Here is a 56826-nt window from a genome sequence, read left to right on the forward strand (position 1 = left end):
GCCCCAGCCCCAGCCCCAGCCGGGCAACGCCGGCAACCCAGGTCAGACACCGCCCGTCCCGCCGCAGAACCCGCCAGTGCAGCCGCCCAACCCGCCCGGCACCCCGGCGAACCAGCTCCCCGGCGGCCCGGCGCACAACCTCACCACGAGCAGCAGCCAGGCGGTCACCGTTCCGAACCAGCTGCCGGGCGGTCCGATGTACCAGCGCCCCGGCACCAGCGGCAGCCAGGCGACCACCACGCCGAATCAGCCCAACCCCCCGGCCACGCAGGCCACCACGCGCCACCAGCCCCGTCACCAGGTCCCGACCCAGCCGGCTGTCTCGCCGCGCCAGCAGCAGCTCCGGCAGCGTCTGGACCGTGGCACCCCACGGCAGCCCGGCCCGCGCCGCGTCCCGACCGCGGCCCCGCGGCGGGCCAGTGACGCGTCCCTGAGCCGTAACGAGGAGCGGGAGTTGAACATCCGCCGCCGTCGGCAGCGCCGCTCATGAAGAAGAAGTTCAAGGGGTGGCTGGCCGGCGTCGCCGGGCTGCTCGGCCTGGCGCTCGTTCTGCTGGCCGCCGTCGCAGCCCACGTGGCAGGCCTCGGCCAGAGCGAGGCCGAGGCCGCTGCGGCGGCAGCCAGCTGCCCCGCCGGCGGCCAGCCCGGCCTCGACCCGGACACTGCCGAGATAGCCCGCAAGGTCAAGGAGATGCTCGCCGGGAGCGGCGACGTGAACGTCCCCGGCCTCGAAGAGCCCAAGAAGCAGATCCCCAACGCCAAGGTCATCGTCGCGACCGGCATCCAGAAGCGAGTGCCGGCCCGCGGCCAGGTCGTCGCCCTGGCCACCGCTCTCCAGGAGTCCACCCTGATCAACCTCGACCACGGCGACCGCGACTCCCTGGGCCTGTTCCAGCAGCGGCCCTCCCAGGGCTGGGGCACCCGCGAGCAGATCATGGACCCCGTCTACTCCTCCACCAAGTTCTACGACGGGTTGGTGAAGATAAAGGACTGGGAGCAGATGCCCGTCACCGTGGCCGCGCAGAAGGTCCAGGCAAGCGCCTTCCCCGACGCGTACGCCAAGCACGAGCCCCTCGCGACTGCCCTCCAGCAGGCCATCGCCCCCACCCTGGGCGCCGCTCCCGTGGGCCCGATGCCGGGACAGCCCAGTCTCGGCGGCTTCGGCGGCCCGGGAAGGTGCGCCGGCCAGGGCGGCGGCAATGTGGACTTCGGGAACATCCCGCCCGGCTCGCTGCCGGAGGGCTACCAGATCCCGGCCAATGCGCCGATGCAGGCGCAGACCGCGATCCGCTGGGCACTGGGACAGCTCGGCACCATGTACCAGTGGGGCGGCAGCTGCACGAACCCCCACGGCCCCAACCCGTCCGAGCGGTGCGACTGCTCCTCCCTGACCCAGCGCGCGTACGGAGTGGCCGGCAAGGAGATCACCCGCACCACCTACACGCAGATCAACGACGGCCACGTGGTCCCGACCAACGCGATCCAGCCGGGCGACCTGCTCTTCGCCGTCGGCTCAGCCTCCCGCCCCGAACACGTCGCCATGGCGATCGGCTACGGATACGTGGTGCACGCGCCGAAACCAGGCCGCGTCGTGGAGGTCACCAAGCAGGCCAACCTGGGCCCGATCCTCCTGGTCGTACGCATCGTCTGAGACGGCGGTGCCCGCCCCGGACGTTCTCGGGGCGGGCGCAGGCCGGCGCGATCAGCGCTGGACACGGCCTCGGCACGGGTCAGTGCGGTAGTCGGCCGTCGGCGGCCTGCTCGCGGTACTTGCGTTCCCGTCGTTTGCGCAGCAGTTGCCAGGGGCGGGGGTGGTAGTCGAGGTCGCGGCGGGCCGCCTCCAGGAAGACGTGCTGCGCCGTGGTGCACTCGTCGTGGGCGGCGAGGTACTCGGCTTCGGGCAGGGTGTGGCGGGTGCCGGGCCGGTAGAAGCGGGGATGGAGGCGACCAGGTGCTCGGCGGCTGCGAGCACCGGTGTCGGGGCGGACAGCCGGACGCCGAGCAGCGCGGCGTGCACTTCGATCTGGGCCTGGGTGTAGTGCCGCCACGCCTGCTCGCGCAGGTGGTTGCGACGGGAGCGTAATCGGGGGCGGCGGATGGCTGATATGGCTGCGGCGTCACGGCGGCGGTAGTAGTAGAGGATCTGGGCGTCGGCGGCGTAGACGACGGCGTCGAGGAACCGGCGGTAGCTCTGGGCGCGGTCCTCGGCGCTGCCGACGCGAATGACGCCGACGGGACGGTAGCGGCCGAGGGCGGCTCCTGTGATGGTGCCGGCGGCACGGACGACGGCGGGGGTGAGAGGGTCCATCCCGACGTTCTACAGCCGGGGCCCGGCCTGCCTGGTGGTTTCGGAGACATCGCCGAGAGATGGCTGATCATCATCTCGCGCTGCTCGTCGCCGACCCGTCACAGTGGCGCGATGGATGCAGGACTTGCCGCCGTGCTCGGCGCCACGGTCGGAGCCCTCGGCACCGGAGCGACCGGACTGGCCGCGGCTCTCCTGAGCCGCAACACGGCTCGCCACCAGGTCAAGGCCGAGAGCATGCGGGCCCTGCGGGACTCGCGCAGGGCCACCTACCTCGCCTTCGCCGAGAGGCACGAGCGCTACCTGGACCTGTTGTCCACCACGCTGACGCCCCTCGGTCGCGTCGAGCGCTTTCCGGACCAGCGTGAAGAGTGGATCGAGAAGGCACACAAGCGCTGGGACCAGGCACTGAAGTACCGGCAGAATGAGGTCCAGAAGATCCGTGTCGTCTTATCCCTGGACGCCACCCGCCCGGTGGCCGATGCCGCGCTTGAAGTGACAGAGAAGTGCACCCTTCTCAGCGGCGCAACCCGCCACGCCATCGAGGCCCTCAAGGGCCAGGCCTTGGACACCGGCCCCATCACGCCGCCGCTGCCGGGCTACATCGAGCTACTGGCGGAAGCTGGACTGGACCCCGCGGCGCCCGACCTCCATGTTCTCCAGGGCCGCGCGCAGGACGCGTACAAAGCTTTCCTACGGACTGCGGCCGACGCCGTCGGGGAGAACGGGCTCCTCCCCTCAGGCTGACGGCAAGCACGGTTCAGCCCTGGCGGCGTCGCTGACGGGGATGTGGCTGGCGAGCCGTCTTCGGGGAAGTGAACTGAGCCACAGGCGTCGCTCAGATGTGCTGCGACTGCGCGGATCTGTTGGGACGCTACACCGGGCGTATTGGTATGGCTCCCTGCTCCGTTCAGCTGCTGGTCGAGCAAACAGTGCCGCTCTTGGAGATGCTAGATGCGTGGATCAAGGAATTGCGGCGGTGCTCGGTGCAGCTGTCGGCTTTGCCGGAGGTTTGATCACGGCAGCCCTCACAGTGTGGACAACGCGATGGCAGGTGAAACGGCAGGCCGCTGATGCGCACTGGCAGTGGCGACGGCAGCAGCGTCGAGAAGCCTACGCTGGCCTGTTGCTGGCCGAAGAGGGCGCCAGGAATGCTCTGTTCACACTTGACGTGCAGTTGGCAAGTGGAGTGCCCTCCGGGGATCTCGTGGCGCCCCTCAATGCGGTTCCTCCTGCGCTTCGGGAGTTGGATCAGGCCGTGGCAAGGGTCACGCTTGAGGGGCCGACACCCGTCAGGAGGGCCGCAATCGCCGTTGGTCAGACATACACGGAGTATCACCAGGCCCTGCTGGTTTGGGCGAGGGCGCAGGCAACCCATACGGCCGACAGCGCTGCGCGTTCAGAAGCGGAAGATGCGAAGGCCGTTGGCCACTCAGCCCACATCCGCTTCCTGAGAGAGTCGATTACATTGCTGGCCGCCCTGCCCACCGAGTCGCAGGAAGACGATTTGTAGCAGTTGGTCGTGTCGGATCTGAACCCACGGGACCCCTCACTCTGCCGATCAGATCGATTGGGACTCGGTCACTTTCACTGAGAACGGACACCGGAAGCTCGAACCCGTGGCCGTCCGCTCGACAGGCGGGCGTTCTGGCGACTGCCTTGGGTGAGACGGCGACTGAGTTCGTTGAGAACGGACAGTCCCGGCCGAACCAGCCCCCTTCAATCGTCAAGGGATGGCAAAGCATTGGGGCACGGTGTCTGGATCGGCCGCGAATTCTTACTTGGTCCAGGTGAAGGGCTTCTTCCACCACCCTGGAGGCACCGTGCACCACTCCGCCCCGTCCCGGCCGACCTCGGTCCGGCCGACATGAGCCTCCCGGACCTGCCAGTTGACGAGCTCCTCGCCCAGCTCCAGGCCGTCCTGAGCGCGGCCGCACCGTACCTCGTCGCCCTCGGCGTTCTCGGGGCGGCGGTCTGGGTGTGGTGGACGATCCGGCGCGCGGCGCTCGTCCGGGAAGCGCTCGCCGACCGGGTCCAGGTCGAGGTGGTCCCGACCAGCACGTTCGACCCCGGTGAAGGGGAAGTCGGCCGCTGGGCCCGCCAGCTCGGGCGCGTGCACTACGCCGCCGACGGTGTCCCGGCCCGCGGATCGGCGGTGCGCCTGCGGTACACCGCCTTGGAGGGCAAGATGCGCTGCTACATCGAGGGCCCGGCCGCTGCGGCCGCGATCCTGAACATGCCCGGCTTCGCCGAGGTCGAGGTCCGCACCCAGCACGGCCAGGCCGACATCCGACCCGTCCGCTTCAACGGCCCGGGAGGAACGCCGTGACCGCCGTCATCTCCCTCGCCAAGCCGGCGCAGGTGACCACCGCACCGGCGAGCGCGCGCCGGTACGTGCAGCGCGCCGAGCTCACCCTGGGCCTGCCCGACTACAAGGCCCTGGCCTCCCTTGGCCTGAGCCCCGACCCGCTCCAGCAGCTGGCCGCGGCCATGGCCTCCGTGCGTACTGAGGACGGGGAGCAGGCCGAAGCGGTCTTCGACCTGGTCCCCGTGTCCGAGCAGCGCCTGGCCCGCCGCCGGCGCCGCCTGATGGCCCGGGCCGCCCGCCGGGGCCCGTCCGCGTACGGCGAGCGCCTCACCGGTGGCCTCGGCGGAGGCGGCTTCTGGGGTTCGGCGACCTCCGCTTGGTCCGGCGGTGCCGGCGCTTCCAACCGATCCGAGCGGATCCCGCGGCAGACCGACCTGCGCGACGGCGTCGGCAAGCTCGAACCGTCCGCCGGGGCGGTGTTCGCCGTGCAGATCCTGCTACGCACCGAGGCTGCCCACCCGCAGCTTGCCCTGGCCCGGATGCACCAGCTGATCGCCGCGCTGTCGATGACCTCGGGGGAGAACTACCTCAAGGCCCGCCGGCCCCGACGATGGGCGATCGGCAAGTTCGAGCGCCGGTTCGCGAGCGGGGAGTTCGCCCCTCATCGCCGGCAGTGGCTGACGGTGCCCGAGTTGGCCGGATGGCTCAAGCCGCCGACGGCGAAGTGCACTGCCTCCAGCGTGGTCCGCACCGGGGGCCTGGTCCCGCCGGCCCCGGCCGACCTTCCCGTCTACACCGGGCAGCACGACTTGATCCCGCTCGGCGCCGTGGTCTACCCCGACGGCCGCGAGCGGATCGCCGGCGCCCGGGTGCAGGACCTCCTCTTCGGCCTCCAGCTCGGCAAGTCCGGCCACGGCAAGACCGAAGAAGCCCTCGTGCAGTGCATCGCGATGGCCCACTCCGGCTACGGCTGCTGGTTCCTCGACCCGCACGGCGAGGGCTGGGCCCGCGCGAAGCCCTACCTCGCGCACCCGGAGATTCTCGACCGGCTCTGGGAGATCAACCTCGCCAAGGCCGACCCGGACCAGCCCGTCGTCTCCTGGAACCCCCTGTCGATGGAGGGCCGCACCCTTTCCGACGTCCAGGACATCGTCCGCTCCGTCACCGAGGGCATCGCCGCGGCACAGGACTGGGGCGACAACGCGCCCCGCGCCCGGACCATCCTCGCCCGCGCCTCCCAGGCGCTGGCCCTGCTCAACCTCCAGGCCGTCCAGGCCGGGCACCCCGAGGCGCAGTGCACCCTCTTCCAGCTGCGCACCTGGCTCACCGACGAGGACTGGCGCGAGGGGCTCCTGCGCAAGCTCCCGGACCGCGTCCGCGCGTACTGGGAGACCACCTTCCCCAAGCTCGGCCCGGACGCGGTGCCGACCGTCACCTACGCCATCGACCGCCTCGACACCAGCCAGTCCCTCCAGGGCTTCTTCGGCAGCCCGCGCTCCGCGTACGACGTCCGGCACGCCATGGACACCGGCAAGGTCGTCTTCGTCTGCCCGTCCGGCAGCGAGAGCGACGCCCTGGTCAGCTGCCTGCTCATCCACGACCTGCACCGCGCCGGCCTATCCCGGCAGGACACCCCGCGCGAGCAGCGGAAGACCTTCTGGGCCTGGGGTGACGAGCTCACCGCCCTCGACTCCTCCAGCAAGGGGTTCCTCGCCGCCATCGCCGAGCAGCTGCGCAAGTACGAGGTCCGCTTCATCGGCATGACGCAGATGGTGCTCCGGCTCTCCGCCATCACCCGCCAGGCCCTCCTGCAGAACCAGTCCTGGCTGTCGACCTGCGCCGCGGACTACGACGAGGCGGCCTTCGTCGCCAAACGGTGGAACGGCCACGTGTCCCCGGAGACGATCACCGAGCTGCCGAAGTACCACTACGTGATGTCCGTGAACCTCAACGGCGCCCGGACCACGCCCTTCCGGGTCCGCGGCCTGCCCGTGGACGAGGTCTTCGCGCACTACGACAACCCGGCCGGCGTCCCCGCCCTCGACCAGGCGATCGACAGCAACCTCAACCGCCGCCCCCTCGGCGACATCCTCGCCGACCTGGAAGAGCTCGACGCCGTCGTCCTCGCCCACCACACCGGCCGGCGCCCCGGCGGCCCGAGCGCCGGCGACCCCACCAGCGTCATCGACTAGAAGAAGGGGAGCACCCCATGCCCTACCCGCACTCCGCCCCCACCGGGCTGGGCCAGGTCGCCCAGCAGGCCGCCCAGGTCCTCTACCAGCACCGTCTCGTCTCCACGATGCAGCTTCACCGGCTCGTCACCCCGCACCACACCCGCTCCGAGTTCCTGCGCCGCCAGCTTCACACCCTGCGCCAGGCCGGCTTCGCCGAGGCCGTAGGACGGCGCAGCGCCGGCCAGACCCAGCTCCTGTGGTGGCTGACGGAGAAGGGGGCGCAGTCCGTCGAGGCCGTGGGCCTGCTCCAGCCGCGCGCGTACCGGATGAGCCAGGAGGCCGCGCTCGGCCCGCTCCAAGAGCACACCCTCGCGGTCGTCGAGACCGGAGCGGCGTTCGTCGAGCACGCGCGCCGCCTCGGCCACGAGTGCGGTCCCCTGGACTGGTCGCCCGAGATCGCCCACTACTACCGCGACGAAGCCCGACCCGGGGAGGAGCTGTGCCTCGTCCCGGACGCCGTCCTCAACTACGTCCACAGCGTGGGCAAGCAGCGCACCCTGCTCACGTTCTTCGTGGAGGTCGACCGCACCCAGATGACGATCGCCCGCCTCGCGCAGAAACTACACGCGTACGCCGCCTACCACGAGTACGCGCCCCAGCCCCAGACGGCCAAGGGAACCCGCGGGCCCCGGCGCCAGGCCGCGATGCCGGCCTGGCGTTACCGGTACCCGGTCTTCCCCCGGCTCCTGCTCGTGCTGACGGGAGCCTCCGAGGACCGCCTCGCCCGCCGGATCGCCGACCTGCGCAGTCTCGCCGCCAGCGACCCCGCACTCGCCTCCACCGCACTGCGGGCCGGCGTCACCACCCTCGACCAGCTCCGCACCCGCGGCCCCTTCGAACCGATCTTCACCCCAGTTCTCGGGGCTGCCGACACCTTCGACGCGTGGCTCCGCTCCGCCACCGCCTCCTCCGCCGCCGCCTGACTGCGGGCGGCGGTGAGACGGCCGTACGAACACGTCGGGCCGGCAGGCGGCCTGGGCTCCCAGCACGGTCGAGTCCCGAAGTATGCCGCTGGGGTTCGATCGGGGCAGTCGTGAAAGTCCGGCAGGTCAGAGCAGTCGGGGGTTCAGGAGTTGAGGTCCAGGACGCGGACAGGCTCTCCCTCCCACCGTTTGGGGGCGGTGGTGGCGACGATGGCGCCGTCGGGCCGGTCGGCTGTCGGCTGTGCAGCGTGCTGCGCGTGGGCCTGGGCCCAGGTTTCCTGCCGGGCGACGGCCAGGGCGGCAGGTAGGTCGAGGTCCAGGACGGTGATTCCAGGCAGGGCGGCCAGGTGCTCGGCGGTGCCGGGGCGTGTTCGGTCGGCTTCCACGAGGGCGCATGTGGGTGCGTAGAGGTACCAGCCGACTTCGGCATGGGCGCGATGGATCAGGCGGGAGGCGAGGACGTTCCCGGCGCCGGCGGCCGTCATCGCGGTCTCATCCAGGACGATGTGCATGGCGTCGGTCACCGGCGTTGCACCTGTGCAAGGCGGCGGTCCAGTTCGTCGTCCAGGTCGGCCTCCTCGGTGGCCGTGGGCGCGTAGCCGGTCCATGACTTCAGGGCGGCCTTCGCCCTCTCGGCCCGCTCCGCCCGTTCGGCGGGGGTCAGCATGGTGTCCGCAAGCCGAGCCAGGTAGGCGCGTAGGGACAAGCCCTCCTCGGCCGCCATAGCGGCCAAGCGGTCGCGGGCTTCCTCGGGGATTCTCACATTGGCATCAGGCATCTCAGTGCTCCTTCCCATAGGGTCAGGGTACGGGTACGGGTACGTACCCGTACCCGTAGGCCGGTACGGATCGCCGGCCGCCCATGTCGAGCGCGATCCGCCGGTGCTTGTCCCGGAGGTCGCCTGCACTCTCCTTGACCGGACGCCCACCGGGCCTGGGTCGGGGAGAGTCAGGAAGCGGCGCCGGATCCCGCTTGAGCGGAACAGGCGGGCCACTTTCGGATCGGCGACGGCAAAGTGATCCCCTCACGAGCTCCGCCAGCACATCGCGACGGGCCGCGTCCCTGTCACGGCCGACCGTCCTTGGCCCGGCCTTCAGGACGCCCTGCTGCCCGTGCTCCTGGACGACCCGGCTAACCGGCCCACCGCCACCGAACTCGCCGACACACTGACCGTGAAACCGAATGGGACGCCTATCCGTTCCGACAACCGGTGAGCGGCACGCCAGCCCCGCTGGGCACGCTCAGCCTCTGCGCTGCACCCATTTCATGAGCCGGGAGAGAGGGCCCCGAGGCGGCGGTAGGAGAGGGGTGGCAGGTGGTACATACGGTGCGTACGCGGGCCTGGGCGGCACGGGCAAGGGCTGCTGACCCTCCTCTTCCTTCTCCTCCGCCGCGTCTGCCGACGGAGGAGAAGGTTCGGCTGGCGGGGCAGAGGGGAGCGGGCTCGCCGAGGGCGCCTCTGCTGGTGGGGGCTGCTCGATGGCGTCGGCCACTGGCGCCGGTGGCGGGCGGTGCAGGGCTTCGTAGCGTTCGCGTGCGAGCCTTCGGGCCGCGGCCCAGCGGGCGCTTTGGGACCGCTCCAGCCGTTCCATGACCTCGTGTGCCTCGCCCGGGTGGAATCCGGCACGGCCTCTGCGGAGCGTGGACAGGCCGATCGGTACGAGCCCCCACCAGTGGGCCCCCGGCAGCGGGCGAGGGTGGCTGATTCTCCAGTCGTTGCGGCGCCGGGCGACGTCGCCGCCCCAGTCCTCCCCGTCAGGCTTGGGTTCGTGGATGAACTCGTGGCCGCCGTAGGGGACGTAGACCGTCGCGCCGTTGACCCAGTAGACGGCGCCTCCGGCCTCGATGATCTGGAGTTGCTGCTGCGTGGGCCGCACCCGCATGTGCCGCACCGACGCGGTGGCACCTGCGGGGCGTACGGCCTTGTCCCTGAGGCCCCCCTGCCGGAAGTGGTGCTCGTCTTCGGCGAAGAACCAGACGTGCGTGGCGCCAGAGCCGTAGCGGGCCCGGACAGCCTGCATGCGGCGCTGCACGGCGGGATCGTCCAGCGGGCCGTGGGGGCACTCGATCACGAGGACCTGGCCGCCGGCCGTGGCGACGATGACGGCCGGGGGCGAAGCCTCGCCGGGTGTCTGGGGCTCAGGGCATTCGATCAGGGTCTGCACACCAGGCCACGCCTTCGCCAGGTGGTCGCGGAGGTCGATAACGACCTGGAGGCCGGTCTCGATCTCTTTCTGCAGACCTGCCCGGGCCGGGCACCCGTCGGCCCCGGACCCGGAACTCTGGCTGTGGGAGAAGCGGGGAGCGTATGCGGAGTGGCTCCCGCTGCGACGGGAGAGACCGAGAGGGTGCCCGCAGCTCATGCAGCGGTACCGCCCGGACGACAGGGGACCGGGTGCGAGATGGTCCGCGCTGGCCGGGTCCGGAGTCAGGGTCACGAGGTGCCCGGTGACGGTGTCTCGCGCGTGCAGGGTCATGCCATTGATGATCCACTCTCACACCCGGAGCGGTCAGCCGAATCCGAAGAGCCAGCGCCTGCCCGCGGGCAGGGGCGCCAGAGTTCAGGGCCCACGCGTCAACGGGGCCTGTACCCGCGAGCGGCGCCGGAGATGGCGGAGGGGGCCTTCCAGTGACGGGCGAGGAGTCCGAAGGTGTAGCTGTCGGTCCATTCGCCGCGGACCAGCACGGCTTCGATGCCATGTCCTTCGCGGCGGAATCCCGTGCGCTCCAGGACGCGGATGGAGGCGGTGTTGCGGGCGTCGCAGTAGGCCCCGAAGCGGTGCAGGCCCCGGGCGACGAGATGGCCTACGACGGCCTGGACGGCCTCGGTGGCGTAGCCGTGGCCGTGGTGGGCCGCAGCGAGGGTGAAGCCGATGTCGGCCTGCAGCCGGTTCTCGTGGAGGTTGACGCCGAGATCGCCGATCAGTGTGCTGTCGGCCTTCAGCTCGATTGCGTACTGGAACCAGCCTGGGTTCTCGGGCTGGGCCTCGGCGTGTCTGCGGACGGTCTCGGCGGCCTCCGCCGGGGTGAGAGGCGAGGGCCAGACTTGGTAGCGGGCTATGTCCGGGTCGGACCGGTAGGCGCCGAGGGCTGGGGCGTCGTCGGGACGGAAACGTCGAAGCAGCAGGCGCGGACTCTCGATCATCAGGTCAGCGTGCCACGCGGGTTGAGGGTGTGGGACAGGTGCCGTGAACTGCCGCGGCCCCGCCTCCCGGGGTGTGCCGTGGGGGGCGGGGCCGTTGTGCGGCGCGGGCTATGCGCGGGGCGCGGGCTGGCGGCGGTTGTCGTAGGCCCGAACAGTCAGGGCGCGGTAGTGGCGACGGGCGACGGAGCCCGGGCCGAGGAACAGGGCCCCCGGTGTGAAGTGCGGGTCGGGCAGGTGCCGTTCGAGGGCGGGCAGGTAGTTCCATCGCACCCCGGGGTGTGCGGAGTGGGCGTAGTGGTGGAGGTCGCCGTAGGGGAGCCAGGTGGCGGCGGCGAGCGCGGCCAACACACGGTTGTGCGGGTAGAGGCGCAGGCAGCGGCCGGCCTCGATCTCGGCGGCGGTGCCGGTGCGGTGCTCGGGGTTGAACCAGGTGTGTTCCACCAACAGGCTCCACCAGGCCAGCAGGGGGTAGAGCAGCAGGCGCGGGATGAGCACCCCGGTGAGGAGGGCCGCCCATCCGCCGGTCAGGTAAGCGGCGGCGAGAACGGCAACCATCGCGGGGGCTGCGGCGTACCGGCCGGGCCGTGGGCGCAGGTTGGCGGCGAGGGTGGCGGCCGTGGCCCGGACGCCCCGGTCGGTGAGCGGGAACAACAGCGCGGCGGTGAAGGGGAGGCGTGCAACCCCCGGGCGCAGGCCGGCCTGGGCGAGCTCGGCGAGGTTGGGGTCGGTCGCCAGGGTGGCATTTGGGTGGTGGTCGCGGACATGGCGGCGGCGGCGTAACGCGACGGGGGCCAGGCCGAGGGGCAGGTGCGCGCCGAGCTCGGCCAGGACGTGGTTGGCGCGGCGGGTCCGGGCCAGCACCCCGTGCACGGCGTGGTGGCTGATCTCCTGAAGGTGGCGGAACTGGACGGCGACACCGGCCGCCGCGACCACGGCGCCCAGCAGGCCGTGCGCGGCGAGCAGCCAGTACCCGGCGATCTGCACCCACTGCCCGGCCAGAAGGGCGGCCGGAGTCCAGTCGTTGGCCCGGGCGCGCTGGACGGCTATGAGCTGCGCCGCGTTCGCGGTACGGGGACGCCTCAGGCGGAAGTGGGCCCGGTCGGCCTGGCGCAGCAGGATTCCGGCGGTGAGCAGGGCTAAGGCGAGCAGCATGCGGTGGTCCCGTGGTGAGCAGGGGCGGGCATCTCCCACCCGACGATCACCCAAAGTACATCTAGTGCACTAATTACGGTGGGGTGAGGGCGGAATCCGCGCCTCGGAACGCGAAAGAGGCGGCCCACCGGTCAGGTGGGCCGCCTCTTTCGCGGTGGAAGGACTTCTACAAGCCGGCGACCGTTGTGCCGATGCGGTTCTCGTCCCAGGTTCCGGCGTCGAGCATCGGCCGGGCGGCGGCCTCGTACGCCTGAAGGACGCGCGGCGCGGAGTCGGCGCCGTGGCCCCAGACACTCTCGAAGCGGCCGGCCCAACGGCCGACGCCCTTGAAGTACACGCTGGAGCGGCCGCGCTGGTAGTCGGCGTCACCCTGCTCCTCCTCGACCAGGGCAGCGGCCTGGGCGAAGATGACGACGTCGACGGCCTGGTCGGCGCGCAGCCGGTCGCGGACGGCGAGTCCGCAGGTGACGCCGAGGTCGCGGTGCTGGCCGATCAGGGCGAGCAGGGAAGCGGCGAACTCCTGCTTGGCGAGGTCGGCGGCGAAAACGATGAACAGGCGGTCGATGCGCCCGCCGGCTTCGGTGAACCGGCGCTGCGCGGCGATGTACTCGCGACGGCTGGTGAGCAGCGTCGGGTTGGTTGTCAGGTCGGCCGCCAGGATGCGCTGCGGCTGGGCCTGGGCCTCGGTGACCGTGTTCACCAGGAGGGTGGACAGGCGCGGGACCTCGGAGGCGTACACGCGCAGATGGCCGTCGGCGATCTCGCCGTAGTCGCTGATGAGTTCGGCTTCGAGCTGTGAGCGGACCCGGTCGTAGTACTGGACGTCATCCATGGCCTTGAGGTTAGTCACCCGGCGCAGCTGAATGTAGGTCCTGCGCGTCCAGTAGTGGCCGAAGGCCAGGATGAGGATGAGCACCGCCTGGACGACGAGCAGCACCTTCAGGTTGACCCGGTCCATGGCCCAGCCGACGACGGGGACGGCGAACCCGGCGATGGCCAGGACCGCGCCGAGGGCCGGCGAGTTCAGTACGGCGGTGACCCTGCCGAGCGGACTCGGCTGTGCTGTGGACATCTGGTTCCTCCCCCTGGGCGGGCCCGGTCCGGGCCGCGGGTTTCATGATTCCCGAGGGGCCGGTGCGGCCTCAAGCGATCGGGGGATTCGCCGTGGTCATCGGCCAGTTCGGTGCACCCGCGGGCACGGTTTCAGCCGGTGGGGGTGCCGCTCAAGGCGATGTCGTAGTCGATGTCCCACCGGTCGGCGGGGATGACCAGGTCGGCGGTCTCCACCGGGCGGTCGTCGCTGTCGAAGTAGGTCCGCTCGATCAGGGTCACAAGGGAGCCGGCGGCCACGCCGAGCTGCTGGGCCTGGTCGCGGTCGGCCTGGAGGGGCCGGGCCCGTTCCACGACGCGGACCACGACGATGCCCAGGTGCGCCATCCGCTCCACAACGCTGCGGCCGGCGAAGGGCCCGCCGTCGGGCAGGACCACCGCGCTCTTGCCGGTAATGGCCATCGGCTCCCAGCTGACACTGCTCATCGCGGGCCGCTGGTCCTCGTCGAGGAACTCGTACGTGGTGCGTACGCAGTGCTCGCCCGGCTGGATCCCCAGCCGGGCCGCGATGGCGTCGGGGGCGGGGACTTTGGCGGTGCTCTGGGAGTCCCAGGTGGAGATGCCGGCGGGGGCGAGCGGGGCGCTGGGGTAGCCGGGGGCCGGGCAGCGCAGCATGCGCAGCCGCTCCTTGGGGGCGCGAACGTAGGTGCCCGCCCCCGGGCGGCCTTCGAGCAGACCCTCGGTGATGAGGAGTTCCTGGGCGCGGCGGATCACGTTCTCGCCGACCTGGTACGTCTCGCCGAGGAAGTCCCGGGAGGGGAGGCGGGAGCCGACGGGCCATTCGCCCTCGGCGATCAGCCTGCGGAAGATCTCGGCGACCAGTAGATAGGGGGCTCGGGTCTTGTCGGACATGGTCTCCCTTACCTGCCGCTGTGCTGACCATCGGTCAGCACGCTCTCCACGCGTACATGCGAATCGTTTGACAATCTAGTCCACTAGCTCAAAACTAGTTGACTAGAAGTGCACTAGGTGACTGACGGACGAGTCGGGGCGAGCGATGGACGAACTCTTAGGCGCCGCCACAGCGGCCATAGCCGCACTCACCGAACTCACCGGCCAGCCACCCGAAACCGCCGAGCAAGACGGTCTCCTGACCCTTCAGGCCGACCCCTCCCGCGTCCCGGCCGAACACTGGCACCGACTCGTCGCGGTCCTCGAAACCGGCACCTCCTACGGCATGACCACCACCGCCGCCGGCGCGAGCGTCGTCTGGCTGCGCATCGAGCTGGGAGAGACAACCCGCCCATGAACATCCCGATCGGCATCCCCTTCGCCAAAGGCCACGGCACCGGCAACGACTTCCTCATCCTCGAAGACCCCGGCGACGCACTCGACCTCACCCCCGCCGACACCATCCAGCTGTGCGACCGCCGCCGCGGAATAGGAGCCGACGGCGTACTGCGCCTCGTCCGCTGCACCGCTGCCCCGGAAGCCTTCGCCATGGCCGACCGGGCGCAATGGTTCATGGACTACCGCAACGCGGACGGCTCGCTCGGCGCGATGTGCGGCAACGGCGCCCGCGTCCTGGCCCGCTACCTCACCGCCACCGGACACCACCCCGGCGGCCCCCTCACACTCGCCACCCGGGCCGGGGTACGCGAACTCCACGTACCGGCTGGAGAAGACACCCACCACGGCGACGTCAGCGTCACCATGGGCATTCCAGCCCTTCCCGGACCGGACCGGATCACCGTCACCGTCGGCACACGAAGCTGGCCCGCCCTCCACGTCGACGTCGGCAACCCGCACGCCGTGGCCTTCGTGGACGACCTCGACCACGCCGGCACCCTCGCCACCGCCCCCGCCGTCACACCGCACAGCGCCTACCCGCACGGCACAACCGTCGAGTTCGTCCGCGACCTCGGCTCCCGCCACCTGGTGCTCCGCGTCCACGAACGCGGCGTCGGCGAAACCCCCTCCTGCGGAACGGGCGCCTGCGCCGCGGTCGCGGCAGCACTCCACCGCACGCCCCATCCGGGCGATCCCGTCCGCTACACCGTCGATGCCCCCGGCGGCCGCCTCCTGGTCGACGTCGCCGCCGACGGAACCATGACACTCACCGGCCCGGCCTACCTCACCGCCCAGGGCACCGTCCGCCTCCACACCTCATGGCCTACGGCCGCCGCGCAGGGCGAAAGGGGACTCCAGCGGCCCGCCCACGGGGCTTCCACCCCCGCCCTGCTGGCTAGGGCCGACCGCGGCCTCAACCGCCTCAACGGCGAACATGGGCACCAAGGCAAGGCGGAGGCAGACCGGTGAAGGGCGACGGACACGAGGCCCACCCGCTGATCGGCCGCCTCGTTCGCGACATCGCCTCCGGCACCGAGGGCCGGCTGATGGCCGTAGTCCAAGAAGACCTCCCCACCCACACCGGCAGCCTCCGCACGACCCGGCGCGCCTACATCCGCCCCACAGCCGGCGGTAGGGAGCTCCCCACCGCCCTCGCCAACATCGAACCCCTCGGCGCATCCTGAGCCCCGGTAGCCCCTTCATCGGCACTGGCTGACGAGGTTGATGAAGAACAGCAGCACGGCCAGCAGGGGGCCATGCATGCCATACACGGCCGCAGCTGGCGTTGCGGTCGCCGACGATCTGGAAGAGTTGCTGGACAAGGGCTGAGACGCACGAGAGGGGCGGAAGGTGTGAACCTTCCGCCCCTCTCAGGGTCCAGGGCTTCTACGGTGCCGTCGGCACCGGCTTGATGACGCGGCGCCGGCGGGCGTCGGCATTGCTCACCTTGCGCGGTGCCTGGGCTCGGGCATCTGGGGTGACCGGCGGGTCCGAGAGCGCTGCGACCAGGAGCCGGCGGACGTCGGGGTTCATCGCGAAGAAGTACCGCGCGTTGATCCGGTAGTACCCCGTGACGTCGTCCCTCAGCAGCAGGCCGAGGAGCAGCAGCCGGCTGAGCGCGTCGTACACAGTGGATTCGGAGCTGCCGCAATCCTTGGCAACGGTCTCGACGGGGACCTCGATCGCGCTGAACAGGCCACCGTGTTCTTCTATCCAGGCCAGGACGCTGCGCTGGCCCGCGGAAAGGTTGAGCGAGTAGAGCGGGGGCGACGCCAGGTCCCGCTCGGGATCGAATGCCGGCATGGTCATCGGTTCGCCGCCTCTCCAGCAGCTCGTCGTGGCCTGGGTGTCATCGGCTCTGCTTGCGATTCAGCCGTCTTCACCGCGTCGGCCTTCGCCTTGGCGGCTCGGCCTCGGGTGATGGCCTTCTCATCCGGGGTGATGCGTGGCGGGTCGAGGCGCTTGATGGTCGTGGCCTGCGTGCTTCCCGCGCCTTCCCAGTATCGCCTAGGAGTCAGCTGGTAGGCGGACGCGCGCGGACTCGGCTTGAGTACCAGCTTCATCGCCACCAGCCTGGACAGGGCCTTCCGCGCCGTCGTCGCGTTGGTGTGGATGTCCGCCGCGAGGTCGTCCGGAGTGACCTTGACGAAAGTGTGCGCCGCATCGTGCTCCCGGAGCCAGTCGAGGGCCGCCCACTCCGAGGCCTTCAGGTCCAGGGAGTACAGGGGAACCTCGTCGCCCTTGGACTGCAGGGTGTAGCCGCTTCCATCGAGTTGGTGCGGGATCCGCTCCTTCGGCTCCACCACCTCGCCGGTGTCCTGGTCAACCAGGGCCAGACGGCGCCTGCGTGTCGGTGGCATGTCGCTCCCATCGCCCCTAAGAGGCACTTTTTTGCCGGTTAGCTCCGACCAACAGCCTGTCGAGCCGCAAAACTACAGGACAGACTCCGAAGAACGCCCTCTTACGCGCGTGCGCCTCAGGAATGTGTCCCACCTTCCTCCTCGCTCCTCCGCTAAGCGGCGGTTTCTTGCCGCTTAGCTCCGAACGACGCCCTCTTCGCGAGCTGCCGAGACCGGTCGACCCCCGACCCTCGCCCATCCGCATCCCCCCGGGCCCACAGCCAGGCTTCCGGCGCGCAGAGGTCTTGCTAAGAGGCCCTTTTCCGCCTCTTAGCTCCGGAGAACAGCCCTCAAGCTGGTGAATCCGCAGGTCGTCTTCCGGGGGACTGGCTCTTCCCTCCCTGCCCTCTGTGCGCGTGTCGAGCTCGTCTGCGGGGCATCCATCGCTAAGCGGCAATTTTTCGCCCGTGGAGAGGCATTTTTTCGCCGGTTAGCCGCACGTTTTCGCAGGTCAGAGGCATCTTCCCCTTCTGTCTTCAAACGCGCGCGCGTTTACCACAACCTCAGCCGTCACGGGGTTTACCACGCACAACCGGCGTGTCGAGGCACCACCTTGACCACCCATCAACCATCTGAGCAACAGCGTCGTGCATGGAGAACAAACACCCTTAGCTCCCAGAACGTCCGGGCGGTCGGCAGGACTTGAGGCCGAACCCGGACTGACTACCGTCTCGGCCTGCACCGCCCAAGGGCGGTCAACAGAGCCTCCGGCGGGCCACCCTGCGGAGGAGGGGGATCGAACACCAGGCCGGTGGGTGGTTAAAGGTCCGCGGGGGGTTCCTCGTTGGACGGCCCTCCGCACCATGCCCTACGACCGCCCGGGGGCGCGGCGAAAAGCATGCCGCACCCCCGAACGGCCGCAGGGCCCACCGTGAGTGCCGCCCAACGAGGAACCCCCCGCTCGGGAGGAAGAATGGGCGGGACAAGGGGAGCGAGGTCCCAGCTCTGCGCGCTGGGACACGGAGTGAAAGCCCCCCGCTTCGCGGGCGGCCGGCTGAGACCGGCGCCAACAAGCAACGCCAGCCGCCTGCGGCCCGTCGGGCGATACGCCTGGGCAAGGAGGCGCGAGGGGAGGCGAGCCCGGGCGCCCGTGCTATCCGTCTCCACGGTGTACGCGCGCTCAGCAGGCTGCTGCTCCTTCGGTGGTTGCGCCGAATTTGAGCCATTCCGAATATGCATTGAGCCAACGGGCGCACCAAAGCTGCAGTGCAGATGAATCGACATTCTTGGTCACCGAGACGGTGTGGGTTCTGACCTTCCAGTTCCTGGGGTCTCACACATCGGACTGAATTCCGAGAAGGTCCCGCGAGTGTGTGGAAACGCCCGGTTTGCACCGTCCGCGTGGCTGTGAACTGCACTAACGGCTTTCGATGTTGGCCGCCTCTGCGTAACGTATGGGAACAGTCCGGTCGCTTGTGACGGTTGTGGTTCACGCCGCGCGAAAACAGGCCTCAAAGGTCTGCACCGGGCGCGATGGCTTTCTACGGGGAGGCAGCGGTACCCATGGCACATCTCGATCAGCTTGGCTGGAACAGCAGCCGGGCAGTCCCGGCATTTCTTCTAACCGTCTGCGTGGCCCTCACCGGGGCCTGCACCACGTCGAGCGGCTCGGACAACGAGAAGGACACGGCCGCGTCCCCCACGGCCACGGCTGCTCCGACCAAGTCGGCGACGCTCGACCCGGCAGAGGCAGCGAAGGCCGAGGCCCTCACCGCGTACAAGGGGTACTGGACGGAACTGCCCAAGGCCTTCGCGGTGCCGGCTATCGAGGGCACAGACCTGAAGCGGTACGCCGCTGCCGAAGCCCTGAACAAGGCCATGGAGACGGTCGCCAACCTGAAGACCAACGGCCGTGTCATGACCGGTGAGCCAGTCGTCTCCAACCCGACCGTGACCGCAGCGGAGCTGGAGAAGAAGACGCCCAATGTGTCCGTTTCGGCCTGCCTGGACATCTCCAAGTGGAAGATCGTTGACAAGAAGACAGGTCAGCCTGCACCTGTCGCCTCCAGCCCCGTCAACAAGTACGTCGTCACGAGCCTGATGGAGCGCTGGGACGGCTCCTGGATGGTCCTCAAGTACGAACTCCACGCGGACCAGCCGTGCTAGCCCGTCGGTATGCCGCGCTCGCCATCCCCCTCGCCGCGTTGCTGGCTCTCCCTGCTGCTGCCGCCGCAGACGAGAAGCCGAAGTGCGATGCCGACTACGTCTGCCCGATTGTCGTGGTCCCCGGTGATCCCGGTGGCGGCACTGGCGGAGGAACCGGAGGCGGCGGGGGCGGAGGTGGCGGGGGCGGAGATACCGGCGGAGGCAACAGCCGCTACACCTGCACCTACACCCTGGCCGACCCCCAGCCCGGGGACGACAGCGCGCTGTGGGGGCCCGGCGGCCGAAAGACCGGCGTCTCCATGTACATCGAGGACTGCCTCGACAACGAGACCGGCATGCACGACATCAAGAACATCTTCACCGACGCCCCGCCTGGCGGAGGCGGTCCGGTGATTGACCCCGCGGTCGTGGCGCGGCAGGCGGTGGACAAGATGCGGCTGCGGCCGCCGGCGATCGGCATCACGCCGAAGCCAGGTGGCAAGGGCGTGGTCGGCATGCCCGTCTACATGTGGACCGAGACCGGTCCCGAGACGTACGGCCCGAACGTGGCTTCGGCGTCCATCGGGCCGGTGTCGGTGACGGCCACGGCCCGGGTGTCGAAGATCGTGTGGAACATGGGCGACGGGAAGACCGTCACCTGCACGACGGCCGGTACGCCCTACAAGCCGGAGTACGGCAAGACGCCGTCCCCGGACTGCGGCCACCGCTACGACAAGCCGTCCTCCACCACCGGCTCCGGCACCTACCACGTCACCGCGACATCCACCTGGTCGATCGACTGGCAGGTCACAGGCGGCGCCCAGGGCGGCCAGCTGACCGAGATCCGCACCAGCGCCGTGGACATCAACGTTGCCGAGGTCCAGGTCCTCAACTAGTACGCGCACTGCTTGCACTTCCCCGAGAGGCAGTACCCGAATGGAATCCCCCGCCGCCCCGCCGGTGCCGCGTCCAGCTGGCCCCCGCACCGAACTCCCCATCACCACCGCGGCCCCCGTGAAGAAGCAACGCCGGTACGCCGCGGCCGCCCTGAGCACCGTGCTGGCCGTCGCGGCCGCCCTCGGTGCGGCCGCCGCCGTGTCCGCCGTCGGTGACCGTACGAAAGTCCTGGCCATCGCGAACGACGTCCCGGCCGGTCAGCCGCTCACGGACGCGGACGTCATCGTCGCGGAGGTCTCCGCCGACGCGGCCCTGACGCCGATGCCTGCCACCGACCGCGCGAGCGTCGTGGGCAAGCGCCCTGCCGTCGACCTGCGCAAGGGCAGCCTGCTCGTCGCCGCCCAGCTCCAGCCCGGTACCGGCCTCGGCGACGACAAGCAGCAGGTGGGTGTGCAGGTCAAGCGTGGCCAGGCACCCGCCGGTTCGCTGGTTCCCGGCGACAAGGTCCTCGCGGTCACTGTCCCGGGCCAGGGTGAGCAGCCCACCGGCAAGGACGGCGCCGAGGCTCCGCCCACTTCCGTGAAGGCGGTCGTGGTGTCGGTCAGCCGGCCCGACGCGTCCGGCGCCGTCGTCGTCAACTTGGCCGTCGCGTCCTCGGACGGACCCCTGCTGGCGACCCGTGCCTCGTCCGGGCGCGTGGCCCTGGTCCGCGACGTGCGGAGCGGATCGTGACCGTCACCGCGCTGGTGAGCGCGAAGTCGTCCGGTGTGACCACCAGCGCCCTCGCCATGACCCTCTCCTCCACGCGCCCCTCGCTGCTGGCCGAGTGCGACCCGGCCGGCGGCACCCTGCGCGCAGGGTTCTTCCAGGCCCAGATCACGGCCGGGACCGGCCTCTACCACCTCGCCGTCGCCGAGCGCGCCGGCGAGGACGCCCTCGCGCGGGCCTTCGCCGACCACCTCGTCCGCCTCGACGCCTCCGGAAACCGCCAGGTCCTCCCTGGCCTGACCGACCCTGCCCAGGCCCCCGCCCTCGAACGGAGCTGGCCCGCCCTTGCTCAGGTCATGCGGGTCCTGTCCGACGAAGGCGGCTACGACGTCGTCATCGACGCCGGCCGCCTGGCCCTGGAGTCCGGCCGCCTCCACTCCACCCTCACCCCCGCACCGCTCCTCCACGGTGCGGACCTGGTGCTGCTCGTCGTACGCGCCACCGACCAGTCCCTCGCTCTGGCCCGGCACATGACCGAACCGCTGCGCAACGAGCTCACCGACCGCGGCACCGGCGCCGACGCCCTGGGCGTCCTCCTCATCGAGGACGGCCCCCGACGCGCCCACGAGGTCTCCGACGCGCTGCGTCTGCCGGTGATGGCCGCGCTGCCCTGGGAGCCGGACACCGCCGCCTACCTCGCCGGCACCAGCAGCGCCCCGCGAAAGCTGAACAAGTCCACGCTCCTGGGCGCCGCCCGCACCGCGCTCGGCCACCTCCATGCGGCCGCTTCCCGGCGGGCCCTGCATCAGCAGTACCCGCCAGTCCCTCCAGCGCCGACCTCTCCAGCGCTGGCCGCCCAGCCGGCACCGGCCACCCTCCCAACACAGGCCGCGCCTCAGGTTGCCGGGGTTCTTGAGCGCCTGGGCCAGGGACGGGTGGATCCCCGTGTCTGATACCCAGCAGCGCCCTGACGGCCCTACCGCGCACGGCCCCGCCGACATCGCCGGCCTGCTCACCGGCCGTATCGGCACGACGCGCATCCCCCAGCCCGCGACGGCACCAGTCCCGGCCCCCGCCCTGCCGGCTCCCACCCGCCCGGCGGCGGCCAGTCCGGGCGCGGTCCCGAAGTTGGCCGGGCTGCCTGGCCAGCTGCCGGTCGCCTGGGAGGTGATCGAGGCGCTCCAGGCCGAGGTGTCCGCCGAGCTGTCCGCGCACGACCCCAGCCGCCTGCTGGAGGAGGACGACAGGAGAGCCCAGGCCCGTTCCATGGTGACCAAGGCCGTCGCCAAGTGGTCCACGAAGTACTCGCACGGCAACTCCGCACTCTCGCCGGCCGAGGAACACGCCATCGGGGCGGCGGTGTTCGACGCGATGTTCCGCGGTGGCCGCCTTCAGGGCCTGCTCGACGAGGAGGGCGTCGAGGACGTCATGGTCGACGGGCTCCGCGCGCACATCGAGTACTACGACCGTCCCCGCCGCAGCATCGACCGGGTGGCCGACTCACACGCCGAGCTGATCACCTGGGTCAACCGGATGGCCGGCCTGTCGGGGCATGGCGAGCGTGCCCTGACCCAGGCCACGCCGAATGTCGGCTTCCGCATGCCCGACGGGTCCCGCGTCACCGCGAGCCTGCTCACCACCCGCCCGTCGGTGGTCATCCGAAAGCACCGCATCCGCCAGCACGGCATCGACGAGCTCGTCCAGTGGGGCTCGATCAACCCGCTGCTGCGGGCCTTCCTCCTGGCCTGCGTCCAGGCGAAGCTCAACATCCTGGTCGTCGGCGACATGGGCGCCGGCAAGACCTCCCTGCTGCGCGCCCTCGGGCGGGAGATCCCGCCGGGTGAGCGGATCGCGACCCTGGAGTCCGACCGCGAGCTCTACCTGGACGAGCCCGGGCCGCCGGACAAGCCGGGCCCGCTCACGTTCGCTTTCGAGGCCCGCCAGTCCAACGGCGAAGTCCGCGCGGGCAGCGCCTCGGGCGAGGTCACCATCGGCGACATGTTCCCCACCGCGCTGCGCTACAACGTCAACAGGGTGATCGTCGGCGAGGTCCGCTCCACCGAGGTCCTCCCCATGCTCCAGGCGATGTCCGCGGGCGGCTCCGGCTCGATGTGCACCCTGCACGTCCGCCGCCCGCACGCGATCATCTCCCGCCTCGTACAGCTGTGCACCGAGGCCGGCATGCAAACGGAGGCCGCGAACCACCTGATCGCCTCCGCGATCGACGTGGTCGTCTACCTCACGTACCTCGACGAGACCGCCATCGGCGGTCGCAAGCACCGCTTCGTCTCCCACATCTACGAGGTCCACGACGTCGTCGGCGAAGGCGGACGTCCCACCACCAGCGAACTCTTCGCCCCCCACGGCGGCGAACCGCGCGCGGTGTACCGCAACATGCCGTCGTACATAGACCTCCTGGAGCGCACCGGCACCTTCGACCGCCGCTGGCTGACCCAGAACCCCGAAGGCGCCTGGGGCCCGCCCATGAAGTTGGTCAAGCGATGACCGACCTGCAGAACAGGAAGCCCTGTGACCCGCGAAATCGCCTACATCGCCGCCACCCTCACGGGAGTGGCCGTGGCCCTCGCCGGCCTGCTCGTGTGCTGGCTGCACAGCTGATGACCGAACCAGAGATCCGGGAGGTGCGGTGAACTCCTCGCAGCTCGCTCTCGTAGCCGCGCTGTGTGCCCTCGTCATGGTCCTCGCCGGCCTGATCGCCGTACGCGAGTGGCGCGGCCGCGTCGTGGACCCGGCGAAGCCCGCATCCCGCCGCGCCAGCCGGATCCGCGCGGCGAAGGCGACCCTGCCCGATGCCTGGCAGCGCCGCTGGCGCGCCGTGGTCACCACCGCCGGCATCACCGTCCTCGCGGTGTGGGCGTGGACCGGGTGGCCCGTCCACGGCATCCTCGCCGGCGCCGCGGTCCTGGGCTTCCCCTTCCTCCTCAACCCCGGCACCGCCGCCGAGCAGCGCATCGAGCGCCTGGAAGCGATCGGGCAGTGGCTCAACGGGCTGGCGGGCATCCACACCGCGGGCATCAGCCTCGTGCAGACCATCCGCGCCAGCGCCCGCAACGCACCGGCACCCATCGCAGCCAACGTGCGGGCGCTGGATGAGCGGCTGCGCTCCGGCATGGACTCCAAGCAGGCCTTCGCCCTGTTCGCGGACGAGATCGGCGACGGCGTCGTGGACCACGTCGCGCTGCTCTTCCAGTCGCACGCGGCGAACATGGGCCCCGGCCTGTCTACCGCGCTGGAGGCGCTCGCGGTGACGATCCACCAGCAGGCCGCCGATGCACGCGACATCGAGTCCGACCGCGCGAAGATCCGCAAATCCAGCAGGATCGTCTCGATCGTGATCTGCATCGTCTTCGTCGGCTGCATGCTCAACGAAGCCTGGTCCGCCTGGTACCAGTCCCCGGCCGGGCAGGTCGCCCTCGCGATCCTCGGAGGGCTCTTCGCCTGGACGCTGGCCTGGCTGCGCCGGGCCGCCGCGACCAAGCCGGACCCCCGCCTCCTCAATCCGCTGACCCCGGCCGAGCCGGCCGTCGCCATGGGAGCCGCCCGATGATCCCCATGGAAGCGGTTCTGCCCGCGGCGGCCGCCGGAGCCCTCACCGGGGTGGCCATCCGCGCCCTGTGGCCGGCCCGGCCCGACGTCGTCTCCGTCATGGACCGGCTCGACGCCGACCACATCGCCCGCCAGCCCAGGATCACTGCCACCAGCACCGGGTCCCTGCCGGAGAAGGTCGGCACCCGCCTCCTGGCGGGCTTCGGCGAGCGGATCACCCTGCCCGTCCGGGACCTCGCTCTCCTGCGGATCAGCCCCGCCGAGCATCTCGGCAAGCGGGCCCTGTTCGCGCTGTACGGGCTGGTCCTGCCGCAGCTGGCCGGCGCGCTGCTGTCGATGCTGGGGGTGAGCCTGCCGTTCGTGATGCCGGCCGCCGCGGGCCTCGGCCTGGGCGCCCTGTTCTGGCTGTGGCCCGGCCAAGAGGTCAGGAAGGAGGCCGCGGCCGCCCGGCTCGTCGTACGGCACGCCGCCGCCTCCTACCTCGACCGCGTCGCCCTGGCCCGCATCGCCAACTCCGGTGCTGCCCAGGCTCTGACCGACACTGCGGACGTCGGCGACGGCTGGATCTTCGAGCGGATGCGGCAGGCCTTCTACGAGGCCGACCTCGCCGGCGTCACCGTCTGGGACGCCCTCAAGCAACTCGGCGAGGAACTCGACATCCCCGAACTCACCCGGCCCGCCGACACCCTCGCCCTCGCTGGCGACGGCGCCGCCGTCTACACCACCCTCCAGGCCCAAGCCCGCCAGCTGCGCGTCGCGATCCTCTCCGACGCCAAAGCCCAAGCCAACGAAGCCAGCACCAGCATGGTGCTGCCGGTGACCTTCGCGGTCCTGCTGATGCTCGTCTTCGTCGTCCTGCCACCCGTTGTCTCCATGTTCAACGGCTGAACCCCAAGGGAGAGAAACATGCACATCCGCGCCCTGACCACCGTCCTCGCCGCCCGCTGGGAGCGTCTGAAGAACGCTGGCGACGCCGGGCAGACCTCGGCCGAGCTCGCCGTCATCGCCGGCGTCGTCATCGCCATCGCCATCGCGGTCGTCGCCGCGATCAAGACCTTCACCGACGCCAAGATCCCGCTCATCAGCGGCAGCTGAACCAACCACAAGGAGGAAGGAAGCGGCGTGAAGAACCAGGTCAGCAACCGGTGGCGGCGCCTGCGGGCACGCCTGCGGGACGAAGGCGACCGGGGCTCGGGCAGCGTGGAGCTGGCCGTGCTCGCCGTCGTGGTGCTGTTCCTGGTCTTCGCCGCGATCCAGACCGGCATGTACTTCCACGCCCGCTCCGTCGCCCGCTCCGCCGCCACCCAGGGAGTCGAGGCCGGACGCCAGCTCGGCGCTGGCCCCGGCGACGGCGTTGCCCAGGCCCAAGAACTCCTCGCGAAGTACGGCACCGTCCGCGGCGCGAGCGTCTCCGCTGACGGCAGCGGCCCGGAGCAGATCCGCATCACCGTCCGCGGCACCGTCGCCACCCTCGTCCCCGGACTCGAACTGGACGTCGTCCAGAGCGCCGAGGCGCCCGTCGAGCGCTGGGTGGCGGCCCAGTGAAGCGGGCACGGCGCATCAACTGGCGCGAGGACCGGGGAAGCTACTCGGTCGAGACTGTCATCCTCGCCCCGGCCATCATCGCCCTCATGCTGCTCATGATCGCCTTCGGGCGGATCACCGACGCCTCCGGTGCCGTGGACGGCGCAGCTCGCGCGGCCGCCCGCGCCGCCTCCCTCGAACGGGAAGCCGGCGCCGCGCAGGCCGCCGGGGCCGCCGCCGCGACCCGCAGCCTCACTGGCGAGGGCATCCACTGCGCCTCCTCCAGCGTCTCGGTCGACACCTCCGGGTACGGGCTCGACATCGGCCAGGAGGCCACCGTCCGCGTCACCGTTGCCTGTACCGCGCCTCTCGGCGAGATCGGACTGCCCGGGCTCCCCGGATCCCGCACCCTTCGGGCATCGTGGACCAGCCCGATCGACTCCTACCGAGGCCGCCAGTGATCACCGCCCTCACCCGCCGCATCACCGCTCTGCGGAAACGGATCCGCCACGGCGGCGACCGGGGGTCGCTGTCACCGTTCTACGCGCTGAGCGCCATCGGCATCATCATGATCATGGGGCTTCTGGTCGACGGCGGCGGAGCCCTCAACGCGACGAACAAGGCCACCGGCCTCGCGCAGGAGGCCGCCCGCGCGGCCGGCCAGCAGCTCAACGTCGCCGCCGCCGTCCAGGGCACCGAGATCACGGTGGACCCGGACGCCGCCGTCGCCGCCGCCCAGGACTACCTCGCCGCCCAGAACGTCTCGGGCTCCGTGACCGTCACCGACGGCGGCCAGCGCCTCGAAGTCACCGTCCACGACACCTACACCACGTTGTTCGCCCAGTTCGTGGGTAGGTCGACGATCAGCGTGTCCGGCACGGCACACGCTCGACTGCACACCCAAGCCGGAGGCTGACCCGTCTCATGAGCACCCCCCTACGCCTGCTCCGCGCCCTGCTCGGCCTCGCCGTCCTGGCCGCACTCATTGCCGGCATCCCCCTCGTCCTGCTGGCCGTTGGGTATCAGCCCACGGATTTCGCCGGCGGATGGGATCTGCTGACCCAGCAGGACGACGGCCAGCTGTTCTTCACGGTGCTCACGACCATCGGCTGGATCGGCTGGGCGCTGTTCACCCTCTCCGCCCTCGTCGAGATCGTCGCGCTGTTCCGCGGACGCAAGGCGAAGCGGATCAAGGGCCTCGGCGGGATGCAGTCCTTCGCTGGCCTTCTCATCGGCGGCCTTGTCCTGATCGCCCCCACCGCCGCCTCGGCCGCCACGACCGGGCCGGCCGTCGCGGCGACCGCCGTGCAGACTGCGGGCACCAGCAGTGTGGCGGCGGCCCAAACGGCGGCGGAGCAGGACGCCTGGCCCACCCACACGGTCACCGGGGATTCCGAGCTCCCGTGGGACCTGGCGGAGCAGTACCTGGGCAGCGGACCGCGCTGGAAGGACATCGCCGCGCTCAACCCCTCCATCCCGCAACTCGCGGCCGGCGACCAGTTCCTGCCCAAGGGCACAGTGATCCGGCTCCCCGCCGACGCCAACATCGCCAAGCCGGCCGCCCCGGCTCCGGCGCCCTCCCAGGCAGCGCCCGAGACGGCCGCGCCCGCGCAGCAGCCCGCGCAGACCGCCCCCACGGACGCAAAGCCCGCTGCGGCCCAGGCCGAGCATGTCGTCAAGTCCGGTGAAAACCTGTGGGGCATCGCTGATGAGCACGGCGACCCGGAGGACTGGCCGAAGATCTTCGAGGCCAACCGGGGCAAGCCGCTGCCCGGCGGCGGGACGTTCGACAACCCGGACCTGATCGTCCCCGGCCAGGAACTCACCCTCCCCACGGCAACCGCCCCGGCCCCCGCTCCCGACAGCCGGCCCGCCCCGGATACCAAGACGCCCCCGAAGCCGGAGACGGCGAAGGACACCCCCACGCCGACGGCACCAGCCCCCGCGCCCTCGACGCCCTCCACGCCTGCGCCCGCCGCCTCCACCCCCAGCACCGCGCCCACCACAGCCGTTCCCACGCCCGAGCAGGACGGCCAGAAGGCGGACACCGCCCAGCAGCTGCAGGACGCCGACGAGGGCCTGGCTCCCGCTGCCGTCTGGATGGGCGCCGGCGCCCTGGCCGCCGCCCTCATCGGCACACTCGCCACCCGCCGCATCCTCCAGCAGCGCCGCCGCCGACCCGGCCGCCGCATCCCCATGCCCACCGGCAGCGCCGCCGCCACCGAACAGGGCCTGCGCGCAGCCCAGCACCCCACCGGATTCGACCTCCTCGACGCCGCCCTGCGCACCCTGGCCCTCAACCTCACCGCGGCGGAGCGCGACCTGCCGGTGGTCACCGCCGTCGTCCTGCACGAGCAGAAGGTCGAACTCCACCTCGACCAGGACACCCCGCCGATGAAGCCCTTCTCGGGCACCGTCGGCCGCACCGACCTGTGGACCTGCCCGGCCTCCAGCCCAGACCTCGCCGACCACGACGACCTCCAGGGCGCCGACGCGCCCTACCCGGCCCTGGTCTCCCTGGGATGGGACGGCGCCGGACGCCTGGTCCTCGTCGACCTGGAGTACGTCGGCGTCCTCCACCTGGACGGCGACGCCGACCACGCCCGCCACGTCCTGCAAGCCATCGCGGTCGAGCTCGCCAGCACCCCCCTGCCCGGCCACCTGGAGATCACCGCGCTCGCCGACACCGCCCCAGGCCTCGACGACGCAGCCCCCGAGCGCGTCGCCCGCACCGCCACCCTCGCCGAAGCGGTCGCCGACCTGACCAGCCACACCGCCGACCAACGCCGAGCCCTGGACGCACTCGGCGCACCCACCCTCCGAGCAGCCCGCCTCAACGAAGACGCTGGCGGCTCCTGGACGCCGCACATCCTCCTCGCCGCCGAGCTCCCCGAAGGGGCCCAGACCGAGGCGCTGCTCGACCTGATCACGGCCCAGCCGCAGGTCGCCGGCGCGGTCGTCACGGCCAGCGAGACCGCCGACCTGGCCCCGGAGGAGGGCTGGACCCTGCACTGCGCGGGACCGGACGAGACCATCGTCCTGCCTGGCTCCGGCCTGCCCATCAAGCTCCAGGGCCTGACCGACCCGCACTTCGCCGACGCGATCGAGCTGCTCACGCTGTCCGCCGCCGACACCGACGTACCCGCTCGCGACGAGTGGCTCGACGGCCTCCTCGACGCCGAAGAGCAGGCGGAAGAGGACCAGGCTGAGCAAGACCGGGAGGACGGGAGCGAGGACGCCCCGTCAGACGACGTTGAGGAGATCGGCGACGGCGAAGCCACGCAGCCGGAGGCCGGTGCCGACGAAGACGGGATGCCGGACGAGTACGCCGACATCGAGCGGGAGGAGCTGGAGACCGCGCACCAGGCCGAGGCCGACACTCCCACCGACGAGACGGGCGAGGGGGCCGTACAGCCCGCAGCCCCCACCAGCGCGGTCTCCGACGGCCAAGCAGAGCACGGCACCACCGGTCCGACCCTCCCTGACCTCTTCGACCCGCCCGTCGATTTCGTTCCGGCCCCGGCAGCTGCTGCGCTTGAACCGGCACCTGAAGCCGCCCCCGTTCTGACCAAGCAAGACGCCGCCCAGGCAGAGGCCCTGGAGGCCGAGAAGGCGACCCCTACTCCGGCCCCTGCCCGGGTCCCAGCGCCCGCCCCGACTCGCGGCGTGGACGATGCCGACGACACCGAGGCAACGTACGGCAGCGCGCCGAAGGTTCTCCTGCTCGGGCGAGTGCTCGTCGAGGGAGCCGCGGGCCGGATCGACTCCAACCGTCTGAACGCGGCTGTCGAGCTCGTCTCCTATCTCGCACTCAACCCCGGCGCCGACCACCACGCCATCGACGACGCCCTCTGGCCAGGCCGCCTGGTCAACAAGGAGATGCGCAACAGCGTCATCAGCCGCACCCGCTCCTGGCTCGGCAAGAACGCCGACGGCGAGGCGTACTTCCCCCGAGTCCAGCACACCGGTGACAGCCGCTACCGCCTCGCACAGGCCGTCACCTGCGACTGGAAGACCTTCCAGAACTTCGCCCGCACCGGCCTGGCCCGCCACGACGAAGACGGCGAGCTCGCCCTGCGCCGGGCCCTTGCGCTCGTCCGCGGCCGCCCCTTCGCCGCGATCGACCCCCAGCGCTACGCCTGGGCCGAGCCGGCCGTCCAGGAGATGGTTTCGGCCATCGCCGACGTCGCCTACGAGCTGTCCACCCGCCGCCGGGAAGCCGCCGACTACGCCGGCGCGCTCTGGGCCGCGCACCAGGGCCTCCTCGCCGCCGAGGAGAACGAGCTCCTCCACCGGCAAGTCTTCCTGGCCCACCACGCCGCCGGAGACGTTGACGCCCTCCGTGAAGCCGCCGCGCGGTTGGCCCGGATCAACGAGGGCCTGGGCGGGGGAGTGGATATGGAAGCGGAGACGGCCCAGCTGCTGAGCACTCTGCTGCCGAAGCCGGTCATCCTGCGCTGACCGAGTCCTGCGCCCATCGGGCCCAACGGGCCGAACGCAAGATCGCAGCAGAGGGCAAGGAGGTGACGAAGGGCCCGGACTGGCACCCCGGCAAGCGGACAGCGTCGGGGCGAGGAACTCCCACCCCGGGCACAGCCCGCAAGGGCGCCCTCTGCTGCGCGTTCTGCTCCGCTGTCGTGGCCGCGGGGACTCTTAATGCAGTCGCGGTACCAGGCTGCTGCGTGGGGACGGTCGGCGCCCCTGTGGGGTGGGTCATGTCACAACAGGTTTTCAACCGAGCCGTGCGAGTCCCTCGGGCACGCCGAATGGGGGCTACAGGCAGAGTTCATCCTGGGTCACTGAGCGGCTGCCGGCCCGGGCGCCATGTGTTGGCTCGGGCTCGTTCGCAGATTCTCCACCCTGAGTGCCCAATTGAGGGGTGAAGGCACTCTCAGCAAGCGTCATGCCGCCATGTCGCATACAGGTGAATCTTGTGTCTTCATGCCTTCGCTGTCTGTTCGACGGCGGTGCCGCCGAGCATGCTGACAGGCGCTCACAAGGGCGCGGAGGGCACCGTATATGCAGGATCTGACATAGGCGCTAATCGGCCAATAGCCCTTGTTTGCGCCAGCCATGGAGTGCTGCTTCCATGTCGCCATCTCACCGCCCTGACCTGCTGGTTTCTGGCAGCAAAAGGGGCGAGGTGTGCACTGTATGACGACAGAGGGGCTTGAAGTGCGGGACGTGTACGAGCGGCTGCTGGCCGCAGCGAGTCTGCGTTCGACCGACGGGGCGATCCGTGTCAGCGCGGAGTACGAGCCGATCGGCGGACCTGGCGATACGCTGTTCCCGCCGACCGTGAAGATCAAGGACACCGATGGGACTGGCTACCTCGTCGAGCCTCGCTACGTCGGTGGTGAGAAGGTCGAGGTGGTGTGGCTGGACCAGCCGCAGTCGCAGGCAAACCGCTGCGAGCAGGCTCTCATGGACGCCATCCGCGGGGGATCCGCATTCCTCCCGCACCTGCTGATGGCCACCGAGTCGGCGGGCATTCCCGTACGGACAACAAACCTGGATGCCCCGCACCGGTCCAGGGACGCCTACTTCCGGGACTCTGAGGATTCGGCGGGGACCGCCTTCGACAAGACTGAGCCTGGCCGCGCCCTGCGCGAGGCGAGTGCCGCGGACTGGAGTGCCTACCTGCGCCTGGTGCCGAGTGACCTCGCGTACGGGGTGTGGGACTCGCACCGCAAGCGACGGATCCAGGTGAAGATCCCCCGCGCGTACAAGTCCGCGATGATCGGCGTCGCGCCGCTGATCGGCGTGCGCGGAGCAGGCCGCGTCGACCCCCTGAACCTGGCCGGCGACACGGTCCAGGTATCCGGCTCCGGCTGGACGCCCGTCGAGGGGACCAAGGCGCCCAGGGGCGCGAAGACGGCCCGGATGTCCGAGGTCGGGCACGGCATGATCCCCCCGTCGGAGGGCCTGGGCGGCGTCTCGGTGCGCTCGGTCCAGCGCGAGGCGAGTCTTGCGATGGCCCAGCTGGCCACGCTGCGCTTCGGCGACGCTGGTGAGGAGTTCACCGCGACGGCGCGCGCCCTGGTGGCCGCGATCGCGCTGCTGGGCGACCGGCTGGCCTTCGCCTCGCCGGCGCTGCGTCTGCGCTCGGGCTGTGACCTGGTACTGGTCTCGGAGCGGGTCCAATGGGTCCGCCGCGGCGTGGACGGCCGCCCCCAGGAGGAGACGCTGGCGGTGAACACTGTCCAGGAGGCGCTGGACCTGTTCGAGATCGCCTCGGAGCGGGCGCGCGCGGCGGGCCTGGAGTGGTCTGCCGAGCCGGTGGCATTGAAGCCGAACGCGAGCCTGCAGCAGGCCATCGACAAGTCGTTCCTGTCCGACGGCGTCGGCGAGGCAGAGGGCGAGTGACAGCATGCCTTTCCGTATAACGGTTCACCTGCTGGACCCGGCCTACCAGGCCTCGACGCTGGACCGCGGCGCGGCCGAGTGGCCGCCCCACCCCTACCGGGTGTTCTGCGGCCTGGTGTCGGTGGCCGACCCCCAGGACCCAGTCCAGGACGCCGCACTCCAGTGGCTGGAACAGCAGCCCGCCCCAACCGTGCGGGTCCCTGCGAACACCGCCGAGGCCGCCTCCCCGCGTGGCGCGTGGGTACCGACCAACGCCATCGAGAAAGCCAAGCCCAGTCACGGGGTGCTGCCTGGCCGGACGGCCGGCGGAAAGCCGAAGGTCTGGCCCGAGCGCACCCTGGCCGAGGCGACGGTGGAGTTTGAGTGGCCCACGGAACCGCCGGCAGGTGTCCACGCGGTACTGGAGATGCTTGCGAAGTCCGTGCCCTACATCGGGCGGGCCACCGGCCACGCCTTCGTGCACGCCGCCATCCGGCCCGCCGATGAGAACACCCCCGACGAGGGCCGGTGGCAGGTGTGGGAGCCAGCCGACGACAGCGGCACCACGCGCGCGGAGACGCGATCTCTGCGTGCTCCCCATCCGGGACTGCTGGAGGGACTGCGGTGGGCCCACGAGCAGGGCCAGAGCGCCTACCAGCAGGCCCGTCCCCACCCTTACGTCCTGCGCGGCGCGGTGGCCGAGGACGAGGAACTGCCAGCGGTGCAGGGGCCGTTTTCGGATTTGCTGTCCTTCGCGTTCCCACCCGGCTTCTCCCTGGACCCGGCACTCACCCTGAAGGTCACCGGCGCTTTCCGGAGCACCGTGTCCGCCCTGCTGGACGCCGCCGGCCACGACGTGGACGCCATGGTCGCCGTACACGGACACAAGGCACCCGGCGACGACCGAAGGCTGTGCGCTTTCGTGGCCTACCCCTTCGTCGGCCACCGCCACGCAGACGGCCGACTGCGCGGCGTGGGCGTCGCCCTGCCCGCCGACCTGGACCCGGCCCACCGACGCGCCCTGCTGGCCATCCTGCTGCGCTCCGGAGGGGGCCTGAGCGAACTAGCCGTTCCGTCCGTATCCGAGCCCATCCCGCTGACCTACATCAGTACCGGCGCCACACGGACCGACGCCATTCGCACCGTTCGACCTCAGCGCTGGACCCGCCCCTCACGAGAGTGGACCACGGCCCTGCCCATGGTCTTGGACCTCTTCCCCAAGGGCCACGGCCGGGAGATCGAGGCATCGGTGGCCGCCAGCTGCCGCCTCGCCGGGCTCCCCGAACCCGTCACCGTCGAAGTCCTGCACTCGGGCGCGTACACGGCCGGCGCCCCCACGCTCCCGGCGCGCGCCCTGCGCCGCAAAGCCGACGAGCGCCCACTGCCCGCCCGCCACGTCCGCCTGCGATTCGCCCAGCCCGTTACCGGCCCGGTGCTGCTCGGCAGCAAGAAGAACTACGGCCTGGGCCTGTGCCTGCCCACCCACCTGGGGGAGAAGCCCGCATGACCCTCACCCCGGACCACGCACTTCGGCTGGAGGACTTCCCCGACTTCGTCCAGGAAGTCCGTGGCCACCGTCCCTTCCCCTGGCAGACCGCCTACCTCCACCAGGTCGCCGACAGCGGCACCTGGCCGGACATGGACGTCCCCACTGGCCTCGGCAAGACCAGCATCATCGACATCTGGGTTTTCCTCCTCGCCTGGCAGCACACCGCCGGGACCGGCCGGACGGTGCCGCTGCGGCTCTTCTTCGTCGTCGACCGCCGCCTGGTCGTCGATCAAGCCCACGACAGTGCCCGCGCTCTCCAGCACGCCCTCGACACCGCACTTCCCGACACCGTGACCGGCCGCGTCGCCCGCGCGCTGCGCGACCTCGGCGGTTCCGGTACGGCGCTGGAGAGCGTACGTATGCGCGGCGGCGTCGACTGGGCCTCGCGCTGGCTGCGCTCTCCCGCCCAGCCAGCCGTCATCACCTCCACCGTCGACCAGTACGGCAGCCGCCTGCTCTTCCGCGGCTACCACACCAGCCCTCGCATGCGTCCCATCGACGCCGCCTTGTGCGGGATGGACGCGCTCCTCGCCGTGGACGAGGCCCACATCGCCCTGCCGCTGCTCGTTACCGCCACCGACTGCGCCGCCTACCAGGCCACCGCCACCCACCCCGAGTTCGCCGACCGCGCGGTCAAGGTCGTCAGCCTCTCTGCGACCGCCTCAACCGGCCCCGGCCGCCCACGCCACTCCATCACCGGCGCCGACCGAACGCACCCCGTGGCCGGCAGGCGCCTGTCCGCCCAGCGCCGCCTGACGCTGCTGGACGCCGCTTCCGGCGCGAAGGACACCGCCGAGGCCTTCGCGCTCGCCGCCCAACTTGCCGTCGACACACTGCTGCCGATGGTGGAGCGCCCGGTGATCGGCGTGGTCGGCAACACCATCCGCGCTGCCCGCGCCACCCACCGCCTGCTGTCCCAGCGCCAAGACATCGACGTGGTGCTGCTGACCGGACGCTCCCGCACCCTGGACCGCGAACGACTGCTCACGAGCACCCTCGTCACCGAACTCCTCGCCGGCGTGCGCGGCGACCGGGCCAAGCCGCTCGTCGTGGTCGCAACCCAGACCGTCGAGGTCGGCATCGACATCTCCTTCGCCGGCCTCATCACCGAGAACGCCGCCCTCGCCGCGCTCATCCAGCGCCTGGGCCGCCTGGACCGTACCGGCGGCCTCCACCTCGCCCCCGCCCTCGTGATCCGCGCCAGCACCCAGACCGGCCAGTCCTCCATCCCCGTCTACGGCGAAGCCGCCGAACACACCTGGAACTGGCTCGCCAGCCAGACTTCCGCTTTGCCCGCGGACGGAGTGGACACGACCGCCCTCGCCGAGGTGCTGCCCGACGGTCTGCTGGTCAACCCGCTCACCCTGCCCGGCCTGCTCGCCGACGTCGACGCCACCCTCCTGAACGTGGCACCGCCCCGCATACCCGTGGTACATCGCACCCTCCTCGACTCCTGGACCCGCACCAGCCCCACCCCTGTCCCCGACCAGGCCCCGGCCCCGTTCCTGCACGGCCTCGACACCACACCCGAAGACGTTCAGATTCTGTGGCGAGCCGACCTCCACGAGACCGAAGGCCGACCGAACTTCGACGAGTGGGCGGCCCGCATGCGGCAGGTCCCCCCGCACCCGGCCGAAACCGTCGCCATCCCCGCAGCGCAGCTCCGCCGATTCCTCACCCGCGCCCCGGACGCGGACGACACCAGCGACCTCGAATCCACCTCGCAGCCGCAAGACCCCGCCCCCACGCCTAAGAAGCAGAAACAGCCGCGCATGTCACCGGTGCTGAGCTACAACGAGGTCCAGGGCGAGTGGATCCCGGTCACCGAAGCGAAGGACATCCGGCCGGGCAGCACCGTGGTCCTCCCCAGCCACTACGGCGGCCACGACTCCTACGGCTGGACCGGCACCCGCGACCTGCCCGCCTGCGACCTCGGCGACTACCCGACCACCACCACCGCCCCCACCCGCATCCACGCCCCCCTGCTCTCCCTCCTCGCCGGTGGTGACCAGGCCCTCACCGAGGCCCTCACCAAAACCATCACCCGAGCTGTCGGGCTCCTGCACACGGGAGAACAGGAGGAGACCACCATCGTGCACAACCTCCTCGACACGCTCCTGGACCACCTGAACCGGCACACGGACGGCGCGTACGCCGACCTGGCCCACGACCGCCTGAGCCACCTTCGGACGGTCGGGCAGTGGACCGTTGAACCCACCGGCCGAACCGAACACTGCGGACGCGTTGTCCTGAACCCGGACGAACCCGACCGCCTCCTCCTCATCCCCCCGCATCCACCCGAAGGACAGCAAGAACAAGGCGCGGGAGTCGGCGACGAGAGCGCCGACGCCAGCTCCCTGACCCGCCCCGTCCCCCTCAGCCAGCACAGCCAGGCCGTCGCCGACCGCACCGCCGCCTACGCCACCGCGCTCACCCTGACCGCCGAGCTCATCGACACGCTCCACACCGCCGGCCACGCCCACGACTGCGGCAAAGCCCACAGCGGATTCCAGTGCATGCTCTGTGCCGGCGACCGGCTGCTGGCCGAATCCCTGGACGAGCCCCGGGCGAAGTCCGGCATGGACGCCGTCGACCACGTTGCACGCCGGCGCGCTGCCAGGCTCGCCCAGTGGAATCCCGAGATGCGCCACGAAGCGCTCAGCGCCCTCGCCGTCACCGCCTGGCTCGACACCCGTCCCGACTATGCACGCGGTAACGACGACGAACTCCTGATCCACCTTGTGGCCGCTCACCACGGACACGCCCGTCCGCTGCTGCCCCCGGTCACCGACCCGTTCCCGCGGCCAGTGACCTGCACCATGCCCGACCGTCAGCAGATCACGGTCCATAGCTCCGACATGGGCACGGACTGGAGCGGCCCCGACCGCTTCCACGCACTCAACCGCCGCTACGGCCCCTGGGGCCTGGCCCTCCTCGAAGCCACCCTCCGCCTCGCCGACATGGCCTGCTCCGAAGAAGGCACCTGACCATGCCGACCCCCACCCACCAGCTCAAACTCCCCGCCCTCTACGGAAGCTCCCCCCTCGGGTTCCTCGCCGCCCTCGGCACCCTGCACCTCACCACCCACCTCCTTGACGAAGCGCCGCGCCTCTCCTGGAGTGGCCCCGACGCCCCCGCCGTCCTCCACACCCACCAGCCCTTCACCCACCAGGCTCTTGCTAGCCTCCTGGCCACCCAACTCCCCACCCAGCCCGACAAAGATCCGTTGGCGGTGGCCCCCGGGATCCTCGACCAGCCCCGCCACCCTGAACCCGGCTCACCCAACGACCCACTCCAGATGCCCATCGACGAAGCCCTCACCCAGCTCCGCCGTCACGCCGAGGCTGAACGTGACCACGATGACAACCGCGCCCACTGGTTCACCTCACTGATCAACACCCTCAGTCTCACCCCAGGCAAGAGCGACAAGGGCGCGCTCCCAAAGAAAAAGAGCGCGATCCAGGGAACCCTCTACACACGGACCACTCCCTACTTCGGCCGTAGCGGCCAGATGACCCTTCCCAACAACTGGACCAAAGCTGCCCAGCACTGCCTCAAAGACCCCACCCACCTCCACGCCGCCCTCACCCGATGGCAACGCGTCGACGACTACGCCGGCGCCAACCTCGACCACCTCTCTACCGGCGACGCCCATATGGTCAGCCACGGCAAAGCCACCCAACAAGGCGTCCCCGGCGCAACCTGGCTCGCCCTCCACGGCTTCACCGCCTTCCGCCTCACCGGCAACACCAACCGACCCCAAGCCACCAGCTGGGACACCACCAACCACGCCTTCACCTGGCCCATCTGGCACCAACCCCACACCACCACCACCCTCGCCACCCTCCTCGAACACCCCGACACCCGAACCCACACCCCCAACCCCACCCGACTCCACAACCTCGGCATCACCGCCCTCTACACCGCGCCACGCACCCGCCTCCCATACGGTGATGGCCCCCTCGAACCAGGGCACCCCATCCCATGCAGCCCGACAGGCTTCGGAACCCAAAGCCCACCGCGACACACCGGACCACACTGAAGCCAGAAGCCGGATAAGGGAGGTATGTCGACCATGTCGGCACCCCGACCGCGGCCTCGCTGCGTAATCGACGCAGCTCGACAGGCCGTCTCCGCGGGTACGACCTGCGGCACCACTGCGGCTGCTTCGGGTCAATGACGGTCACCAGTCACCCGGCCCGTCTCCGCGGGTACGACCTGCGGCACCACTGCGGCGTGCCAGTGATCCATCTGCCGAACACCGTCCCGGCCCCATCTCCGCAGGCACGCTCTGCGGCACCACTGCGGGGACCTGGTGGCGCTGGCGGCCGGGTTGCAGGTCTACCGGCTCCACAGGCGCGACCCGCGGCACCACTGCGGCTCGGGGAGCTGGAGCCAGTGCTCGCGGAGCTCCTCCTCCGTCTCCGTGGTCACGCCCTGCGGCACCACTGCGGCATCAGACCGACCGCGCGGGCGGAGCCGATTGAGCCGTCTCTGCGGGCACGACCCGCACCACCACTGCGGCTCCTTGCGGCGCTGGTAGCTCTCCAGGTCCCAGAAGACCGTCTCCGCAGGCACGCCCCGCGGCACCACTGCGGTATGAGCTCGGCGTCGCAGGCCGCGCCAGTGTCCAGGCCCGTCTCCATGAGCACGTCTGCGGCACCACTGCGGCTTCTGGGAGGTCCGCGGGTGGGGCCGCCACGGCACCCTCTCCGCAGGCACGCCCCCGGCGCCACGCGGCGACTGGAAGCTCGACCCGCACAACCGGTGGAGAATGGCTCTGTCCCTGTGGGTTCGTCCCGCAGCACCACTCCGGCCCTGTCACTCCGAAGGTCCTGGCGGACGGTCCAAGCCACACCTGTGGGTATCGCCCGCAGCACCACTGCGGCATGTCGACGAGGCCGGGATTGGTCCCGCGACCCACGCTGTCCCTGCGGGCTTCGTCCCGCAGCACCACTGCGGCACACGGTGCAGGTTTGTCTGCAGCACCACCGCGGCTTCGAGGCCATGCAGAGCCCAGGCTCGGGAGAGTGCCTGTCCCTGCGGGTTCATCCCGCAGCACCACCATGGCGAGTGTTGGTGCTGGCCAGGGTGCCATCCCCTTCCACCGACTCTGCGGGCATGCCCCGCAGCACCACTGTGGCAGTACGGCGGCGTGGATTTGGAGCTGTGGGTCTTCCCGTCTCCGCAGGTACGGCCTGCGGCACCACTGCGGCTTGAAGAGCATTCCGAGAAGCGGCGCTAGTTCCTCTTGTCCCCCTGCGGGCTCGTCCCGCGCCACCACCACGGCTCCACCCAGATTTGAACGATCATCTGCAGGACCGTCCGTCTCCACGGGTATGCCCTGCGGCACCACTGCGGCATCAGCTCGGAGTCATAAGCCGCGCCGGTGTCCAGACTCGTCTCCGCGGGCACGTCCTGCGGCACTACTACGGCGTCTCGTCCTGCGCCTGTTGGCCGGCATTGATCCGCCTGTCTCCGCGGGTACGACTCGCGGCACCACTGCGGAGCCTCGTCGATCCGTACGGAGAGCGGCGGGTCAGGGTCTGTTTCTGCGGGGCCGCCCGCAGCGCCACCACGGGATTCAGTGGCCGAAGCCACGGATGGACAGAACGACCATCTCTGCGGACTCGGTTCGCAGCACCACTTGGGAATCCATACCTCTGCCTCGGCGATAGAGTTGACGAATCAACCTCTGCGGGTCCGCCCCGCAGCACCACTACGGCAGCTCATGGAACATCGGCGGGGCGTCCGAGAAGAACTGCTGTCCCTGCGGGCTTCGCCCCGCAGCACCACTACGGCGACGGTGCCGAGATCGGCCTCATGTTGGGCTTGGCGCTGTTCCTGCTGCTTGCTCCGCAGCACCGCTACGGGTTTATGGCGGTGATCATGTCCTGGGTGGCGCGCGGCCTGTCCCTGCGGGTTTCTCCGCAGCACCACTACGGCGATTTCCGGGCCGCCGCCGAGGAGATGCTCAAGCCGGCCGTCTCCGCAGGCACGACCTGCGGCACGTTGGCACCGTTCGGCCTGAGCGTGGACGAAGTGCCTGTCACCGCGGGTACGACCTGCGGCACCACTGCGGCGTTGTCTGCACCTCGGTATCCCTGAACACCGGATTCCGTCTCCGCAGGTACGACCTGCGGCATCACTGCGGGTCCTGCTCCGGTCCAGCCTGCGTGGCTTGCGTGCCCCGTCTCCGCTGGCACGGCCTGCGGCACCACTACGGCACCGCTACCTCGACGACGCGCCCATCTACCAGCGAGAGCCGTCTCCTCGGGTACGACCTGCGGCACCACTGCGGCCCTACGCCGAACCCGGCGGGGCAGGCGATCCGCTTCCGTCTCTGCGGGCGCGACCCGCAGCACCACTGCGGCGGCACGACCGGCGGCGGCAAGAGCCGGACCGTTCAGCCGTCTCCGCGGGCATGCCCCGCGGCACCACTACGGCTGGGTGGCGCAGAAGGTCACGATGCCCGCCGCACGGCCCGGCTCCGCAGTAACCCCCTGCGGCACCACTAGGGCATTGCCGAACGAGGCGACTGGCCATGACTGGGGTGAGCCTCTGCGGGTTCGCCCCGCAGCACCGCTGTGGCGCGGAGAAGAGCGCGGTCACGGTCATGACGTGCTCCGTCCGTCACTGCGGGTTCGTCCCGCAGCACCATTGCGGCATGATGGCTGCGGCGAGCCCGAAGAGCGCGAAGGGGACCGCCCCTGCAGGTACATCCTGCAGCACCACTACGGCTACTGCGTCACCCCCCGGCACCGCGCGCCGCTCCTCCGTCTCTGCGGGCACAGCCCGCAGCACCACTACGGCAGGCTGCGCGTCCTCTATCCCCGCGACGCGTCCTTCCCGTCTCTGCGGGTTCGTCCCGCAGCACCACCGCGGCGACGAGTCGATCGCCGACACGCTCAACCCCACGCGTCCATCGTTGACAGGGTTCAGGGCGGCCCTGCGGTTGATCCCGCAGCACCACTATGGCTAGGCAACGCACTGACGTTCGGTCAGGGCCTCGGCGACTGTACCTGCGGGTTGCTTCCGCAGCACCACTACGGCATACCCGCAATCGGCCGGCAACCGGCCGGGGCGCCGCATTCTCTGCGGGTTCGCCCGCAGCACCACCGCGGCACCCGGCTCGGCGCCCGCGAATTTCTGGCCGGCGGACTGTCTCTGCGATTCACCCCGCAGCATCACTACGGCGCCAACGGCAACGGGGCCGAGCGGATGAAGTGGAAGCTGACCCTGCGGGTTCCTTCCGCAGCCCCACTACGGCAGCGTCGCCGAGGCTGTGGCCAACCAGATCGACGCCTTGTCCCTGCGGGTTCGCCCGCGGCACCACTGCGGCTGCACGAGCGACCTCAAGACCGCCGCCGGCCGGGACCTGTCTCTGCGGGCTTCTTCCGCAGCACCACTAGGGGACCTGGGACCTGATCGCCCCCTCGGGCTGGGAAGGCTTGTCTCTGCGATTTCGCCCGCAGCACCACTGCGGCTACCAGCAGGTGAACCTCGCTGCCCTGCCTGGCAACGTCTGTCCCTGTGAGTTCGCTCCGCAGCACCACTACGGCATCAGTGCTCGAAACCGACCTAGAGCACAACAAGCCCCTGCGGGTACACCCCCAGCACCGCTGCGGCCGCAGGAACGGCGACGCCGCGATCCCGGTGTCCTGACCGTTCCTGCGGTTTCGCCCCGCAGCACCAACGCCGGTGCTGGGTGTCGGCACCGTACACCGGGACCCGGGCCATGTAGGGGTGCCGACTGACGGGGTATCTGCATACAGCTAAGGCCCGGATTCCCCCTGCTGCGGGCTGGGGGAATCCGGGCCTTGGTCGTTCTGTGGGTTGGTCAGGCCGTTGGGGTATGGCTGTGTACCGCGTGCGGCAGGAAGGCGGTGAAGGCGGCCTGGGTGAAGGCGATGGCCGGTCCCGTCGGCCTCTTTGAGTCTCGGATGGCGATGAAGCTGCGGGTGGGCCTGACGTCGGCGATCTCGACGCACTGCTCGCCTGCGTCGCTGAAGGTCGACTTGTGCCATTCGGCTTCGGGAAGGTCGGTGGCGTACAGCCTGGTTGTGTCGGTCATGACTTCTCCATGGTGGATTTGATCTTCTCCCGTGAGTCGTCGACGGAGAGTGCTGCGGCCACGATCCGCTCGAAGGCGGCTTCGTAGACCTTCACGTCGTCAGTGCCTTCGGCGAAGGTCCCGCCGCGGATGGTCTCCACGCTGATCACGGTGGGCCAGGGGTGGGGGAACCTGACGATGTGGAACGGGCCCGCCATCCCGGGGTGAGGGGTAGCGAGTATCGGCATCACCTGGATTGTGATGTTCGGCTGGTCGGCCATGTCGAGCAGGTGCCGTAGCTGCTCGCGCATCAGGGAGGGATGGGTCGCCGACCGGTAGTGCAGGGTCGATTCGTGGATGACGGCCCACAGCTTGAGAGGCCCGCCCGGCCGGCTGGTGTCGGTGAGGAGGGCCTGGCGCTTCTTGCGCATCTCCACGAGCGCGGACACCTCGTCGGCGGTCCGGGTGATGGCGGTGGCAGTGATGATCTCGCGGGCGTACGGCGGGATCTGAAGCAGGCCCGGGAGCACCCCAGGAAGGTAGATCCGGGTGTCCTCCGCGTCCTCCTCCAGGCCGATGTAGTCCTTGTAGTTGGTCTCGGGCAGGTCGCCGTAGTTGCTCCACCAGCCGACTTTGTTGGCGTCCCGGGCCAGCTCCTCCATGGCGGTGATCACCGTCTCGTCGGTAACCCCGTAGGCCTTCAGGAGCGGCTTGACGTCCTTGATCGGCAGGTGTGCTTTGGCGTTCTCGATCCGGTTGATCTTGCTGGCGTCCCAGCCGACGGCCTGAGCGGCGCTGTCGGAGGTGTTGAAGCCGGCGTTCTTCCTGAAGGTTCGCAGCGCGCTGCCGAGGCGGCGTCTGCGCACGGTCTGCACGAGCGGCGGTGTGGGCACGGGAAGTTGGACCTCTCTGCGGGCTGTCCGGTCGATGCAGGGGGCGGATCTTCCTCTTCCGGGGTGCGGCTTCCTCTTGACGGGTCAGTCTGCCCGTCCCGGGGATCGGAAGTCGATCGAACATCCCTCCAATCGTTGGGAGTTTGGTTGCAATGGTTGCAGGCATCGCGTCATTGGGTGCATTCTTCCAACGTGACGCCGTGACCAAGTGTCAGCAGATGATCACGCTGAGGTGGTAGGTCGCGGCCCCAGAACGGCCGGGTTCGAGCATGACCCGGCCCGCCGGCCTCGTGTCCCCGCCCCCCGTCGGGGACACGAGGCCACGCACCCGACATCCGCTCCCAACTCGCCGAGGCCACCCATGAGCCAGAGCACCACCTCCCGCGCCCACCGCCCGGCCCTCACCGGCCGTGCCATACAGGGCCCCGACGCCGGCAGGACCGCCCGGTGACCGGCGCCCTGGCGGAAGGCGTGAAAGCAGCCCCCACCGGACCCCAGCGGTACAGCGACGGCTACACGCCCCGCGACACAGCCCCCTCCCGCGCCCGACGCGACGTCACCCTCTGCCTCCGTACCTGGGGCCTCGATGCCCTGGTCGACGACGCGCAGCTGATCGTCTCTGAACTCGTCGCGAACGCCGTCAAGCACACCCACACCCGCCGCATTGGCGTCTCCGTCACCCGCCACCCCGACCACGTACGGATCGTGGTCACCGACACCAGCCGCACCCTCCCCGCCCCTGCGGCCGCCACCCCCGACGCTGAGGCCGGCCGCGGGCTCCACCTCGTTGACCAGCTCACCACCCGATGGGGCAGCAGGCGGCTTCGGACCGGCAAGCAGGTCTGGGCCGAACTCACCACCCTCAAGGCGACGTCGTGAGCGCCGGTGGCTGGGGTGAGTTACACGGCCCCACCCGCCTCAACCCGCCCCGGAAGCGCCGGCACGCCCGGCCGGACGGGAACGTGATCGCCGGACTGCTGATGACGACAGGCAACGTGCTCGGTCTGGCCGTCCTCGCGCTCTCCTGCGCCGACCAGGCCGACGGCGCCACCGCCGTGCCCTCGATCACCGTCGCGGACCAGGCACCCGCCGAAGTACAGCCGTCCCGCAGGCCGGCCAACGACACGGCGCACACCATCAGCTCCTCACCGGCAGCCCGCACCACCCCATCGCGGGCCTGCCGCTGCGGACCCCACACCCGCCCCACCGTTTGAACTCCGGTGGCAGCGCGGCGCCTCCGGGCCCGCGTTGTCACCGGCCAGAATCCCGGGCCCGGCACCCCGAAGGACAGCACCAGCCGGACCGGGCACTGTCCCCGGCCGAACAACCCTGGACAGGTCGAGTAGCCGGGGACGGGCACCACCAGGCACTGGTCGGCCATCCTCGACACGGCCCCTTGCCCACAGGCAAAGCAGCCTGCACCGTACGGAAGTTCACCGCGTCCGTCCCCTGACCGGATGGAGGGCCCCGTGCCTGCCACCACACCGCGTGAATCCCTCACCACCACCGACTTAGACACCTTGGCAGCGCTCGCCGCTCGCTACGGAGTGCCCATCGAGGACGCGCTCCTCATGGCGGTCAACCTGCACGGCATCAGCTCGCCCCTGAACCGGCACCGCGCCCGGGTCCTGATCCGCCTCGTCTCGGCGCCCGCAGTGCCGTGGCAGGTGATCGTGCCGCTCAACGCCTCCGCCTCCCCGTTCCTCCTCGACGAGGACACTCTCCTCCTCGCCGGGACCCCCGTCGCGACCGTGACGCGGGTGGATGCGGATGAGGCCGTGGGCGGCTACTTCCGCAACGAGGGCCGGGCCGTCACCCTCAACCCCAACGCGCGCAGCCGCTGCGTCGGCTGTGCGTTCTGCCCCAACACCCTGGAAGCTGCCGCCGACCCACGCCTGTCCGAGCAGCGTGCGGTGCGCGAGCTCCTCGACGCCATGGCCCACCAGCACCCGGCCGGAACCCTGAGCCGCCTGGAGGAGGTCACGGTCTCCACCGGCTGCTTCGAACGCGAACAGGCCGCTGTCGACCACCTCGGCGACCTCCGCGCGGTGCTGACCGAGGCCGGCATCAACGCGCGGATCGGGTTCCTCACCTCGGTGCTGCGCACCCAGTCCGCCTTCGACACCCTGGCCCGCACGGTCAGCCCGTTCGTCCTGCGGATGACGGCCGAGTGTTTCACCCGCCGCGACCTGCTGCTGAAGGCATCCAAAGCGGAGCTCACCCGGAAGCAGATGCCGCGCGTCCTGCGCCGGGCGGTGCGCGCCGGACACGACACGTCGTTCACGTACATCGTCGGGCTCGACGACCTGGCCGCCATGGAGGACGGGGTCCGCGACCTCGCCCCGCACGTCACCGAGTTCCCGAACCTTCAGGTCTACCAGGCCCACAACCGCATCATGGCCGGGCTCCGCGCCCCCGGCGCCACCGACCTCGCCTTCTACCTGAAGGCCCGCACCGTCCTGGAGGACATCCTCGGCCCGACCGGGCTGCGCCCCAAGGCCTGGGAGTGCTACCGGCCCCTGTGGCACTTCACCTTCGGCCCCGAGCGCCTGGTCGCAGCATGACCAGCCACTCCCAGAACGCGGACCTGCTGTGGCGGGCCCAGACCTACGTAGCCGTCGCGCAGATCCACCTCCAGGACAACGTGCTGCTGCGCCGCCCGCTCGGCCCGGGGGACGTGAAGGCGCGCCCGGCTGGCCACTGGGGCACCGTGCCGGGGACGACATGGGCCCTGGCTCACATCGCCCTGCTGTCCGGCACCAGCGACATTGACGGCACCGAGCTGGTCCCGCTGCTGGGAGCCGGCCACGCCGGGGTGGCGCAGATCGCCGCGGGCTGGCTCACCAGCCACCTGGCCGCCGCTCGCCCGCAGTTCACCCCCGACGAGCAGGGACTGGTGAACCTGTGCCGGTCCTTCCCGGAGGTGGCCGGCCTCGGATCCGAGGTCACCCCGGCCCTGCCCGGCGGGGACTTCCTCGGCGGCCGGCTCGGCGGCTGCCTCCCCTTCGCCCAGGGCGCCGCGCTCGCATCCGGCTCCGGTCGGGTGATCGTGCCGGTCCTGGGAGACGGCGAGTGCGAGACCCCGACCACCGCCGCGGCCTGGCTCGCCGCCCAGGCCCTGCCCGGCACCCCGGGGCTGCCGATCGTCCACCTCAACGGCTTCCGCATGGGCGCACCCAGCCTCCTCGCGGGCCTCGACGCCAGGGCCCTGACCGCGTACGCGGCCGGGCTCGGCTGGCACGCCCGCGCCGTCACCGTCCCGGACGACGGCCACGAGGTCTTCCACGCCGAGCTCGCCCAGGCTGTTGCCGACACCCTGGCCGGGCGCCGCACGGTGCTGTTCATGCGGTGCGTCAAGGGCTGGAGCGGCCCCGCCACCGTGAACGGACAGCAGGTCCTCGGTACCACCCGCGCCCACAAGACCCCGCTCACCCGGGCCTCCACCGACTCCGCACAGACGCACGCGCTCGAAGCATGGCTGTCCTCGTACCGGCCCGAGGAACTGTTCACCGACGGCGGCCACCCGGGCCCTGGCCTTGCCGCTGCCCTCGCCGGCACCGCATGGCCCCGCCTGAAGGCGCGCCGCCCCGCGCCGACGCCGCGTGCCGTCGTTCGGCAGCAGCCCGTCTCGTTCGCTGATGCCGTTGCCACCGTGATCCGCTCCCACGCCCGCGCCGGGGACTTCCGGGTGTTCAGCCCGGACGAGCTCGCCTCCAACCGGCTCTCCGAACTCGTCGGACAGGCATGGACCACCGAGGTCCTCGCCGAGGAGCTCCTGGGCGAGCAGCTCGCCGGCTTCAACGCGGCTGGCGGCCGCGGGGTCCTCATCTCCTACGAGGCCTTCGCTCCGCTCCTGGCGACCGGGCTCGTCTCCCTGCTCAAGCAACAGCGGATGCCCGGCGCCGCCCCGCGGCCGAGCTTCAACCTGCTTCTGACCTCCTACGGCTGGCACAACACCTACACCCACGGCGACCCCTCGCTGACCACCACACTCCTTGCGCTGGAAGACCCGGCCATAAGGGTGTTGACGCCCGCCGACCCTGCCCGGCTGGCGGCCGTACTGGACGACGCCTTCACCAGCACGGGCCAGCTCAACGTGATCGTCGCGGGCAAGCACCCCCAGCCGCCCATCCCTGCCGACACGCTCCGCGAGGAGCTGGACCGGGGGGCTGCCGTCTGGCCGCACCTGTCCGATGTCCAGCCGCCGGCCTTGACCGTGGTGGTGTGCGGAGACCTACCCGCCGCGGTCACAGCCGAGGCGCTGCCCCGGATCCGGGCGGAGCTGGGCGTGGCGGTGCGCGTGGTGTCCGTCCTCGACCTGACCGTGCTCGGCGACCCCGCTGTGTGGCCCGCCGGGCTGCGCGCCGGTGAAGTGGACGTCCTGCTCGGCGAGGACGCGGCGCTGCTGGTCGTCACCCTCGGGCACCCGGCCGCGATCTGGTCTCTCCTGAAGGCGCGGCACGCCCGGCCGGTTGAGGTGATCGGGTGGCGGGAGACCGAGGGGCCCCGCTCCCAGCCGGACACCGCGGCCGCGGCCGGCATGACCGCTGAAGGCCTGCTTGCTGCCGCCGCGCGCCTGCTGAAGGCGAGGCCCCGATGCGACATCTGGTGATCGACTCCTTCGGCTTCACCGACCTCGCCGACCTCGCCGGGCCGGGCGACGACACCGTCTTCGTCGCGGTCCGCTCCAGCCGAGCGGTCGGATGGTACGGGCCCCTCGCCGAACCCGTCGCCCGCGCCGTCCGTGATCTGGCTCCTGTCCTCGTCGGCGCCGACGCGACAGACCACGAAGGCCTCCAGGACCGCCTGGCCCGGTCGGCGCCGCATTCCCGGGCCGGTTCATGGGCGGTGGGCGCGCTGGACTGCGCGATCTGGGACCTGCACGCCCGGGCCGAAGGCCGCCCGGCCGCCGGCCTGCTGACCGACGAGCCGCTACAGCACCGGATCACCGCGTACTCGTCCTGGCTGACCCGCGACCTCGCCCACCCCGCCACCGCGGACCTGGTTCCCGAAATCAGCGCGCAGGGCTGGGCCTTCACGAAGTGGGGGCTGCGCAACCACCCGGCCGCCAGCGGGGGAGCGCTCGCCGAGACCCTGCATGCCGGCGCGACAGCCGAGCCGGTCGCGGTTGACGCCGTCGGCACCTGGCCGCTGGCCCTCGCGGCCGAATTCGCCGCGGCCGCCGATCCCACGGCGCTGGTCTGGCTGGAGGACCCGGCCCCCACCCACGACCCCCGCGCCTACCAGAAGCTGCGCACCCTGCCGCTCGCAGTGGGGGAGCGCCTCACCCTGACCGACGACGCGCCCACCGTCCTTGCCGGGATCCGGCCGGCCGCGCTCACCCTCGACGTCGTCGGCTGCGGCGGGCTCACCGCAGCCCGGCGGATCCTGGCCCGCACGACCACCCCCGTCTTCCCGCACGGCCGCTCCCTCCAGCCTGCCCTCCACCTGGCAGCCGCCCGCCCCGACCGGGTCCTGGCCGTCGAATACCGGCAGCAGTGGGAACCCGGCCGCCAGACCCTCTACGCCCACCGCGTCGACCCCGACCGCGGACACCTCACCCTGTCCACCGTGCCCGGCCTGGGCGCCGCCCCGAGGAGCGCATCATGCTGAACCCGCCCCGCTCCCTGCCCGTACGCGGCCGCACCGTCCCCGCCGACACCGGCCCGCTGCTCGTCCTGGACGCACGCCTCGAAGGGCACGACACCTTCCTGACCGGCACTCTCACCCTGGACGGCCACGACATCCCGGTGCGGATCACCACCCTGGACGACAGCACCACCCTCCAGCCCACCCAGCCGCTCCCTGACCGCCTCCCCGAGCAGTGGTCGGCCACGCTCCACCTGCGCCACGGCCAGCGCCCGCGCGACATCCCCGACGACCTGCGCGCCGCAGCCAGCACGTCCGGCCGCGACCTCGACGCCCTGGACGACGCCGAACTGCGCTACGCCCTGACCTTCCTAGGCGAGGCCACCACCGAAGCCATCCGCACCGACCGCCTGGTTGCGATCGTCACCGGCCTGCCCACCCTCGAAGGAGAACCCAAGTGACCCACCCCGTGAAGCTCATCAGCGTGGACGTCGGCGGCACCATCGGCGAAGCCGACGGCCCCGGCCTCACCATGCAGCTCACCGCCGCCTCCCCCCTGCCCGCCGACCAGGCCCGCGCCGTCATGCGCGGCCGCCTGCACACCCAGCCCGCCATCAGCGACGCCCTCGCCGCCGAACTTGCCGACGCCCTCGGCATCGAGCCGGCCGACTTCCCCCGCAACCTGCCGGCCGCCCCGCTCACCCTGTACCCGTACGCCCTCGACGCGCTCCAGCAGCTGGCGGGCATCGCGCCTGTCGTCACGCTGTCCAACGTCACCTGCGTGGACGCCGACACCGAAGGCCTGCGTCAACGCCTCGCGCCCTGGGTCACCGACCTGTTCCCGTCATGCACCCTCGGCTACGCCAAGCCCGACCCCCGCGCGTTCCTCACCGTTGCCGAACACCACGGCGTGGCACCGGCCAGCATGATTCACATCGGCGACGACTGGACCTGTGACGTCCTGGGCGCCCTCGACGCCGGCGCCGTCCCGGTATGGATCTCCAAAGACCGGCCCATTCCCGACACACCGCCCACCTTCGGGCGGCAGCATGTCCACGTGGCCGCCACCCTCGCCGACGCGGCCACCCTCATCCGCACCCTCAACACCCCCGAAGGGACCACGTCATGAGCCTGTTCACCGGCACCTCCAGCTACTACCGCCAGTACCGCCCCGGCATCCCCGACGACCTCGCCAACCGCCTCGCCGCCTACGCGCCCGACCGCCGGCCGCGCCGCCTGCTGGACGTCGGCACCGGCACCGGCCTGGTCGCCGAAGCCCTCATGCCCTACTTCAGCGAGATCATCGCCTGCGACAACGACCCCGACATGATCGCCACCGCCGAGGAAGCGCTGCGCCCCAAGGTCCCGCAGGGCACCACCCTGTCCCTGGTCACCTCCACCGCCGAGGACTTCCGCCCGCCCGCCGGATGGAAGGCCGACCTGGTCACCATCTGCCGCGCCTTCCACTGGCTCGACCAGGCCGGCGTCCTCGCCCTGCTGGACTCCCAGGTCGCAGACGGCGGGGCGGTGGCCGTGTTCGCCGACCGCAGCTTCTGGGCCGCCGAGAGCGACTGGAAGGCCGCGGTCAAGCAGGTCATCAAGGACTTCCTCGGCGAGGAACGACGCGCGGGCGGCGGTACCTTCCAGCACCACAACCGCCCCTACAGCGAGATCATGGAGGAGTCCCCGTTCAACCAGGTCGAGGAGTTCACCGTCCCGGTCACCCGGACCTGGAACACCGCGGGCATCCTCGGCTACCTCTACTCCACCAGCTTTGCCGCACCCGCCCTCTTCGGCGCCCGACTGGAGGAGTTCGAGACCGCCGTGCAGAAGACGCTGCGCGGCTTCTCCGAGGACGACACCTTCCACGAGAGCAACGAGTTCCTCGTACGCGTCGGACGGCGCGCCGCATGACCGGCCCCGGCGGCGGTCACCGCCAGCTCGACCGGCTGACCGCCGCCGACCTCCCCGCCCGCGTGCAGGACGCCTCCGTGCTGTGCCTGCCCGTGGGCTCCACCGAACAGCACGGCCCCCACTTACCCCTGGCCACCGACACCGTCATCGCCGAGGAGTTCACCCGGCACCTGGTCGCCGGGCACGGCGAGGCCTACGACCTGTGGCGCCTGCCGGCCATCCCGTACGGCATCGCCCCGGAGCACGCCTGGGCCCCTGGCACCCTGTCGCTGACCATCACCGAGTTCACCACCCTCCTGCACACCCTCACCGCCCAATACGTGCGCGCCACGAAGGCCCGGAATCTGGTCCTGGTCAACGGGCACGGTGGCAACCGCGGCGTCCTGGCCGCTCTCGTCTACGAACTGGGCCACGCCCACGACATCAGCGTGTGCGTCCTGCACCCCCTGGCCCTGGCCCACCTATCCGCCGGCGACCGGCCCGAGATCCACGCCGGCCTCCACGAGACCGCGCTCATGCTCCACCTCGCGCCCGACACGGTCCGCCTCGACCAGCTCACCGACCACCTGCCGCAGGACGCCGACGAGATACCCCGACAGGTCACCGACCGGGGCGTGAGCTGGCCCTGGTCCTCAGGCGACCCGCGCATCGCCGCCGCCGGGGTCATCGGCAACGACCCGCGCACCGCAACCCCCGCCCTCGGCGCCCGCCTCCTGGACGAGGCAGTCGCCTCCGCCGTGCCCGCTCTGGAAGCCCTCACCGGAAGGAAGAGCCCATGCTCGTGACCGACGACGAGCGCGCCCGATTCCGCCGCGACGGCATGTTCGTCCGCCGCGGCCTCGCCGCCGACGCCCACACCGGGCCCGCCCGCGACCTCATCACCACCTGGTACGCCAAGGACTACGACCCAGACCGCCTGACCGAGTACACCCAGCGCACCTTCGCCCCCGAACACGGCCAGCACCCGGCCCTCCTCGACCTCTACACCGCCACCGGCGCCGCCGACATCGCCACCGCCCTCCTGACCGACCCGGCCCCGGTCACCACCACCCAGGTACAGATCCGCATCCCCTCCGACCAGCCGGCCGCCGCCCAGCCGGAGAAGACGATGCACGTGGACGGCGTCGGCTGCCCCCACCTCGACCCCGCCGAACTGCGCACCTTCTCCCTCCTGGTCGGCGTCGTCCTCTCCCCGATCACCCGCCCCGACGCCGGCGCCCTCCACTACGTCCCCGGCGGCCACCTGACGATGTCCAGCTGGTTCGCCACCGAATGGGCCCGCGGCATCACCGACCAAGTCCCCCCGGACATCGGCACCACCGACGGCGTCCCGCTCCTCGCCGACGTCGGCGACGTCCTCTTCATGCACCACCTGGTCCCGCACGCCGTCGGCACCAACCACACCACCACGCCCCGGCTCATGGCGTACTTCCGCGTCTCCCACACCCGGCACGCCACCCGGCGCCTCGACGCGCTGCGCGACCCCTGGCTCGACTACCCCACCCTGAACCCCTGACCGGGAAGGACACCACCGTGCAGATCATCCCCACCACCGACATCGACACCGCCGCAGCCGCCATCGAAGCCGGACGCCTCGTTATCGTCCCCACCGCCCGCTGGTACATGATCTGCGCCGACGCCGCCAACCCCGACGCCTACAAAGCCATACTCGAAGGCAAGCAGCGCCCCAAGAACAAGCCCCTCGCCCTCGTCGTCCCCGACCAAGAACGGGCCCGCGACCTGCTGCACTTCACCCCCGACGCCGAGCGCCTGGCCACCGCGTTCTGGCCCGGCGACCTCGCCCTCTTCCTGTCCTGGCGCGAACCGGCCGACGCCGCCCGATACACCGTCGTCGGCTCACCCGCCCTGACCACCCACGCCCCCGGCCCCCTGGGCGCCCTCGCCCGAGCGGTACCCGGACTCCTCGCGGCCACCACCGTCAACGTCTCCGGCGACGCTGGCCCCGACGACCGCGGCCCGGCCATCACTCTCGCCGAGGTCGAAGAGTTCCTCACCGAAGCCGGACTCGACGCGGTCGTCATGGACGGGGGCGTCTGCCCGGCGGCCAACCACCTCACCATCGTCGACTGCGCCAGCGACCAGACCCACCTCGTCCGCGCCGGACTCGTCCACCCCCGGGCCGTCGCCTCCGTCATCGGCCGGACTCTGCCGACTCCCTGACCCGATCGGCCCGAAGGGCGCCTCCCCGGCCCGGGGAGGCGCCCTTCACCTTCAGCAGGCGAGCGCGGACAACTCCGTTGCCACCGCCAGATAGGAATCCCGTACACCGGCCTGGTTGCCGAGCCGGTGCCGCTCCAGGCGCAGCGCGCCGAGGTGGCGCACCTCGTACACGTGCCGCCGCCACCGGACCGGCGCAGTGTCCGCGGGCGCCGGGCAGGCCTCGAAGAAGGACAGCCGCTCGTCCTGCTTGGCCCGGGCCATTCGCGTCGGCCAGTCCGCCTCCGGGTCACCCCACCAGGTGCGGTCCATGTCCAGGACACCGCAGATCGTCGGCACCGGGGCGCCGCCCGCGAGCATCGTGTTCACCGTCCACAGGTCCCCGGTCAGCAACCGCGGCACCGCCACCTCGTCCAGGACCTGCGCACCGGCCTGGGCGGCGTCGGCGGCCTTGCGTAGGTCGGCCGCGTCCAGGCCGCAGCTTTCGACGTCCTCGGCGATCAGGTGCAGCGACGCGACGACGGCCTCGCTCCATCGCGTCTGTCCGGGGCCGGTGACCGGGCCGAACCAGGGACCCGCGACCGCGTGCACGGCCGCCGCGATCTTCCCGATCCGACGGAAGAACGCCGAGTGCGTGCCCTTCGGGTACGAGCCGAGGAGCTGCGGCGCCGGGACCCCGGGCAGGAGGGACTGGATCATCCAGTCCCGGCCGATGACGGACTGGGTGAAGTCGGACGCCAGGACCCGCGGCATCAGGTCGGCGATCGGCGCGAGCCACGGCACCGACGCGTACTCCGCCCGCATCAGCTCCCGCTCGGAGCGGAACTGCCGGGCCGGTTCGGGCGCCACCCGCAGGATCACCGGCTCCGCGCGGTCGGCCAAGCCGAGGCGGTAGGTGGTGTTGTACATGCCGCCGCCCAGCTCGGTCGCGGAGCGGACCATGGTGTTGCTCCCGAAGGCGCGCCGTGCGACGGCATCGATTTGCCGCTCGGTCAGGGCCTGCTGAAAGGCCTTGGCGGGCCGCTCGATCGCGTGGAGCTCCATGGGGACTTCCTTCCGGGTTGTGAGGACTTCGGGGAATCGGGCCAAAGCCTGCTGTTCAGGCACTCGGCTGGGGGCCGACTCGTCATAAGGCGCTGCGGTCCGGGTACACCGATACGCGCTCTGCCGCGTAGGTGCCGTCCGGCAGCACCGCGTCGGTCAGTTCGAACTGCTCCCGCTTCTCCGCCGGGCCGGTCCAGGTGATCCGGACGCCGGCGGGGCGGCTGCTGGGCCAGTGGACCGGCTGGCCGTCGGCGGCCCGGGCCCCGAGCAGCGTGTAGGTGCGGACCTGCCGCACGGTCCCGGTGGCCGGAGTCGCTCCGGGAGCGGCCACAGCCTGGCGCCGGCGGAGCCAGCCCCCTGCTGCGGCCGCCGCCAGCAGCGTGAGGCCGCCCAGGGTCTCCGCGGTCCAGCCGGTGAGCACGTCGGTGAGCATGTCGGTGTCCTTCTCTGTGTGATGACGGGCGGAGCGTGAAGGGGCCGCGCCGCTGACGTCGCGTCCTGGGCGGCACAGTGCGGGAGCGGGGTGTTAGCCCCGCAACCCCTGCCGGTCGAGGCCTGTTGAGCCTCCCGCCGGCAGGCGCGAGGCCGGTACCCCCTGAGGCACGCGAACCCTGCTAAAGCTGCTAAAGATCAATTGCGGGGTGCCGTACGGCCCCCTTGACGCCATTTGAGCGGGAGGGCCGCGCGGTGACCCGGCGGAGGTAGGGGGGCTCTAAATGAGAGGTGCCACCGCTACGTCATGGCGTTGGCATCCGGCTGCCGTTCCACGGGCAGTCACCGGATGAGGTGACAGGCCGGTCGTGGCCGCGAGCGGCGCCGGTACCTTCCCTGGCATGTTCACTGACACCCCGAGCGCGGCGGATCAGCTGCTGATCGACCACGCGTTGAGGCACGGGTTCACCGTGACCGCGAAAATGTTGGAGGTCTGGAGGAGCCGTCGGCTGCTGCCGGGCAACATCTCCGGCGGAGGCCTGGGCCGGGGCAAGGGCAGCACCTCCAGGCCGGCGCCGGAGAGCTTCGACCTCGTCCTCGGCCTCGCCCGTCACGGCGGCCGGGGCAAGCGTCCCCACGACGTGGCACTGCTCCTGTTCGGCGAGGGGCTCCCGGTACCGGAGCAGACGGTACGGGCCGCCTTCACCGCGGCCGTGGACACCCTCACCGTCCCCGGCGACGACGAACCGGACACCGACCCGGAGCAGCGGCTCGACGCCCTCGCGGACCACATCGCGGACGCCGGCCCGACCGTCACGCTGGTCCCCGCCCGGGCCCGGCGGATCGACGAAGGCATCGCCCGCCTCGTTCGCGCCGCCGGACACACCTGGCCCCCGGCCGAGCTCGCTGCCCTCGACGCGAACCCCGGCACGCCCACCGCCACACCCAAGGACGCCGCGCTGGCCGCGGCCGCCGCCGCCATCAACGGGACGATGTCCCTGGAGGACATCGGTGACCTGCTCCGGGCGATGAACCCCACCGCGGTGGCCAACCCGATCGCGTCCCTCGTCGAGACCACCCGCAAGGACGTTCCCGAGTTCGCCGACGCGGTCCTCACCGACGACAACCAGCTGGCCCTCGGCCCCGTGCGGGATGCCCGCGATCATCTGCGCGACCTGGCCGCCACAGCTCCCCTTCAGGACCTCGCGCGGGCCTGGAAGACCGCCGAGGGGGTACGGCAGTGGGCCCTGGACCTCTGCGGCCGGGTCGAGGAGGAACTCGCCGCCGGGCAGCTGGGCGAGGCGGCCGTGGAGTGGATGAACGGCCGCTACGCGATGGCCGGACTGGCCGTGCTCAGCACGCTGAAGGAGCGCGACTGGCCACCCACCCAGCACGCCCTCGACACCTTGGTGCTGGTCTACCAGCTCGGGGAGTACCGGCGGCTCGACCGCCTCGTGCCCGGCTGCCAGTGGCACCTTCTCGCCACTGAGGGGCTGATGCCGCCGCCCACCCGCGAGCTTCTCCAGGACCTCATCAGCCGGAACGCGCCCGGTGCCGGGGCGGGGGTCGATGTCAGACCAGCCTCGTAGCGTCGATGCCGAGGGCCCGGACCGGACCGGGCCCCGGAGGACCGAAGGAGCGGGCCATGGGCGAGATCAGCATCGAGCGGCAGCACCTTGACCGGCTGCTGGCCGACAGCACGAGCACGTACGGAGCGCCCTACCAGCGGGCCTTCGCCGAACTCGCCGAAACGCGCCGCGGCCGGCCCGTCGCCGAAATCCTTCCGCTGCTGCGCCGCGCCGCCGACAACGCGCTGCTCGGCTTCACGGACCCCGATCTGCGCGAGCAGGCCCAGGCCATCAGCACGGGGGAGCCGTACGTCCTGCGCGTGAAGGTGGCCTGACCCCACTCGGCCGGCCCGCTGGGATCATGAGGTCAGCCGGGGCGGCCGTCTGCCGGGCGTGGGGCATGGACCGCCCGGCCGGCAGGCCTCAACGGGCCGAGCCGGGGAGGGAGGGGGAGGGCGCGAAGTGCAGCTTCTGGGGTCCCTTCCCGTCGCCCTTCCAGTCAAGGAACACGATCACGTCGGTGAAGAGGCGCTCGCGGCTTGGCCAGTGTGAGGAGTAGGACGCGGGAGTGATGGACCCGTCCTTCGCCTTGTTCAGGCGCTGGGCCAGATCGGTGCGCCTCGTCACGGCCACGCCGCCCCCCTCGATCATCGCGGTCACCTCGGCGTTCGTACCGGTGGCGTTGAAGATGGAACCCGCGTGGCTGGAGGATTCGGGCAGGTCCCAGGAGAGCGTCGCCCAGTGCCTGATGTTCGCCCCGGACTCGGTCAAGCACGCCTTCACGGTGAAGTCCCAGTTGTCGGGCAAGGGGCCGCTGTAGGCGGGGTTGTCGATGGTCTTGGACGACACCTTGCAGCGCTCCACTGCGTATGCGGGGCTGCCCCCGGCAGTGGCCGCCGTGATGGTGGCCGCCACCAGTACCGCCGAGAGCCGCACGGCGGGGAGTGTCCTGAGCATGGGTGCGCCTCCGAGGGTCGAATGCCCAGGACAACGAGGCGATGCCGGGAAAGAAGCGTGCTGACGCGGGTGACGCGCGTGTAGAGCCGGTGACGGCGCCGATCGCCGTCACCGGCTACCTCAGGCAGGAGCCTCGAATCGAATCCCGTCGGTCATTTCCTGCGGCCTGGGTGGGAGAGCGCCTGCGCGAGCTGGTCGTGGTTCATGGACGAGCGGCCCGGGATGCCGGCCGCGGCCGCCTTCTCATACAGCTCCGCCTTCGTCAGCGCCATTAGCTCCCGGCCCTTGGCCGCCGGTCCGGAGCGCGCCCGCTTCTTCGCGGCCGGCCCCTTCTTCCCGCCCGCCGCCCGGGAGCCGGGCGAGGTGGCCTTGTCGCCGGTGTCCTTGGGGCTTCTGGCCCGCTCGACGCTGGCGCGCAGGGCCTCCATGAGGTCGACGGCACCGGTCGGCTCCGCCGCCGGTTCGGCCTTCTCCACCGTCTCGCCGGAGGCCTTCGCCTTCACCAGGGCCTCGACCTTCTCGCGGAAGGAGTCGTGGAAGGCCTCCGGCTCCCACTCCATGGCCAGGGCGTCGATCAGCTGCATGGCCATCTTCACCTCCGCCGCCGTCGCCTGGACCTTCCCCGGCAGGTCGGGCACCTCGGCGTGCGGATCGCGCA

56 protein-coding genes and 1 pseudogene (1 of these 57 only partly in view) are annotated in these 56826 nt (G+C 71.0%); 40 read left to right on the forward strand and 17 right to left on the reverse strand.

Annotated features, from left to right (window positions below):
- Together J7I97_RS19805 and J7I97_RS19810 are read left to right on the forward strand one after the other, a co-directional pair.
- Positions 1-490, forward strand: a pseudogene (locus J7I97_RS19805) (hypothetical protein); the annotation flags it as partial.
- The gene (locus J7I97_RS19810; RefSeq protein ID WP_214936708.1) at positions 487-1650 is read left to right on the forward strand and encodes a C40 family peptidase; all 1164 of its coding nucleotides are present in this window, start codon (positions 487-489) and stop codon (positions 1648-1650) included. The pseudogene J7I97_RS19805 and the gene J7I97_RS19810, both read left to right, overlap by 4 nt.
- 51 nt (positions 1651-1701) lie before the next feature.
- Here J7I97_RS19810 and J7I97_RS19815 read toward each other — a convergent pair whose 3' ends face one another.
- Positions 1702-2307 carry a hypothetical protein gene (locus J7I97_RS19815; protein WP_214936709.1) on the reverse strand — a complete coding sequence of 202 codons (606 nt, stop codon included), beginning with the start codon at positions 2305-2307 and terminating at the stop codon, positions 1702-1704.
- Positions 2308-2418: 111 nt separating this feature from the next.
- Between J7I97_RS19815 and J7I97_RS19820 the strand changes: the two genes are divergently transcribed.
- The 5 genes from J7I97_RS19820 to J7I97_RS19840 all read left to right on the forward strand — a co-directional run bounded on the left by J7I97_RS19820 (position 2419) and on the right by J7I97_RS19840 (position 7769).
- Positions 2419-3051, forward strand: a complete 633-nt coding sequence (locus tag J7I97_RS19820) for a hypothetical protein (protein ID WP_214936712.1) — start codon at positions 2419-2421, stop codon at positions 3049-3051.
- Between the two features lie 211 nt (positions 3052-3262).
- A complete protein-coding gene (locus J7I97_RS19825; protein ID WP_214936714.1) occupies positions 3263-3817 on the forward strand; it encodes a hypothetical protein in 555 nt (184 codons plus the stop codon).
- Positions 3818-4171: 354 nt separating this feature from the next.
- Positions 4172-4633, forward strand: a complete 462-nt coding sequence (locus J7I97_RS19830; protein ID WP_214936716.1) for a hypothetical protein — start codon at positions 4172-4174, stop codon at positions 4631-4633.
- The gene (locus J7I97_RS19835) at positions 4630-6804 is read left to right on the forward strand and encodes an ATP/GTP-binding protein (protein ID WP_214936718.1); all 2175 of its coding nucleotides are present in this window, start codon (positions 4630-4632) and stop codon (positions 6802-6804) included. Before J7I97_RS19830 ends, J7I97_RS19835 begins: the two co-directional genes overlap by 4 nt.
- Before the next feature lie 17 nt (positions 6805-6821).
- Positions 6822-7769, forward strand: a complete 948-nt coding sequence (locus J7I97_RS19840; protein WP_214936720.1) for a replication-relaxation family protein — start codon at positions 6822-6824, stop codon at positions 7767-7769.
- Between the two features lie 143 nt (positions 7770-7912).
- Here J7I97_RS19840 and J7I97_RS19845 read toward each other — a convergent pair whose 3' ends face one another.
- The 7 genes from J7I97_RS19845 to J7I97_RS19875 form a co-directional block, all read right to left on the reverse strand.
- On the reverse strand, positions 7913-8293 hold the full coding sequence (locus J7I97_RS19845) for a hypothetical protein (protein ID WP_308369238.1): 381 nt from the start codon (positions 8291-8293) through the stop codon (positions 7913-7915).
- Positions 8290-8547 carry a type II toxin-antitoxin system HicB family antitoxin gene (locus J7I97_RS19850; RefSeq protein WP_214936722.1) on the reverse strand — a complete coding sequence of 86 codons (258 nt, stop codon included), beginning with the start codon at positions 8545-8547 and terminating at the stop codon, positions 8290-8292. Before J7I97_RS19850 ends, J7I97_RS19845 begins: the two co-directional genes overlap by 4 nt.
- A gap of 463 nt (positions 8548-9010) precedes the next feature.
- Positions 9011-10246: a hypothetical protein gene (locus tag J7I97_RS19855; RefSeq protein WP_214936724.1), complete on the reverse strand. Its 1236-nt coding sequence runs from the start codon at positions 10244-10246 to the stop codon at positions 9011-9013.
- Between the two features lie 98 nt (positions 10247-10344).
- Positions 10345-10914, reverse strand: coding sequence for a GNAT family N-acetyltransferase (locus J7I97_RS19860; RefSeq protein WP_214936726.1), 570 nt, complete (start codon positions 10912-10914; stop codon positions 10345-10347).
- Positions 10915-11022: 108 nt separating this feature from the next.
- Positions 11023-12066 (reverse strand): fatty acid desaturase, encoded by a 1044-nt coding sequence (locus tag J7I97_RS19865; RefSeq protein ID WP_214936728.1) that lies wholly within the window; start codon positions 12064-12066, stop codon positions 11023-11025.
- A 166-nt stretch (positions 12067-12232) separates the two neighbouring features.
- Positions 12233-13138, reverse strand: a complete 906-nt coding sequence (locus tag J7I97_RS19870; RefSeq protein WP_214936730.1) for a hypothetical protein — start codon at positions 13136-13138, stop codon at positions 12233-12235.
- Between the two features lie 131 nt (positions 13139-13269).
- Complete coding sequence (locus tag J7I97_RS19875) at positions 13270-14028, reverse strand: GntR family transcriptional regulator (RefSeq protein WP_214936732.1); 759 nt, start codon at positions 14026-14028, stop codon at positions 13270-13272.
- 145 nt (positions 14029-14173) lie between these two features.
- Between J7I97_RS19875 and J7I97_RS19880 the strand changes: the two genes are divergently transcribed.
- Genes J7I97_RS19880 through J7I97_RS19890 form a run of 3 tightly spaced genes read left to right on the forward strand, consistent with a single transcriptional unit; the run spans position 14174 to position 15650 of the window.
- Positions 14174-14425 carry a hypothetical protein gene (locus tag J7I97_RS19880; RefSeq protein WP_214936734.1) on the forward strand — a complete coding sequence of 84 codons (252 nt, stop codon included), beginning with the start codon at positions 14174-14176 and terminating at the stop codon, positions 14423-14425.
- On the forward strand, positions 14422-15435 hold the full coding sequence (gene dapF / locus J7I97_RS19885; RefSeq protein WP_214936736.1) for a diaminopimelate epimerase: 1014 nt from the start codon (positions 14422-14424) through the stop codon (positions 15433-15435). The genes J7I97_RS19880 and dapF overlap by 4 nt, the downstream gene beginning before the upstream one ends.
- Complete coding sequence (locus J7I97_RS19890; RefSeq protein WP_214936738.1) at positions 15432-15650, forward strand: hypothetical protein; 219 nt, start codon at positions 15432-15434, stop codon at positions 15648-15650. Before dapF ends, J7I97_RS19890 begins: the two co-directional genes overlap by 4 nt.
- 202 nt (positions 15651-15852) lie before the next feature.
- Here J7I97_RS19890 and J7I97_RS19895 read toward each other — a convergent pair whose 3' ends face one another.
- Both J7I97_RS19895 and J7I97_RS19900 read right to left on the reverse strand, forming a co-directional pair.
- On the reverse strand, positions 15853-16275 hold the full coding sequence (locus tag J7I97_RS19895) for a MarR family transcriptional regulator (RefSeq protein ID WP_214936740.1): 423 nt from the start codon (positions 16273-16275) through the stop codon (positions 15853-15855).
- Positions 16272-16826 carry a MarR family transcriptional regulator gene (locus tag J7I97_RS19900; protein WP_214936742.1) on the reverse strand — a complete coding sequence of 185 codons (555 nt, stop codon included), beginning with the start codon at positions 16824-16826 and terminating at the stop codon, positions 16272-16274. Before J7I97_RS19900 ends, J7I97_RS19895 begins: the two co-directional genes overlap by 4 nt.
- A gap of 1542 nt (positions 16827-18368) precedes the next feature.
- Between J7I97_RS19900 and J7I97_RS19905 the strand changes: the two genes are divergently transcribed.
- The 16 genes from J7I97_RS19905 to J7I97_RS19980 all read left to right on the forward strand — a co-directional run bounded on the left by J7I97_RS19905 (position 18369) and on the right by J7I97_RS19980 (position 37582).
- Positions 18369-18971 (forward strand): hypothetical protein, encoded by a 603-nt coding sequence (locus J7I97_RS19905; protein ID WP_214936744.1) that lies wholly within the window; start codon positions 18369-18371, stop codon positions 18969-18971.
- Positions 18965-19846: an ATP/GTP-binding protein gene (locus J7I97_RS38615; protein WP_308369239.1), complete on the forward strand. Its 882-nt coding sequence runs from the start codon at positions 18965-18967 to the stop codon at positions 19844-19846. Before J7I97_RS19905 ends, J7I97_RS38615 begins: the two co-directional genes overlap by 7 nt.
- 118 nt (positions 19847-19964) lie before the next feature.
- The gene (locus J7I97_RS19915) at positions 19965-20579 is read left to right on the forward strand and encodes an SAF domain-containing protein (protein ID WP_308369240.1); all 615 of its coding nucleotides are present in this window, start codon (positions 19965-19967) and stop codon (positions 20577-20579) included.
- Positions 20576-21508 carry a hypothetical protein gene (locus tag J7I97_RS19920; protein WP_214936747.1) on the forward strand — a complete coding sequence of 311 codons (933 nt, stop codon included), beginning with the start codon at positions 20576-20578 and terminating at the stop codon, positions 21506-21508. The genes J7I97_RS19915 and J7I97_RS19920 overlap by 4 nt, the downstream gene beginning before the upstream one ends.
- Positions 21501-23060, forward strand: coding sequence for a CpaF family protein (locus J7I97_RS19925; RefSeq protein WP_214936749.1), 1560 nt, complete (start codon positions 21501-21503; stop codon positions 23058-23060). Before J7I97_RS19920 ends, J7I97_RS19925 begins: the two co-directional genes overlap by 8 nt.
- Before the next feature lie 142 nt (positions 23061-23202).
- The gene (locus tag J7I97_RS19930) at positions 23203-24123 is read left to right on the forward strand and encodes a type II secretion system F family protein (RefSeq protein ID WP_214936751.1); all 921 of its coding nucleotides are present in this window, start codon (positions 23203-23205) and stop codon (positions 24121-24123) included.
- Positions 24120-25010: a type II secretion system F family protein gene (locus J7I97_RS19935; protein WP_214936753.1), complete on the forward strand. Its 891-nt coding sequence runs from the start codon at positions 24120-24122 to the stop codon at positions 25008-25010. Before J7I97_RS19930 ends, J7I97_RS19935 begins: the two co-directional genes overlap by 4 nt.
- 18 nt (positions 25011-25028) lie before the next feature.
- Positions 25029-25217, forward strand: a complete 189-nt coding sequence (locus J7I97_RS19940) for a hypothetical protein (protein WP_214936755.1) — start codon at positions 25029-25031, stop codon at positions 25215-25217.
- A gap of 27 nt (positions 25218-25244) precedes the next feature.
- A complete protein-coding gene (locus J7I97_RS19945; RefSeq protein ID WP_214936757.1) occupies positions 25245-25667 on the forward strand; it encodes a TadE/TadG family type IV pilus assembly protein in 423 nt (140 codons plus the stop codon).
- Positions 25664-26107 carry a TadE family protein gene (locus J7I97_RS19950; protein ID WP_214936759.1) on the forward strand — a complete coding sequence of 148 codons (444 nt, stop codon included), beginning with the start codon at positions 25664-25666 and terminating at the stop codon, positions 26105-26107. Before J7I97_RS19945 ends, J7I97_RS19950 begins: the two co-directional genes overlap by 4 nt.
- Positions 26104-26562, forward strand: coding sequence for a pilus assembly protein TadG-related protein (locus J7I97_RS19955; RefSeq protein WP_308369241.1), 459 nt, complete (start codon positions 26104-26106; stop codon positions 26560-26562). Before J7I97_RS19950 ends, J7I97_RS19955 begins: the two co-directional genes overlap by 4 nt.
- 8 nt (positions 26563-26570) lie before the next feature.
- Positions 26571-30107 (forward strand): LysM peptidoglycan-binding domain-containing protein, encoded by a 3537-nt coding sequence (locus tag J7I97_RS19960; protein ID WP_214936761.1) that lies wholly within the window; start codon positions 26571-26573, stop codon positions 30105-30107.
- 693 nt (positions 30108-30800) lie between these two features.
- Positions 30801-32012, forward strand: a complete 1212-nt coding sequence (gene cas7u, locus J7I97_RS19965) for a type I-U CRISPR-associated RAMP protein Csb1/Cas7u (protein WP_251058985.1) — start codon at positions 30801-30803, stop codon at positions 32010-32012.
- A 4-nt stretch (positions 32013-32016) separates the two neighbouring features.
- Positions 32017-33498 carry a type I-U CRISPR-associated protein Csb2 gene (csb2, locus tag J7I97_RS19970; protein ID WP_214936763.1) on the forward strand — a complete coding sequence of 494 codons (1482 nt, stop codon included), beginning with the start codon at positions 32017-32019 and terminating at the stop codon, positions 33496-33498.
- Positions 33495-36527, forward strand: a complete 3033-nt coding sequence (gene cas3u, locus J7I97_RS19975) for a type I-U CRISPR-associated helicase/endonuclease Cas3 (protein ID WP_214936765.1) — start codon at positions 33495-33497, stop codon at positions 36525-36527. Before csb2 ends, cas3u begins: the two co-directional genes overlap by 4 nt.
- Positions 36528-36529: 2 nt before the next feature.
- Entirely contained in the window at positions 36530-37582 is a 1053-nt protein-coding gene (locus tag J7I97_RS19980) for a hypothetical protein (RefSeq protein ID WP_251058986.1), read from the forward strand.
- A gap of 299 nt (positions 37583-37881) precedes the next feature.
- Here J7I97_RS19980 and J7I97_RS19985 read toward each other — a convergent pair whose 3' ends face one another.
- Positions 37882-38118: a hypothetical protein gene (locus J7I97_RS19985; protein WP_214936767.1), complete on the reverse strand. Its 237-nt coding sequence runs from the start codon at positions 38116-38118 to the stop codon at positions 37882-37884.
- Positions 38119-39372: 1254 nt separating this feature from the next.
- On the opposite strand from J7I97_RS19985, the gene J7I97_RS19990 reads away from it, so the two are divergent.
- Positions 39373-39648, forward strand: a complete 276-nt coding sequence (locus J7I97_RS19990) for a hypothetical protein (RefSeq protein WP_214936769.1) — start codon at positions 39373-39375, stop codon at positions 39646-39648.
- A gap of 1732 nt (positions 39649-41380) precedes the next feature.
- On the opposite strand, the gene J7I97_RS19995 is transcribed toward J7I97_RS19990, so the two are convergent.
- Together J7I97_RS19995 and J7I97_RS20000 are read right to left on the reverse strand one after the other, a co-directional pair.
- The gene (locus J7I97_RS19995) at positions 41381-41614 is read right to left on the reverse strand and encodes a DUF397 domain-containing protein (protein ID WP_214936771.1); all 234 of its coding nucleotides are present in this window, start codon (positions 41612-41614) and stop codon (positions 41381-41383) included.
- Positions 41611-42486 carry a helix-turn-helix transcriptional regulator gene (locus J7I97_RS20000; protein WP_214936773.1) on the reverse strand — a complete coding sequence of 292 codons (876 nt, stop codon included), beginning with the start codon at positions 42484-42486 and terminating at the stop codon, positions 41611-41613. The genes J7I97_RS19995 and J7I97_RS20000 overlap by 4 nt, the downstream gene beginning before the upstream one ends.
- 447 nt (positions 42487-42933) lie before the next feature.
- On the opposite strand from J7I97_RS20000, the gene J7I97_RS20005 reads away from it, so the two are divergent.
- The 11 genes from J7I97_RS20005 to J7I97_RS20055 all read left to right on the forward strand — a co-directional run bounded on the left by J7I97_RS20005 (position 42934) and on the right by J7I97_RS20055 (position 52170).
- Positions 42934-43365, forward strand: a complete 432-nt coding sequence (locus J7I97_RS20005; RefSeq protein ID WP_214936775.1) for an ATP-binding protein — start codon at positions 42934-42936, stop codon at positions 43363-43365.
- The gene (locus J7I97_RS20010; protein ID WP_214936777.1) at positions 43362-43700 is read left to right on the forward strand and encodes a hypothetical protein; all 339 of its coding nucleotides are present in this window, start codon (positions 43362-43364) and stop codon (positions 43698-43700) included. The genes J7I97_RS20005 and J7I97_RS20010 overlap by 4 nt, the downstream gene beginning before the upstream one ends.
- Before the next feature lie 255 nt (positions 43701-43955).
- Positions 43956-45050, forward strand: a complete 1095-nt coding sequence (locus J7I97_RS20015; protein WP_308369242.1) for a hypothetical protein — start codon at positions 43956-43958, stop codon at positions 45048-45050.
- Positions 45047-47098 (forward strand): hypothetical protein, encoded by a 2052-nt coding sequence (locus J7I97_RS20020; protein WP_214936778.1) that lies wholly within the window; start codon positions 45047-45049, stop codon positions 47096-47098. Before J7I97_RS20015 ends, J7I97_RS20020 begins: the two co-directional genes overlap by 4 nt.
- The gene (locus tag J7I97_RS20025) at positions 47083-48099 is read left to right on the forward strand and encodes an enolase C-terminal domain-like protein (RefSeq protein WP_214936780.1); all 1017 of its coding nucleotides are present in this window, start codon (positions 47083-47085) and stop codon (positions 48097-48099) included. Before J7I97_RS20020 ends, J7I97_RS20025 begins: the two co-directional genes overlap by 16 nt.
- Positions 48093-48536 carry a hypothetical protein gene (locus tag J7I97_RS20030; protein ID WP_214936782.1) on the forward strand — a complete coding sequence of 148 codons (444 nt, stop codon included), beginning with the start codon at positions 48093-48095 and terminating at the stop codon, positions 48534-48536. The genes J7I97_RS20025 and J7I97_RS20030 overlap by 7 nt, the downstream gene beginning before the upstream one ends.
- Complete coding sequence (locus J7I97_RS20035; protein ID WP_214936784.1) at positions 48533-49204, forward strand: HAD family hydrolase; 672 nt, start codon at positions 48533-48535, stop codon at positions 49202-49204. The genes J7I97_RS20030 and J7I97_RS20035 overlap by 4 nt, the downstream gene beginning before the upstream one ends.
- On the forward strand, positions 49201-49989 hold the full coding sequence (locus J7I97_RS20040; RefSeq protein WP_214936786.1) for a trans-aconitate 2-methyltransferase: 789 nt from the start codon (positions 49201-49203) through the stop codon (positions 49987-49989). The genes J7I97_RS20035 and J7I97_RS20040 overlap by 4 nt, the downstream gene beginning before the upstream one ends.
- Positions 49986-50774 (forward strand): creatininase family protein, encoded by a 789-nt coding sequence (locus tag J7I97_RS20045; RefSeq protein WP_214936788.1) that lies wholly within the window; start codon positions 49986-49988, stop codon positions 50772-50774. The genes J7I97_RS20040 and J7I97_RS20045 overlap by 4 nt, the downstream gene beginning before the upstream one ends.
- Positions 50765-51505: a phytanoyl-CoA dioxygenase family protein gene (locus tag J7I97_RS20050; RefSeq protein WP_214936790.1), complete on the forward strand. Its 741-nt coding sequence runs from the start codon at positions 50765-50767 to the stop codon at positions 51503-51505. Before J7I97_RS20045 ends, J7I97_RS20050 begins: the two co-directional genes overlap by 10 nt.
- 17 nt (positions 51506-51522) lie before the next feature.
- Positions 51523-52170, forward strand: coding sequence for an L-threonylcarbamoyladenylate synthase (locus J7I97_RS20055; protein WP_214936792.1), 648 nt, complete (start codon positions 51523-51525; stop codon positions 52168-52170).
- Between the two features lie 51 nt (positions 52171-52221).
- On the opposite strand, the gene J7I97_RS20060 is transcribed toward J7I97_RS20055, so the two are convergent.
- Together J7I97_RS20060 and J7I97_RS20065 are read right to left on the reverse strand one after the other, a co-directional pair.
- Complete coding sequence (locus J7I97_RS20060; RefSeq protein ID WP_251058987.1) at positions 52222-53211, reverse strand: phosphotransferase family protein; 990 nt, start codon at positions 53209-53211, stop codon at positions 52222-52224.
- 82 nt (positions 53212-53293) lie between these two features.
- Positions 53294-53644 carry a hypothetical protein gene (locus J7I97_RS20065; protein WP_214936794.1) on the reverse strand — a complete coding sequence of 117 codons (351 nt, stop codon included), beginning with the start codon at positions 53642-53644 and terminating at the stop codon, positions 53294-53296.
- A gap of 400 nt (positions 53645-54044) precedes the next feature.
- Here J7I97_RS20065 and J7I97_RS20070 point away from each other — a divergent pair, with 400 nt between their 5' ends.
- Positions 54045-55232, forward strand: a complete 1188-nt coding sequence (locus J7I97_RS20070) for a hypothetical protein (RefSeq protein ID WP_214936796.1) — start codon at positions 54045-54047, stop codon at positions 55230-55232.
- A 56-nt stretch (positions 55233-55288) separates the two neighbouring features.
- Positions 55289-55546: a hypothetical protein gene (locus J7I97_RS20075; protein WP_214936798.1), complete on the forward strand. Its 258-nt coding sequence runs from the start codon at positions 55289-55291 to the stop codon at positions 55544-55546.
- An 88-nt stretch (positions 55547-55634) separates the two neighbouring features.
- Here J7I97_RS20075 and J7I97_RS20080 read toward each other — a convergent pair whose 3' ends face one another.
- Positions 55635-56168, reverse strand: coding sequence for a hypothetical protein (locus J7I97_RS20080; RefSeq protein ID WP_214936800.1), 534 nt, complete (start codon positions 56166-56168; stop codon positions 55635-55637).
- 152 nt (positions 56169-56320) lie between these two features.
- Positions 56321-56826: the end of a Ku protein gene (locus tag J7I97_RS20085; RefSeq protein WP_214936803.1), read on the reverse strand. 514 nt of this gene lie beyond the right edge of the window; 506 of the gene's 1020 nt are visible here — the last part of the coding sequence; its start codon lies off the right edge, out of view; its stop codon occupies positions 56321-56323.

Source organism: Streptomyces sp. ISL-87, from assembly GCF_018614095.1.
Taxonomy (GTDB): domain Bacteria; phylum Actinomycetota; class Actinomycetes; order Streptomycetales; family Streptomycetaceae; genus Streptomyces.

What these genes read in the sequence shown, in the direction of transcription:
- J7I97_RS19810 (WP_214936708.1), top strand. Translation starts at nt 487, where the DNA reads ATGAAGAAGAAGTTCAAGGGGTGGCTGGCCGGCGTCGCCGGGCTGCTC.
- J7I97_RS19815 (WP_214936709.1), bottom strand. Translation starts at nt 2,307, where the DNA reads ATGGACCCTCTCACCCCCGCCGTCGTCCGTGCCGCCGGCACCATCACA.
- J7I97_RS19820 (WP_214936712.1), top strand. Translation starts at nt 2,419, where the DNA reads ATGGATGCAGGACTTGCCGCCGTGCTCGGCGCCACGGTCGGAGCCCTC.
- J7I97_RS19830 (WP_214936716.1), top strand. Translation starts at nt 4,172, where the DNA reads ATGAGCCTCCCGGACCTGCCAGTTGACGAGCTCCTCGCCCAGCTCCAG.
- J7I97_RS19840 (WP_214936720.1), top strand. Translation starts at nt 6,822, where the DNA reads ATGCCCTACCCGCACTCCGCCCCCACCGGGCTGGGCCAGGTCGCCCAG.
- J7I97_RS19850 (WP_214936722.1), bottom strand. Translation starts at nt 8,547, where the DNA reads ATGCCTGATGCCAATGTGAGAATCCCCGAGGAAGCCCGCGACCGCTTG.
- J7I97_RS19855 (WP_214936724.1), bottom strand. Translation starts at nt 10,246, where the DNA reads ATGACCCTGCACGCGCGAGACACCGTCACCGGGCACCTCGTGACCCTG.
- J7I97_RS19860 (WP_214936726.1), bottom strand. Translation starts at nt 10,914, where the DNA reads ATGATCGAGAGTCCGCGCCTGCTGCTTCGACGTTTCCGTCCCGACGAC.
- J7I97_RS19865 (WP_214936728.1), bottom strand. Translation starts at nt 12,066, where the DNA reads ATGCTGCTCGCCTTAGCCCTGCTCACCGCCGGAATCCTGCTGCGCCAG.
- J7I97_RS19870 (WP_214936730.1), bottom strand. Translation starts at nt 13,138, where the DNA reads ATGTCCACAGCACAGCCGAGTCCGCTCGGCAGGGTCACCGCCGTACTG.
- J7I97_RS19875 (WP_214936732.1), bottom strand. Translation starts at nt 14,028, where the DNA reads ATGTCCGACAAGACCCGAGCCCCCTATCTACTGGTCGCCGAGATCTTC.
- J7I97_RS19880 (WP_214936734.1), top strand. Translation starts at nt 14,174, where the DNA reads ATGGACGAACTCTTAGGCGCCGCCACAGCGGCCATAGCCGCACTCACC.
- dapF (WP_214936736.1), top strand. Translation starts at nt 14,422, where the DNA reads ATGAACATCCCGATCGGCATCCCCTTCGCCAAAGGCCACGGCACCGGC.
- J7I97_RS19895 (WP_214936740.1), bottom strand. Translation starts at nt 16,275, where the DNA reads ATGACCATGCCGGCATTCGATCCCGAGCGGGACCTGGCGTCGCCCCCG.
- J7I97_RS19900 (WP_214936742.1), bottom strand. Translation starts at nt 16,826, where the DNA reads ATGCCACCGACACGCAGGCGCCGTCTGGCCCTGGTTGACCAGGACACC.
- J7I97_RS19905 (WP_214936744.1), top strand. Translation starts at nt 18,369, where the DNA reads ATGGCACATCTCGATCAGCTTGGCTGGAACAGCAGCCGGGCAGTCCCG.
- J7I97_RS19935 (WP_214936753.1), top strand. Translation starts at nt 24,120, where the DNA reads ATGATCCCCATGGAAGCGGTTCTGCCCGCGGCGGCCGCCGGAGCCCTC.
- J7I97_RS19940 (WP_214936755.1), top strand. Translation starts at nt 25,029, where the DNA reads ATGCACATCCGCGCCCTGACCACCGTCCTCGCCGCCCGCTGGGAGCGT.
- J7I97_RS19960 (WP_214936761.1), top strand. Translation starts at nt 26,571, where the DNA reads ATGAGCACCCCCCTACGCCTGCTCCGCGCCCTGCTCGGCCTCGCCGTC.
- cas7u (WP_251058985.1), top strand. Translation starts at nt 30,801, where the DNA reads ATGACGACAGAGGGGCTTGAAGTGCGGGACGTGTACGAGCGGCTGCTG.
- csb2 (WP_214936763.1), top strand. Translation starts at nt 32,017, where the DNA reads ATGCCTTTCCGTATAACGGTTCACCTGCTGGACCCGGCCTACCAGGCC.
- cas3u (WP_214936765.1), top strand. Translation starts at nt 33,495, where the DNA reads ATGACCCTCACCCCGGACCACGCACTTCGGCTGGAGGACTTCCCCGAC.
- J7I97_RS19980 (WP_251058986.1), top strand. Translation starts at nt 36,530, where the DNA reads ATGCCGACCCCCACCCACCAGCTCAAACTCCCCGCCCTCTACGGAAGC.
- J7I97_RS19995 (WP_214936771.1), bottom strand. Translation starts at nt 41,614, where the DNA reads ATGACCGACACAACCAGGCTGTACGCCACCGACCTTCCCGAAGCCGAA.
- J7I97_RS20020 (WP_214936778.1), top strand. Translation starts at nt 45,047, where the DNA reads ATGACCAGCCACTCCCAGAACGCGGACCTGCTGTGGCGGGCCCAGACC.
- J7I97_RS20025 (WP_214936780.1), top strand. Translation starts at nt 47,083, where the DNA reads ATGCGACATCTGGTGATCGACTCCTTCGGCTTCACCGACCTCGCCGAC.
- J7I97_RS20030 (WP_214936782.1), top strand. Translation starts at nt 48,093, where the DNA reads ATGCTGAACCCGCCCCGCTCCCTGCCCGTACGCGGCCGCACCGTCCCC.
- J7I97_RS20040 (WP_214936786.1), top strand. Translation starts at nt 49,201, where the DNA reads ATGAGCCTGTTCACCGGCACCTCCAGCTACTACCGCCAGTACCGCCCC.
- J7I97_RS20045 (WP_214936788.1), top strand. Translation starts at nt 49,986, where the DNA reads ATGACCGGCCCCGGCGGCGGTCACCGCCAGCTCGACCGGCTGACCGCC.
- J7I97_RS20050 (WP_214936790.1), top strand. Translation starts at nt 50,765, where the DNA reads ATGCTCGTGACCGACGACGAGCGCGCCCGATTCCGCCGCGACGGCATG.
- J7I97_RS20060 (WP_251058987.1), bottom strand. Translation starts at nt 53,211, where the DNA reads ATGGAGCTCCACGCGATCGAGCGGCCCGCCAAGGCCTTTCAGCAGGCC.
- J7I97_RS20065 (WP_214936794.1), bottom strand. Translation starts at nt 53,644, where the DNA reads ATGCTCACCGACGTGCTCACCGGCTGGACCGCGGAGACCCTGGGCGGC.
- J7I97_RS20070 (WP_214936796.1), top strand. Translation starts at nt 54,045, where the DNA reads ATGTTCACTGACACCCCGAGCGCGGCGGATCAGCTGCTGATCGACCAC.
- J7I97_RS20075 (WP_214936798.1), top strand. Translation starts at nt 55,289, where the DNA reads ATGGGCGAGATCAGCATCGAGCGGCAGCACCTTGACCGGCTGCTGGCC.
- J7I97_RS20080 (WP_214936800.1), bottom strand. Translation starts at nt 56,168, where the DNA reads ATGCTCAGGACACTCCCCGCCGTGCGGCTCTCGGCGGTACTGGTGGCG.